General features: G+C 72.1%; 51 protein-coding genes and 11 pseudogenes (2 of these 62 running past the window's edge). 25 read left to right on the top strand and 37 right to left on the bottom strand.

Annotation, left to right across the window (positions count from 1 at the left end):
* The 7 genes in view from ACF07V_RS06155 to ACF07V_RS06125 are tightly spaced (at most 15 nt apart) and all read right to left on the bottom strand, a layout consistent with a single transcriptional unit that may run on beyond the window.
* Positions 1–682: the 5' portion of a complex I subunit 5 family protein gene (locus ACF07V_RS06155; protein ID WP_392151689.1), read on the bottom strand. Its footprint begins 1,181 nt before the window's first position; 682 of the gene's 1,863 nt are visible here — the first part of the coding sequence; the start codon lies at positions 680–682; its stop codon lies beyond the left edge, outside the window.
* Positions 683–697: 15 nt separating this feature from the next.
* Positions 698–1,096, bottom strand: coding sequence for an NADH-quinone oxidoreductase subunit K (locus ACF07V_RS06150; RefSeq protein WP_392151688.1), 399 nt, complete (start codon positions 1,094–1,096; stop codon positions 698–700).
* Entirely contained in the window at positions 1,093–1,821 is a 729-nt protein-coding gene (locus tag ACF07V_RS06145) for an MnhB domain-containing protein (protein ID WP_392151687.1), read from the bottom strand. Before ACF07V_RS06145 ends, ACF07V_RS06150 begins: the two co-directional genes overlap by 4 nt.
* Positions 1,818–2,132: a Na(+)/H(+) antiporter subunit B gene (locus ACF07V_RS06140; protein ID WP_392151686.1), complete on the bottom strand. Its 315-nt coding sequence runs from the start codon at positions 2,130–2,132 to the stop codon at positions 1,818–1,820. Before ACF07V_RS06140 ends, ACF07V_RS06145 begins: the two co-directional genes overlap by 4 nt.
* Complete coding sequence (locus tag ACF07V_RS06135) at positions 2,129–2,437, bottom strand: monovalent cation/H(+) antiporter subunit G (protein WP_392151685.1); 309 nt, start codon at positions 2,435–2,437, stop codon at positions 2,129–2,131. Before ACF07V_RS06135 ends, ACF07V_RS06140 begins: the two co-directional genes overlap by 4 nt.
* Before the next feature lies 1 nt (position 2,438).
* The gene (locus ACF07V_RS06130; RefSeq protein WP_392151684.1) at positions 2,439–2,786 is read right to left on the bottom strand and encodes an MrpF/PhaF family protein; all 348 of its coding nucleotides are present in this window, start codon (positions 2,784–2,786) and stop codon (positions 2,439–2,441) included.
* Positions 2,783–3,247: a hypothetical protein gene (locus ACF07V_RS06125; RefSeq protein WP_392151683.1), complete on the bottom strand. Its 465-nt coding sequence runs from the start codon at positions 3,245–3,247 to the stop codon at positions 2,783–2,785. Before ACF07V_RS06125 ends, ACF07V_RS06130 begins: the two co-directional genes overlap by 4 nt.
* Before the next feature lie 463 nt (positions 3,248–3,710).
* On the opposite strand from ACF07V_RS06125, the gene ACF07V_RS06120 reads away from it, so the two are divergent.
* On the top strand, positions 3,711–4,238 hold the full coding sequence (locus tag ACF07V_RS06120) for a trehalase-like domain-containing protein (protein ID WP_392152360.1): 528 nt from the start codon (positions 3,711–3,713) through the stop codon (positions 4,236–4,238).
* Here the strand turns inward: ACF07V_RS06120 and ACF07V_RS06115 are convergent.
* Both ACF07V_RS06115 and ACF07V_RS06110 read right to left on the bottom strand, forming a co-directional pair.
* Positions 4,147–4,563 carry a hypothetical protein gene (locus ACF07V_RS06115; protein WP_392151682.1) on the bottom strand — a complete coding sequence of 139 codons (417 nt, stop codon included), beginning with the start codon at positions 4,561–4,563 and terminating at the stop codon, positions 4,147–4,149. The two genes, ACF07V_RS06120 and ACF07V_RS06115, sit on opposite strands and share 92 nt — an antisense overlap.
* A gap of 6 nt (positions 4,564–4,569) precedes the next feature.
* The gene (locus ACF07V_RS06110; protein WP_392151681.1) at positions 4,570–5,685 is read right to left on the bottom strand and encodes an SDR family oxidoreductase; all 1,116 of its coding nucleotides are present in this window, start codon (positions 5,683–5,685) and stop codon (positions 4,570–4,572) included.
* A gap of 136 nt (positions 5,686–5,821) precedes the next feature.
* Here ACF07V_RS06110 and ACF07V_RS06105 point away from each other — a divergent pair, with 136 nt between their 5' ends.
* Positions 5,822–6,922 carry a glutamate--cysteine ligase gene (locus ACF07V_RS06105; protein WP_392151680.1) on the top strand — a complete coding sequence of 367 codons (1,101 nt, stop codon included), beginning with the start codon at positions 5,822–5,824 and terminating at the stop codon, positions 6,920–6,922.
* A gap of 631 nt (positions 6,923–7,553) precedes the next feature.
* On the opposite strand, the pseudogene ACF07V_RS06100 reads toward ACF07V_RS06105, so the two are convergent.
* Together ACF07V_RS06100 and ACF07V_RS06095 are read right to left on the bottom strand one after the other, a co-directional pair.
* Positions 7,554–7,793: pseudogene (locus tag ACF07V_RS06100) on the bottom strand (cytochrome P450); the annotation flags it as partial.
* A 194-nt stretch (positions 7,794–7,987) separates the two neighbouring features.
* Entirely contained in the window at positions 7,988–8,335 is a 348-nt protein-coding gene (locus ACF07V_RS06095) for a helix-turn-helix transcriptional regulator (protein ID WP_392151679.1), read from the bottom strand.
* A 548-nt stretch (positions 8,336–8,883) separates the two neighbouring features.
* On the opposite strand from ACF07V_RS06095, the gene ACF07V_RS06090 reads away from it, so the two are divergent.
* Together ACF07V_RS06090 and ACF07V_RS06085 are read left to right on the top strand one after the other, a co-directional pair.
* On the top strand, positions 8,884–9,243 hold the full coding sequence (locus tag ACF07V_RS06090) for an STAS domain-containing protein (RefSeq protein ID WP_392151678.1): 360 nt from the start codon (positions 8,884–8,886) through the stop codon (positions 9,241–9,243).
* Positions 9,244–9,284: 41 nt separating this feature from the next.
* Positions 9,285–9,497: pseudogene (locus ACF07V_RS06085) on the top strand (DUF6328 family protein); the annotation flags it as partial.
* Here ACF07V_RS06085 and ACF07V_RS06080 read toward each other — a convergent pair.
* The 7 genes and pseudogenes from ACF07V_RS06080 to ACF07V_RS06050 all read right to left on the bottom strand — a co-directional run bounded on the left by ACF07V_RS06080 (position 9,461) and on the right by ACF07V_RS06050 (position 13,430).
* Positions 9,461–10,243, bottom strand: coding sequence for a metallophosphoesterase (locus tag ACF07V_RS06080; protein WP_392151677.1), 783 nt, complete (start codon positions 10,241–10,243; stop codon positions 9,461–9,463). The pseudogene ACF07V_RS06085 and the gene ACF07V_RS06080 sit on opposite strands and share 37 nt — an antisense overlap.
* Positions 10,240–10,500, bottom strand: a complete 261-nt coding sequence (locus tag ACF07V_RS06075; protein WP_392151676.1) for a hypothetical protein — start codon at positions 10,498–10,500, stop codon at positions 10,240–10,242. The genes ACF07V_RS06080 and ACF07V_RS06075 overlap by 4 nt, the downstream gene beginning before the upstream one ends.
* Positions 10,497–11,201, bottom strand: coding sequence for a nucleotidyltransferase family protein (locus ACF07V_RS06070; RefSeq protein WP_392151675.1), 705 nt, complete (start codon positions 11,199–11,201; stop codon positions 10,497–10,499). The genes ACF07V_RS06075 and ACF07V_RS06070 overlap by 4 nt, the downstream gene beginning before the upstream one ends.
* Positions 11,202–11,320: 119 nt before the next feature.
* Positions 11,321–11,509, bottom strand: a complete 189-nt coding sequence (locus ACF07V_RS06065; protein ID WP_392151674.1) for a hypothetical protein — start codon at positions 11,507–11,509, stop codon at positions 11,321–11,323.
* A gap of 43 nt (positions 11,510–11,552) precedes the next feature.
* Positions 11,553–11,687: pseudogene (locus tag ACF07V_RS06060) on the bottom strand (hypothetical protein); the annotation flags it as partial.
* Between the two features lie 450 nt (positions 11,688–12,137).
* Positions 12,138–12,854, bottom strand: coding sequence for a hypothetical protein (locus ACF07V_RS06055; protein ID WP_392151673.1), 717 nt, complete (start codon positions 12,852–12,854; stop codon positions 12,138–12,140).
* A 15-nt stretch (positions 12,855–12,869) separates the two neighbouring features.
* Entirely contained in the window at positions 12,870–13,430 is a 561-nt protein-coding gene (locus ACF07V_RS06050; protein ID WP_392151672.1) for a hypothetical protein, read from the bottom strand.
* A 94-nt stretch (positions 13,431–13,524) separates the two neighbouring features.
* Here ACF07V_RS06050 and ACF07V_RS06045 point away from each other — a divergent pair.
* A pseudogene (locus ACF07V_RS06045) lies at positions 13,525–13,613 on the top strand (DUF6480 family protein); the annotation flags it as partial.
* 99 nt (positions 13,614–13,712) lie between these two features.
* Here ACF07V_RS06045 and ACF07V_RS06040 read toward each other — a convergent pair.
* Positions 13,713–14,032: pseudogene (locus ACF07V_RS06040) on the bottom strand (redoxin domain-containing protein); the annotation flags it as partial.
* Positions 14,033–14,716: 684 nt separating this feature from the next.
* Here ACF07V_RS06040 and ACF07V_RS06035 point away from each other — a divergent pair.
* Positions 14,717–16,516, top strand: a complete 1,800-nt coding sequence (locus ACF07V_RS06035) for a SpoIIE family protein phosphatase (RefSeq protein WP_392152358.1) — start codon at positions 14,717–14,719, stop codon at positions 16,514–16,516.
* Between the two features lie 326 nt (positions 16,517–16,842).
* Here the strand turns inward: ACF07V_RS06035 and ACF07V_RS06030 are convergent, their stop codons facing one another.
* Positions 16,843–17,796, bottom strand: a complete 954-nt coding sequence (locus ACF07V_RS06030) for a helix-turn-helix domain-containing protein (RefSeq protein ID WP_392151671.1) — start codon at positions 17,794–17,796, stop codon at positions 16,843–16,845.
* Between the two features lie 91 nt (positions 17,797–17,887).
* On the opposite strand from ACF07V_RS06030, the gene ACF07V_RS06025 reads away from it, so the two are divergent.
* The gene (locus ACF07V_RS06025) at positions 17,888–22,111 is read left to right on the top strand and encodes a S8 family serine peptidase (protein ID WP_392151670.1); all 4,224 of its coding nucleotides are present in this window, start codon (positions 17,888–17,890) and stop codon (positions 22,109–22,111) included.
* Positions 22,112–22,302: 191 nt separating this feature from the next.
* On the opposite strand, the gene ACF07V_RS06020 is transcribed toward ACF07V_RS06025, so the two are convergent.
* A complete protein-coding gene (locus ACF07V_RS06020; protein WP_392151669.1) occupies positions 22,303–22,497 on the bottom strand; it encodes a hypothetical protein in 195 nt (64 codons plus the stop codon).
* A 253-nt stretch (positions 22,498–22,750) separates the two neighbouring features.
* A pseudogene (locus ACF07V_RS06015) lies at positions 22,751–22,917 on the bottom strand (transposase family protein); the annotation flags it as partial.
* 105 nt (positions 22,918–23,022) lie between these two features.
* On the opposite strand from ACF07V_RS06015, the pseudogene ACF07V_RS06010 reads away from it, so the two are divergent.
* Positions 23,023–24,005, top strand: a pseudogene (locus ACF07V_RS06010) (IS481 family transposase).
* On the opposite strand, the pseudogene ACF07V_RS06005 reads toward ACF07V_RS06010, so the two are convergent.
* Positions 24,005–24,178 (bottom strand): annotated as a pseudogene (locus tag ACF07V_RS06005) (IS5/IS1182 family transposase); the annotation flags it as partial. The pseudogenes ACF07V_RS06010 and ACF07V_RS06005 overlap by 1 nt on opposite strands.
* A 564-nt stretch (positions 24,179–24,742) precedes the next feature.
* A complete protein-coding gene (locus ACF07V_RS06000; protein ID WP_392151668.1) occupies positions 24,743–24,895 on the bottom strand; it encodes a hypothetical protein in 153 nt (50 codons plus the stop codon).
* A 174-nt stretch (positions 24,896–25,069) separates the two neighbouring features.
* Here ACF07V_RS06000 and ACF07V_RS05995 point away from each other — a divergent pair.
* Positions 25,070–25,939: pseudogene (locus tag ACF07V_RS05995) on the top strand (IS5 family transposase); the annotation flags it as partial.
* Here the strand turns inward: ACF07V_RS05995 and ACF07V_RS05990 are convergent.
* Entirely contained in the window at positions 25,907–27,037 is a 1,131-nt protein-coding gene (locus ACF07V_RS05990) for an MFS transporter (protein WP_392151667.1), read from the bottom strand. The pseudogene ACF07V_RS05995 and the gene ACF07V_RS05990 sit on opposite strands and share 33 nt — an antisense overlap.
* On the opposite strand from ACF07V_RS05990, the gene ACF07V_RS05985 reads away from it, so the two are divergent.
* A complete protein-coding gene (locus tag ACF07V_RS05985) occupies positions 26,925–27,413 on the top strand; it encodes a hypothetical protein (RefSeq protein WP_392152391.1) in 489 nt (162 codons plus the stop codon). The two genes, ACF07V_RS05990 and ACF07V_RS05985, sit on opposite strands and share 113 nt — an antisense overlap.
* A gap of 406 nt (positions 27,414–27,819) precedes the next feature.
* Positions 27,820–28,660, top strand: a pseudogene (locus ACF07V_RS05980) (helix-turn-helix domain-containing protein); the annotation flags it as partial.
* A gap of 73 nt (positions 28,661–28,733) precedes the next feature.
* Here the strand turns inward: ACF07V_RS05980 and ACF07V_RS05975 are convergent.
* The 9 genes from ACF07V_RS05975 to ACF07V_RS05935 form a co-directional block, all read right to left on the bottom strand.
* A complete protein-coding gene (locus ACF07V_RS05975) occupies positions 28,734–29,111 on the bottom strand; it encodes a nuclear transport factor 2 family protein (protein WP_392151666.1) in 378 nt (125 codons plus the stop codon).
* 726 nt (positions 29,112–29,837) lie between these two features.
* Positions 29,838–30,791, bottom strand: a complete 954-nt coding sequence (locus tag ACF07V_RS05970) for an immunity 49 family protein (RefSeq protein ID WP_392151665.1) — start codon at positions 30,789–30,791, stop codon at positions 29,838–29,840.
* Positions 30,792–30,963: 172 nt separating this feature from the next.
* Positions 30,964–32,364, bottom strand: coding sequence for an aminobutyraldehyde dehydrogenase (locus tag ACF07V_RS05965; RefSeq protein ID WP_392151664.1), 1,401 nt, complete (start codon positions 32,362–32,364; stop codon positions 30,964–30,966).
* Complete coding sequence (locus ACF07V_RS05960) at positions 32,357–33,673, bottom strand: flavin monoamine oxidase family protein (protein WP_392151663.1); 1,317 nt, start codon at positions 33,671–33,673, stop codon at positions 32,357–32,359. Before ACF07V_RS05960 ends, ACF07V_RS05965 begins: the two co-directional genes overlap by 8 nt.
* 25 nt (positions 33,674–33,698) lie before the next feature.
* Positions 33,699–34,958 carry an ABC transporter ATP-binding protein gene (locus ACF07V_RS05955; protein ID WP_392151662.1) on the bottom strand — a complete coding sequence of 420 codons (1,260 nt, stop codon included), beginning with the start codon at positions 34,956–34,958 and terminating at the stop codon, positions 33,699–33,701.
* A gap of 5 nt (positions 34,959–34,963) precedes the next feature.
* Complete coding sequence (locus ACF07V_RS05950; protein ID WP_392151661.1) at positions 34,964–35,800, bottom strand: ABC transporter permease; 837 nt, start codon at positions 35,798–35,800, stop codon at positions 34,964–34,966.
* Positions 35,797–36,618 carry an ABC transporter permease gene (locus tag ACF07V_RS05945; protein WP_392151660.1) on the bottom strand — a complete coding sequence of 274 codons (822 nt, stop codon included), beginning with the start codon at positions 36,616–36,618 and terminating at the stop codon, positions 35,797–35,799. Before ACF07V_RS05945 ends, ACF07V_RS05950 begins: the two co-directional genes overlap by 4 nt.
* Positions 36,619–36,688: 70 nt before the next feature.
* Positions 36,689–37,825: a spermidine/putrescine ABC transporter substrate-binding protein gene (locus tag ACF07V_RS05940; protein WP_392151659.1), complete on the bottom strand. Its 1,137-nt coding sequence runs from the start codon at positions 37,823–37,825 to the stop codon at positions 36,689–36,691.
* An 82-nt stretch (positions 37,826–37,907) separates the two neighbouring features.
* Positions 37,908–39,155 (bottom strand): aromatic ring-hydroxylating dioxygenase subunit alpha, encoded by a 1,248-nt coding sequence (locus ACF07V_RS05935; protein WP_392151658.1) that lies wholly within the window; start codon positions 39,153–39,155, stop codon positions 37,908–37,910.
* Between the two features lie 436 nt (positions 39,156–39,591).
* Between ACF07V_RS05935 and ACF07V_RS05930 the strand changes: the two genes are divergently transcribed.
* The 11 genes from ACF07V_RS05930 (at position 39,592) to ACF07V_RS05880 (ending at position 51,679) form a co-directional block, all read left to right on the top strand.
* On the top strand, positions 39,592–40,089 hold the full coding sequence (locus ACF07V_RS05930) for a hypothetical protein (protein ID WP_392151657.1): 498 nt from the start codon (positions 39,592–39,594) through the stop codon (positions 40,087–40,089).
* Complete coding sequence (locus ACF07V_RS05925; RefSeq protein ID WP_392151656.1) at positions 40,086–41,813, top strand: NADH-ubiquinone oxidoreductase-F iron-sulfur binding region domain-containing protein; 1,728 nt, start codon at positions 40,086–40,088, stop codon at positions 41,811–41,813. Before ACF07V_RS05930 ends, ACF07V_RS05925 begins: the two co-directional genes overlap by 4 nt.
* Entirely contained in the window at positions 41,810–42,001 is a 192-nt protein-coding gene (locus tag ACF07V_RS05920; RefSeq protein ID WP_392151655.1) for a ferredoxin, read from the top strand. Before ACF07V_RS05925 ends, ACF07V_RS05920 begins: the two co-directional genes overlap by 4 nt.
* A 1-nt stretch (position 42,002) precedes the next feature.
* Complete coding sequence (locus ACF07V_RS05915) at positions 42,003–44,072, top strand: acetate--CoA ligase family protein (RefSeq protein WP_392151654.1); 2,070 nt, start codon at positions 42,003–42,005, stop codon at positions 44,070–44,072.
* Between the two features lie 91 nt (positions 44,073–44,163).
* On the top strand, positions 44,164–45,333 hold the full coding sequence (locus ACF07V_RS05910) for an acyl-CoA dehydrogenase family protein (RefSeq protein WP_392151653.1): 1,170 nt from the start codon (positions 44,164–44,166) through the stop codon (positions 45,331–45,333).
* A gap of 77 nt (positions 45,334–45,410) precedes the next feature.
* Positions 45,411–46,583: an acyl-CoA dehydrogenase family protein gene (locus ACF07V_RS05905; protein ID WP_392151652.1), complete on the top strand. Its 1,173-nt coding sequence runs from the start codon at positions 45,411–45,413 to the stop codon at positions 46,581–46,583.
* Positions 46,580–47,470: a 3-hydroxybutyryl-CoA dehydrogenase gene (locus ACF07V_RS05900; protein ID WP_392151651.1), complete on the top strand. Its 891-nt coding sequence runs from the start codon at positions 46,580–46,582 to the stop codon at positions 47,468–47,470. Before ACF07V_RS05905 ends, ACF07V_RS05900 begins: the two co-directional genes overlap by 4 nt.
* Before the next feature lie 90 nt (positions 47,471–47,560).
* Entirely contained in the window at positions 47,561–48,172 is a 612-nt protein-coding gene (locus ACF07V_RS05895) for a TetR/AcrR family transcriptional regulator (RefSeq protein ID WP_392151650.1), read from the top strand.
* Between the two features lie 550 nt (positions 48,173–48,722).
* A complete protein-coding gene (locus tag ACF07V_RS05890) occupies positions 48,723–49,850 on the top strand; it encodes a peptidoglycan-binding protein (RefSeq protein ID WP_392151649.1) in 1,128 nt (375 codons plus the stop codon).
* Between the two features lie 26 nt (positions 49,851–49,876).
* The gene (locus tag ACF07V_RS05885) at positions 49,877–50,533 is read left to right on the top strand and encodes a peptidoglycan DD-metalloendopeptidase family protein (protein WP_392151648.1); all 657 of its coding nucleotides are present in this window, start codon (positions 49,877–49,879) and stop codon (positions 50,531–50,533) included.
* Positions 50,534–50,926: 393 nt separating this feature from the next.
* Positions 50,927–51,679 (top strand): hypothetical protein, encoded by a 753-nt coding sequence (locus ACF07V_RS05880; protein ID WP_392151647.1) that lies wholly within the window; start codon positions 50,927–50,929, stop codon positions 51,677–51,679.
* A 155-nt stretch (positions 51,680–51,834) separates the two neighbouring features.
* Here ACF07V_RS05880 and ACF07V_RS05875 read toward each other — a convergent pair whose 3' ends face one another.
* Positions 51,835–52,569: a helix-turn-helix domain-containing protein gene (locus tag ACF07V_RS05875; protein ID WP_392151646.1), complete on the bottom strand. Its 735-nt coding sequence runs from the start codon at positions 52,567–52,569 to the stop codon at positions 51,835–51,837.
* A 48-nt stretch (positions 52,570–52,617) separates the two neighbouring features.
* On the opposite strand from ACF07V_RS05875, the pseudogene ACF07V_RS05870 reads away from it, so the two are divergent.
* The 3 genes and pseudogenes from ACF07V_RS05870 (at position 52,618) to ACF07V_RS05860 (ending at position 53,763) form a co-directional block, all read left to right on the top strand.
* A pseudogene (locus ACF07V_RS05870) lies at positions 52,618–53,347 on the top strand (MBL fold metallo-hydrolase).
* Positions 53,348–53,383: 36 nt separating this feature from the next.
* On the top strand, positions 53,384–53,566 hold the full coding sequence (locus ACF07V_RS05865; protein ID WP_392151645.1) for an NAD(P)H-binding protein: 183 nt from the start codon (positions 53,384–53,386) through the stop codon (positions 53,564–53,566).
* Entirely contained in the window at positions 53,563–53,763 is a 201-nt protein-coding gene (locus tag ACF07V_RS05860) for an NAD(P)-dependent oxidoreductase (protein WP_392151644.1), read from the top strand. The genes ACF07V_RS05865 and ACF07V_RS05860 overlap by 4 nt, the downstream gene beginning before the upstream one ends.
* A gap of 212 nt (positions 53,764–53,975) precedes the next feature.
* Here ACF07V_RS05860 and ACF07V_RS05855 read toward each other — a convergent pair whose 3' ends face one another.
* Both ACF07V_RS05855 and ACF07V_RS05850 read right to left on the bottom strand, forming a co-directional pair.
* Positions 53,976–54,578 carry a hypothetical protein gene (locus ACF07V_RS05855; RefSeq protein WP_392151643.1) on the bottom strand — a complete coding sequence of 201 codons (603 nt, stop codon included), beginning with the start codon at positions 54,576–54,578 and terminating at the stop codon, positions 53,976–53,978.
* A 273-nt stretch (positions 54,579–54,851) separates the two neighbouring features.
* A protein-coding gene (locus ACF07V_RS05850; RefSeq protein WP_392151642.1) for a hypothetical protein crosses the window boundary here: on the bottom strand, positions 54,852–54,968 show its 3' portion. 6 nt of this gene lie beyond the right edge of the window; 117 of the gene's 123 nt are visible here — the last part of the coding sequence; its start codon lies beyond the right edge, outside the window — the gene reads right to left on this strand; the stop codon is at positions 54,852–54,854.

The raw sequence follows: 54,968 nt of genomic DNA, 5'->3' as shown, positions 1-54,968 counted from the left end.
CGCAGGCGAGCAGCGCCGCTGCCGTCGTCACCAGGGCATCGGTCGGCCGGTGGGCGAGCTCCTCCCCGATCCGCGCGAAGGCCAGCTCGCCGGTCCGCGCGTACAGCAGCCCGACTCCGACCAGGGCCAGATAGCCGGCCAGCGAACCGGTCACGGCGAACGCGAGCGCGCCCTGCAGCGGCCGCGGCTCCTCGACCCGGTAGCCGGTCAGGGCGTATCCCGCCACGCCCATCAGCTCGAAGAACACGAAGGCGTTGAAGAGGTCGCCGGTGAGCGCGAATCCGGTCGTCCCCGCCTCGAAGAGCAGCAGCAGCGCGGGGAAGGCGCCGCCGCGCCCCCGGGCCCGCTCGGGCTCCTCGAAATACCGCCAGGCGTAGCCGAGCGCGGCAAGGACCAGCAGCGCCACCAGGACCGCCAGGCCGAGCCCCAGGCCGTCGGCGACCAGCACGATCCCCACGCTCCGGCCCTCCACCGGGGTCCAGCCGCCCACCCAGGTGACCGTCCGGCCCGACCCGCCGGTCTGTGCGGCGAGCCGGCAGACGAGGGCCAGCTGCCCCGCCGCCCACGCCGTGGCGAGCGCGTCGGTGCCGGAGCGCGGCAGTCGGCGGCCGAGCAGGGCGAGCAGCACGGCCCCGGTCAGCGGCCAGGCGACGGCGAGCGGCAGCAGGTCGGAGGCGGTCACACGGCTCCCGGGCGGTCAGCCCCGCAGCCCGGTGAGGGCGTCGGGGTCGGTGGTGCCGTGCCGCTTCGCGGTCTGCAGCACCAGCGCGAGCAGCAGGGCGGTGAGGGCGGCGCCCACCACCACGTCGGTCAGCGTGAGCGCCTGGGCGACCGGGTCCACCACGGGGGTGCCGGCCGGAAGGTCCGTGAAGTACGGGGCGGTGCCGCCGCGCCGGTAGCCGACGGCCAGCAGCAGGACGTAGGTGCCGGACTGCACGACGCCCAGACAGCCCACCGCGTGCACCGCGTTGCGGCTGGTGACCAGACCGTGCACGCCGACCAGGAGGATCCAGCCGGCGGCCAGGTACGGCAGCACCGCGAGCGGGGAGTCCGGCACGGGCGGCGCGGGAAGGGCGGCGAGCGGCAGCGGTGTCATGAGGACTCGATCTCCAGGGCCTGGTCGATGAACCCGGCGAGCACGATCACCAGCGCCGCGCCGACCTCCAGGCCCACCGCGGCGTTGAGCAGCGGAACAAGGCCACCGGACGTCAGCTCGCCCAGCGTCCCCAGCGGCAGCACGTTCTCCAGGTACGCCCCCGCCCGCAGCAGACCGATCAGGCCGAGCAGCGCGAACGCCCCCGCAGCCACCGCCTCGGCGACCTCCAGGACGGCGCGCGGCCGCACTCGCCGCAGCACCCGGTAGTCGGCCGCGAGATACGCCAGGTGCAGACCGGTGGCCAGGATCACACCGCCCTGGAACCCGCCGCCCGGCGTCAACTGCCCGTGCGACACCACATAGACGCCGGACACCAGCGCGACGGGCAGCAGCACCGTGCCGGCCAGCCGGACCGTGGGCAGCACCCGTCCCGGGCGCGGCGGCGTGACCTGCTCGTCCCGGGTCCTGCGCAGCAGCAGCGCGGCCCCCAGCGCGGCCGTGAACAGCACGAACTCCTCGCCCAGGGTGTCGAATCCGCGCTGGTCGAAGTTGACCGACGCGACCGTGTTCGCCGTCTGCCGGGCCAGCGCCGCCGGGACCGCCCGCTCGGCGTACGGATGGAAGAGGGAGCCCAGCGGCGGCAGTTCGAGACAGGCGACGGCGTACCCGGCGGCGAACAACAGCGCGGCCGCCCAGAACAGCCGCGCCCGCGCCCGACGGCTCACCGCCCGCCCTCCCGATCCCGCGCCGTGCCCGGCTCGGAAGCCGATTCCCGCTCCGCGTGGCGCCGGATCGCCCGCACCGTGAGCAGGATGAGCAGCGGTGTGATCGCGGAGCCGACCGCCAGCTGGCTCAGCGCCACGTCGGGCGCCTGGAGCAGCAGGAACAGCACCGCCAGGACAAGTCCGAGGGCGCTGAGCACCACCGCCTGGCGCACCGGATCACGGGTCCGGGCCGCCGCTGTCGCCACCGCTGCCGCGAGCACCACGGTGACGGCGGCGAACAGCTCCGCCGGGTTCGGCACGGCCGCCGTCACGGCGGGTCCTCTCGCGGCATCCGCCCCTCGTGCTGAGCGGTGCACCGGCCGAGCGCCGGCGCCGTCAGCGCACCCCCGACGGCCAGGAGCGCCGCCACCACGAGCAGCGCGGCCGCCCCTCGACCGGGCCCCTCGGACACCGCGGCCGCGAGCACCACCAGCGGCGCCCCGAGCGAGGAGGCGGAGGACAGCGCGTGCAGCCGGGCGTACGGGCCGGGCAGCACGTGCAGCGCGAGGACGGCGAGCAGCAGCACGGCGACGCCGGCCGTCAGCAGCAGCGCGGCGCAGACCGAACGGACCTCCACCTCAGCCCTCCCCCGCCGCGCCGGGGCGGGCACCGGAATCCGGGCCGCCGGGCGGCCCGGTCCGCCCGCGGGCCGCCGCCCCGCCCAGGAAGCGGGCGAAGACCAGCACGCCGACCGGGCCGAGTACCGCGAGCACCAGACCGAGGTCCCCGTACGCGTCACGGGCGAAGCCCCGGGACGCGATCAGCAGCAACACCGTGACCACGGTGCCAGTGAGGCTCAGGCCGGCCAGCCGTGCCGGGGGAGTGCCCCGGCACGCCGCCAGCAGCGCCGGCGGAAGTCCGAACACCAAGAGCACTCCGAAGGCGATCAGCCAGCCGTTCCACTCCCCGGCGTGCGCCCCGGTCACGTCCGGTCACCGGTGGTCAGCGCGGTCTCCAGCGAACCGGCCCCGCCCGGCAGCGAGTGCACCAGCGCCGTCCGCCCCGGCCCCTGGTCCACCACGTACACCCCGGGCGTCGCCGAGAGCAGCCCGCCTGCCCAGGCGCCGCCCGTGCCCGGGCGCCAGCGGATCGTGACGAAGCGGCCGACCACCCGGTGTCCGCGCAGCGTACGGACCACGGCCCGGCCGAGCCGCCAGGTGTCGGTGAGCAGCGCCCCCGGCCACAACAGCAGGGCGCGCGCCCAGCCGGCCGTGCCGCCGAGCCGCGCGCCGGCCGCCACCCGCACCGCGCGCGCCGCGAGCGCGGCGAGCAGCGCACCGCCGGCCGCCACGGCCAGCTCGGGCCAGTTCACCGAACCGATCAGCAGGACCTGGAAGAGGAGCAGCGCGGCCCACCAGGACAGCACCTCCACCGATGCCCGTGCCATCGCGCCTCCCCGTCCACTTCGCCCCTGGGGCGTGTCCGTCCAGTCCTTCCCCGGGGCCCAACCCGGGCGGGCACACCGCCGACGGAGCCCGGAATGTGCCGCGGCCCCGCGAGGCCCGGCACCCGTGCCCGCCGTGCCCTCCGGTCACGAGCGGGCCCCGCGAGGCCCGGCACCCCGCGCCCGCCGTGCCCTCCGGTCACGAGCACCCAGTGCCGGACACGTCCCGGGGCCGCGTGCCCGCTCGCCCCGGCCGACAGGTCTACCGTGCTCGCCGCCCCCGGCGTCCGCCCCGCGCCGCCCCGCCCGCCCGGGTCACCGGTCCGGAGTAGCCGCTTGCACGGCGCCTTCAGGGGCACTCGCCCGAAGAGGGCCGGCCCGCAGGTGATGACGGGAACCCGGGAACCCACAGCCGACGCAGCCCGCCGGCCCCGCGCACCGGCCGCGTCCGCCGCGTGACCACGCCCTGCTCGCCGACGGGGAGCGCGGCGCGCTGCTCGGCCCCGACGGCTCGCCGGTCCGGCTGCGCGTGCCCGGCTGGGACGCCCCCGCCGTTCTCTCCGAACTCATCGGCGGCGCCGGCGCGTTCCAGGTGGCACCGGAGGACCCGTGGCACGTGCCGAGCGGCCGCTACCGTGAAGGCTCGCTGATCCGGACGACCCGCTGGACCCTCGCACCCGGCGTCATCGAGTGCCGTGACGCCCTCGCCGCGCCCGCCGACCAGCACCGTGCGGTGGTGCTGCGCCGCGTGCGGACCGGCCGGGCTGTTTGTGCGGCTGCGCGTCTGCGGCGACTACGGCAGCGGCCCGCCGCTGCGGCCGCGCCGCATCGGCCATACCGTCTGGGCGGCCTCCCACGGCGCACTCCGGATGCGGCGGACCGGGGTCACCGCCGCCGATCGCTCAGGGCGCCGGGGCCGGGGCAGGAGCCGGCTGGTGCACAAGCCGCAGCCGGTGGCGCAGGGTCACCAGCTCACGCCCGCCGGCGTCGGTGAAACGGCTTGTCACCTCGTATTCGCCGCAGTGCGCCCGGCCCACCGGCAGCCGCTCCGCGGGCAGCCGTAGCTCGTACGGGCCGCCGGTCCGGAAGCCGCCGAGCACCGTCCGCGCGGTCGACACCACCGTCCCGTCCCTGACCCGGGTCTCCTCCAGGGTCAGTCCGTCGATGTCCCGGCCCAGCCGGAAGGTGATGCCGACATTGATCACCGTGCCCTCCGGCAGCGTCACGGGCGCCGAGGCCGTCCCGTCCGTCAGGGGCACGCGGAAGCGCCCCAGATCCTCCGTGTACAAGGACACGTCCACCAGTTCGAAAGCGTGCACCGCGATTCACCACCTCGTGCCGTGCCGCGTGCGCAGGGTCCGGGTCGCCAGTGCCGCAGCGAGCGCGGCCGCCGCTCCGGTGACGGCCGGATGCCGGGCGAGCGAGCTGTACGGCGAGTGCGCGGCGGCCTCGTCGTCGAAGTCCCCGTGGGCCCCGTGGTCCCGGCCGCCCGGCCCGTCGAGCGGCGCCCACAGGTTGTGCGGGTCCTCGCCCCGCGCCGGCTCGTCGGTCTGCTGGGAGTCGTAAGCGGTCCGGGCGACGTACCGGTCCACGAGACCGGGAACGACGCGTTGTGCCAGCACCGCCACCGCCGTCGACGCACCCACCCGGTACTCCTTGCGCCGCGGTCGCCGGGCCGCGTGCAGCACGGCACGGGCCGCGACCTCCGGCTGGTACACCGGCGGTACCGGCCGGGGCCGGTACGACAGCCGGGAGAGCGCCCAGGAGAACTGCGGGGTGTTCACCGCCGGCAGCTGGACCACGGTGACCGCCACTCCGCTGTGCCGGTGCAGGAGTTCCAGCCGTACGGAGGCGGTGAAGCCGTTCACGGCGTGCTTGGCGCCGCAGTACGCCGCCTGTAGCGGCACCGACGCCTCCCCGAGCGCCGAGCCGACCTGCACCACCGCGCCGCGGTCCCGGGGCAGCATGCGCCGCAGCGCCGCCCGGGTGCCGTTGACACAGCCGAGATACGTCACGTCCGTGACCCGCTCGTACTCCTCCGGCGCCACGGCCAGGAACGGCGCGAACACGGACGTGAACGCCACGTTCACCCAGACCTCCACCGGCCCCAGACGGCCCTCGACCCGGTCCGCGGCCTCCTCGACCATCCACGGCACCGCCATGTCCACCGGCACGACCAGGGCCTCGCCGCCCGCCCGGCGCACCTCCTCGGCCGCCGCCTCCAGACCCACCCGGCCCCGGGCCAGGAGCGCCACCCGGGCCCCGCCCGCCCCGAACGCGCGGGCGGTGGCCCGGCCCACCCCGGCGCTCGCCCCGGTCACCACCACGGCCCGGCCCTCGAACGGCCGCCGGTGCTCGTGCCGCCGCTGGGACTCGTGGGTCGACCGCAGCACCGTCAGGCCCTCCAGGAACGAGACGACTTCGGACCCGCTCACCATCATGACCGCGCTCCCGACCTGTCCCCGTCCACGTCTGTCAGCCCGGCGACTGCCCAGACCGGACCGGAACACGCCCGCCCCCGCGGACGAGTGGAACCGGCCCGGCCGGGTAGACGCGGCAGCGTACGAGGTGAGGGCCATGAAGATCCTGACGATGGGGGTCGAGGAGGAGTTCGTCCTCGTCGACCGGACCACCCGCGCGGCGGTCGGCCGGGCGCCGCGTGTGATCGCCGCGGCCGCCGAGGTGCTCGGCGGCCAGGTCCAGAAGGAGTTCTTCAACGCCCAGGTGGAGACCACCTCGCAGCCCACCGCCTCCTGCCGTGACCTGCGCGACGAGCTGGTCTGGCTGCGCTCCGTGATCACCGCCGCGGCCCGCACCGAGAACTGCCTGCCCGTCGCCAGCGGCACCTCCGTCGTACCGCCGGAGGGCCCGCTGACCGTGACCGACACCGACCGCTACCGGCGCATGGCCCGCCGCTTCGCCACCCGATTCAGCCCGGTCGACGGACTGCTCTGCGGCTGCCACATCCACGTCGGCACCCTCGATCGCGAACTCGCGCTCGCCCTCTCCCGGCGCATGGCCCCCTGGCTGCCCGCCCTCCAGGCGCTGAGCACCAACTCGCCCTTCGCGCGCCGCCGCGACACCGGCTTCGACAGCTGGCGTTCCATCGAGTACGCCCGCTGGCCCACCGTCGGCCCCGCCCCCGAACTCGACGAACCCGGCTACCTCGCCCGCGTGGCCGAGTTGGTGCGCAGCGGCACCCTGATGGACCCGCACATGCTCTACTGGCACGCCCGGCCGTCCGACCACGTGCCCACCCTGGAGATCCGGGTCGCCGACGCCAACGCGGACGTCGAGACGGTCGTCATGCTCGCCGCGCTCGTCCGTGGACTCGGCACCGTCCTCCTGCGCGAGGAGGCGGACCGCCGGGCCGTGCCGCACGTCCCGCTCCGGCGGCTCTTGCTCGCCCACGAAATGGCCGCCCGGCACGGTCTGTCCGGCTACGGGATCGACCCCTTCACGGGCCGCGAGCGGCCCGCCGCCGACCTCGTCGACAGACTGGTGCGCCGCGCCCTCCCGGCACTCGACGCCGTCGGCGACGCGGACCGAGTGCTCCGCCAGTGGCGTCATGTCCAGGCCCACGGAGGCGGCGCGGCCGGCCAGCGCGTCGCCTTCCGGCACCAGGGCCGCCTGGTCGACGTCGTGGACGCCCTGGCCCGGCTGACGGCGCGGGTCTGACGGACCGCGGGCCCCCCGACCGGACGATCGGGCGCACTCCATCGGAGTCGTTCCATCGGAGCCGTTCCGGCGGAGCCGTTTCCGGCGGCAGGACCGGCGGTCGACGTCGGCGAGGCACTGGCCCGGTCCACGGTGAGGGGCCGACCGGCCCGTGCGGCTCGGTGCACTCCATTCGTCCCGGGGCCCGACGCTCATCCCGGCGCGGCGACGCGACACCCGCCGTGATCCGTGCCGCTCGCACCCGCATGGCGTGGGCGATGCCGGGCCGGGGCCGGAAGACGCCGACGGCAGTGGGACACCGGGGCCGACGGCACCCCACGAGGCGACCTGGAGGACGCCCTCACGCTGCTGCAGTGCAGTGCAGTGCAGTGCAGGGGCAGCCGCGGCAGTCGGCCGCCGCCCGTCGGTGGGCGGGCAGTCGGCCGCGCTTCGGCAAGAAGGGTGTGGCGTCGTACGGTTCGGGGCCGTCGTCAGGCGCGGGGTCCGGCGTCGGGCCCGGGTTCATCGGGGGTCTCCAGACGAAAGCCGTCACGGGGTCCGGTCTGGATGGCGAGTCAGCGGAATGCGCAGGGTCCTGCTCCGGCAGCGTGGAGTCCAGCCGGGCGAGTCCGCGGGCGAGCGCGGTCAGCACGGCGAGCGTGATGTCCTCGCCGGGGCAGCGGTGACTTTCGCGCGGACCGCCGCCCTGCGGGATCAGCCCGTCGGGATGGGGGGCCGCGCCGAGGAACCGGTCGGACACCAAGCGGAAGGGTTCGTCCCACAGGTCGGGGTCGTGGTTCTGCCCGTACGCGTCGAGCAGCATGGTGCCCTCCGGCACCGCCTCGTCGCAGACCGCGAGCCCGTCGAGGACGAGCGCGCCGACGAACGGCACGAACGGGTAGAAGCGGCGCACCTCGTGGACGAAGGAGACGGCGAGGCCGGCGGGTCCATCTCCCGCTGCTGGTCGTCGATGTCCCCCTGACCGTACGGGTCCTTTGGGTGCTGGGCTTCTTCCTCCACGGCGCGCAGGGCCGCTGGTACCGCCGGTGGCGCGGGAGCCCTTACCGCATCCCGGCGCACATGTCCCTATGCGCGCCGGGACGTCTTGTCCGGGGAGGCCCCGACCCCGGTCTCGGGACCGGCGAGGAGCCGAAGGAGGCCGGCGATGGCGTGTCCGGCCTCGGCGGGGTGGCGGTACGGGGTGTCGGCGGCGATCGTGTAGTGGTTCCGGCGCGCGTCCTCCGCCCGGCTGCGCGTGAGGTATCCGGCTTCCTCGAGGTCCGAGACGATCGCCTGCACGGTGCGCTCCGTCAGCCCGCACAGGGCCGCGACGTCGCGGAGCCGCACGCCCGGGTCGCGGGCGATGGCCAGCAGGACGCGGGCGTGATTCGTCAGGAACGTCCAGCCGGGCCCATGCTCGTAGTGGTCACTCATGACTCCACTATGCCTCCGGACGGGAGGGAGCGGGGCGGGTCACCCGAAGGTGTTTTCGTGTAATTTCCGACGTATGATGAATCGAGGGTGGCGCGAACACGGCGCGACCCGGATGTTCCGGACCTTCGGTGCTCCCCCCCGGGAGGCAGCCTCATGAATCCAGGAACAGCGGCCTCATGCGATTACTGCGGGGAGCGCATCCCGGAGGGACCGCCGCGGCACGCACACGCACCGGACTCCTCGTATCTCGCCCCCCGTGACCGGTGGCAGGACGGCTGGCGGCCGGTGGTGGCCTGCAGCGACGCCCACCTGAGAGCGGCGGTCTCAGCCTCGCGGGCGCGCCCCTTCGTCGAGGCGGAACTCTGGATGGAGCAGCTCATCCGCATCCGCAGCCGACATCCCCGCGGCATCGGACTCGCCGAGCTGACCCGGGAGTCCCGGCTCACCTCCGACCAGGTGGTGCAGGCCGCTCTGTGGGCAGGGAGACGGAAGGCTCCGCATGGGAAACCGGAAGGAGGGAAGTCACAGCCCCGAGGAGGAGATGCGTTATGACGCCCGACAAGGAGCGGCCCGCACGATCCGAGACCGAATCCCGACCCCCGCACTCATACGTCGTATGGGTGAGAGGCGACCTGGACATGGACAGCGTGGCCGAGTTGCGGCCCCAGCTCCTCGACGGCGTCGCCCTGGCGCCCCGCGGCACGGAAATCGTCATCGACCTCCAGAACTCCTCGTTCTGCGACTCCACCGGTCTCAATCTCCTGCTGGCCGCCAGGGAATCGGCGCTCGCGAACGGAAATCACGTCACCCTGGCCGCTCCCAGCCACCAGATGATCCGCCTCCTGGAACTCACAGGGTCCGCCGATCTGTTCGGCCTCGGCCCGGCCGAAGCGGAATGGCCCCGATGATCGCTCGAGGCGCGGGAGCCGGATAGCGGCAGGAGACCTGCGACGAACGGGCCGACCGGCTGTGGGGCGAGCTCCTCCACGAGGTGCGTGTCGCCTTCACCGGTGTCCAGCTGCTCCTCGCCTTCCCGCCGGCGGTCGCCTTCACCCCCGCCCCGGTACGTGCTGCCGCCCGTCCCGACCGATGGCAGACGGGAGTGTCGGCGAACGCGCGGCGTATTCAGTCGGGTTCGTGGCCGGGGACCGGCAACTCGTAGAGCGCGAACGCCCGGTCGATCACCGGCTGAGCGACGTTCCGCACCCGCACCCCACCGGCCGTCATGCCGTGCTCGGTACCGAGGTGGGCATGGCCGTGCACGGCGAGGTCCGCCCCCACGGAGTCGATGGCCTCGGCCAGCAGGTAGCTGCCGAGGAACGGGTAGATCTCGACGGGCTCACCGGCCAGGGTGTCCGGCACCGGCGCGAAGTGCGTGAGGGCGACGCGCACCGCGCAGCCGTCGGCGGCCAACTCCTGGAGCGCGGACGACAGCCGCTCGGCACCGACGTGCGCCACCCGGACCCAGGCCCTCATCTCCGGCTCCCCGAAGGCGCCCGCGCTGCGGCCCGCGAATCCTCCGCAGAACCCCTTCGCGCCGGCCACGCCGACCCGGTGGCCCGCGACGCGGAACACGGCCGACCGCCCCTCCAGGACACTGACCCCTGCGGCGGCGAGCGTACGCGTGACCTCGACCTCCTGGTCCGAGTGGTAGTCGTGGTTGCCCAGGACGGCGACCACCGGGACCCCGACGTCCCGGACCTCGTCGGCCACCACCCGAGCCTCGTCGACGGTGCCGTGGCGCGTCAGGTCGCCGGCCAGCAGGAGCAGGTCCGCGCACGCGGGAAGAGTCAGGAACGCGGGACGCAGCCGCCCCGCGCAGTCCGGACCCAGGTGGATGTCACCGACCGCCGCCACTCGGACGACATGGTCGCCGCGACCGTCGGTCCTCGGTGATTCCGGCGTCATGGAAGCTGCTCCATGTGGTCGGGCGCGTCGGCGGACGGCGTGCCGAGATCGGTGCGTACGACGAGCCCGGACAGCTCCTCCCGCGCCAGCCGCAGGATCTCCTCGCGTCGGCCGGCGCTGGGCAGCGTGCCCGACAGCAACACCGTGTCGCCGCGCAGTTCGATCCGGACCCCGAGTTCGGCGATGTCGTCGCAGGCCAGCCGGTCGTGCAGCCGGGCGATCCGGTACTCGATCTCCTGGGGGCTGTGCGGGGTCATCGGCTCCGCCTCTCATCCCCGCCGGGGCGGCGGCGGACGATGTCGAGCAGTTCGAGAAGGTACAGGAACGCCGCCGCCATCGGCCGGTTTTCGGACTCCTCGTGCACCCGGGCCCAGTCGATCCGTTCCCGCAGCCCGCGCGCGACGGGAAGCAGCGCCCCGAAGTCGCAGTGGTGCTCCGAGAGCGCGGCCAGCCGGCCGACCATGAGGTCGGTCGGCTCGATCACCGGCATGTGCACCGAGTCCACCGGCAGCGTCACGGCACGCCGCAGCAGCTCTGCGGTGACGGGGCGACCCGCCAGGGCGAAGATCAGGTCCATCTGCTCACCGCCCCTGCGGCCCTTGACCAGCCAGTCCTCGGGAGGATCGACGATCTCCACGCCGTGTTCGCCGAGCAGGGTGGTCACCTGCTCGGCGTCCTCCCGGCGCACGGCGAAGTCCGTGTCGTGCTGGAGCCGTACGGGGATGCCGTAGGCGTACACCGCGACACTGCCGACCAGGGCGAACGGGCAGCCCGATGCCTTGAGGACGCCGGCGACCTCCTTGGTGACCTCCAGGATCGCCTGGGTGTGGTCCGCCGGGAGACTCGGTGACCGGCGGCCGCCGGCCGCCGCGCGCGCCGCATGTCCCGTGGAGCCCGCGGGGCCGTGGCCGGCGAGCGCGAGGCCCGCGTTCACCGGGGGTTCTTCGACGAGGTTCATCTCGATTCCTCCTGCTGTCGGACGCACCGTTGTCGGCCTGAACCTCCGAGGACCGGCCAGTACCCCGTCAGCCCCGAACAATGCGTCGGGCGCGCCGGTGGCGCGGGTTCGCCCGGAAGTCAGGAGTGCGTCAGGGCGTGGGCCGCCAGGTTCTTGATCACGGCCTCGGTCCGGCGGAGCCGGCGCTGCGCCGGCTCCGCCGGACCGAGGCCGGCCGGCTCGGTGAGCCTGGGGTCCCGGGTGGCCGCGGCGGCCAGGGCCAGCACCGGCCAGTACACGAGGTTGCCCGCCGCGGCCGGGTGCAGCACGGGGAGGTCCGCGAGGAGCCGCAGGGGGTGGCGTCCAGAAGTCGGAGGACGCGAGGCAGGCGCCCCAGCCGATGGGTGCCTGGAGCCGGCGGAGTCGTTCGCCGTTGTACGCGGCGACACCGGCCACTGCCCGGGCGGCGAGCACCACCAGGAAGGCCGCGCCGAAGACCAGGGTCAGGCTGTTGGAGTGCCGGAAACCGAGGCGCTCGGCGCGGCCTCGTCCTCGCCCTGCGGGACGCGGCGGTTACCAGCCACCCGCTGAACAGGGTCTCCCCGGCCGTCCACAGCAGCGCGTCGCGCCCGTAGACGGCGACACCGCGCACCGGGCCCACGGGCGGCCCGCAAGGGCGGGCTGCAGGGGCCCTGGGCGTCCTCCTCGAACTCGACGCGGTTCCGCGGGCGAGCAGCTCGCAGCCGGCGCGGTAGTCCCCGGCGGCCGGCGCCGCGGCGAACCGCCGGCCGGAGGCGGACGCGCCGTCCTCACGCGCCTCGGCGGACGCCCCGCATCCGCACAGGCAGGCCGCGAGCAGCAGCGCACCGCCCGCGCGCAGAGACATCGACATGTCCTCACTGCGTGCGGGCGGTCCGCCGGGTGCCACGATTCAGGGCCGCGCGCGCGTCGCCCCCTTCACCTGATTGCGTGCTCCCGCCCGGCGGGGCGGGCGGTGTTGGACCCTGCCGCTTCCTCCTCGAAGCCGGTGCGCAGCAGCCGGTGGAAGAAGGAGCGGTAGCGGCGCAGTGCGGTGCGCAGGCTCTCGGTGTCGGCCTCCTCGCCCTGCCGCCACTGCCCTTCGAGGGACTTGCGATGGTCGGCGAAGGTGGTGGCGAGCTTCTGCATCACGTCGGCGACGAGCGCGTCGGCCTCGTGCACCGCCCGACGCGGGTCGTCCACGAACTGGTTCTGCACGTCCTGCCAGCGGGTGCGGAAGGCCTCCTCGTCGTCGGGATCCATCAGGCGCGGAGGCGTGTCGGCCGAGTGCTCGTCATCCGAGTGGTCGTCATCCGAGTGCTCGCCGGGGGCAACCGGCTCGGCGTCGGCGCGTGCGGCGGAGCCCCGTTCGGCGCGGTCGGGTTGATCCCGCTGATCCCGCTGATCCCGCTGATCCGATGGAGCTAGCTCGTCCGGCTGATCCGGCTGATCCGGCTGATCCGGCTGATCCGGCTGATCCGGCTGATCCGACTGGTCCGGTTGCCCCGGCCGGTCCGGCTCGGGGGCGTCGGTGGCCTCACCCGGGTACTGGGGAGCTCTGTCGGGGCCGCCCTCGCGTCCCTCCCGGCGGGCGGTGCCGTCGGTCGAAAGACCGGTGCCGGCCGGTTCGGGTTCAGGCGTGTCGTTGTCGTGCATGGCGGAATCCGCCTCTCAGGACCGGCCGGAGTCGGGCCGATCTCCGTCGGAGAGCAGCTCGTCGAAGAGGGATCGGTAGTGGACCATCGCCCCTCGCAGCTGCTCGGTGGTGGCCCGGTGGTCCGCGCTGAGCAGATCCACCTCGTGCGCCGCGCGGTAGTGCTCCAGGGTCCTTCCGTGCTCCACGGACAGGTCCCGGGCTTGCTGCTCGAAGTCGCCACTGGGGTAGCCGCGCTCGCGCATGAGGGCGGTCACCAGCCGGTCTGCCTCGTGCACCGCGGACTCCGGACGGTCGACGAACTGCCCCTGTACCCCGCGCCACTCGCGTGCGTACCGGTCCCTGAGGCCGGGGTCGAGCGGCCGGAGGTCAAGGGACTCGTGCCTCTCCTCGCGCCTGCTGAGATCGTATTCGGCCGCCCGGCGGCCTCCCGCCTCGTCCACCGTGTGGTCGTACTCGGGCCCGAAGCGCTCTCGCAGGCGGCGCCGCCTGCGCCGGTCCAGGACGACAGCCAGCGTGATAAGGACGATCACCACCGCCACGGGGATGATGATTGCCAGAAGTGTTCCTGTGGACATGACGCGGCCCCCTTGGCTGTGACGGGTCCTCGTGTCCCGCGGCTGCCCGCCGACGGGCGGGCGAAACGGTACGCGGCGCGAATGAAGCCGTGGCAACCCGGACCCGGACCCCCGCAGCACCCCGGGCCTCCACCCGGGCGGCGGCGTGCCCCGGGCGAGACACCACCTGCCGAGACCGGAACGCCGTTCCGGTGGGGTGACTGCGCAACGGCGTCACAGCCTTGCTGTCCGGCTGCCGAGGTCACTCGCCCGACCGGGCGAGCGAGCTCGGCTCTGTCAGGCCGATGCGGGCACGGGCAGGGTGCGCGGGTGGCCGGCGTTCGAGCGGTTCAGGTCGATGCCGAAGCCGGCGTAGACGGCCGCGAGGTGGTCCGGCAGGCCGAAGGCGAGGCCGGACTGCTTGGCTGTGTCCGAGCCGAGGTCGCCGAGCACGTCGAAGGTCGGCTCGTATTTTCGGCTCAGGACAGGGGCTCGTCGGGGACCTGGGGCGAGACGGCGACCAGTCGAGCGCCGCGGGCGGTGATGGCGTCGTGGTGCTGCTGCGGCGAGCGCGGGGCGATGTTGCAGTAGGGGCACCATGCTCTGCGGTAGCTGACCAGCAGGAATCGTGGTCGAGCGCGTCATCGGCGGGGCGTTGGACCGAGATGGTCCGGATCTTGGGGAGGTGGGCGCTGCACGGATCCCGGGGAGGCCGTCGTGACGGCAACTGCGGAGGCGCCTCGATGGCCAGGACGGCCGTGGCCCGCACACGCCGGAGCGGGTTCGTCGGTGTCAGGGGCCCGGGGAGCCGGGTCCCGGGAGCTCGGGGAAATGGCTCCGGAGGCGGTGTGCGTTTCCCGGCCCGTCCGACGAGGGGGGCCTACAGCGGGAACCCGTCTGGAGCGCCGTCACTCAGGCGGACGGACACGGCTTGCTCACCGGGTCGTCCCAGTGGTGGTTCCCTGGTAGAGGAAGAGACGGAGCACCTCCAGCCGCTCCCTGAGGGCCGGCGGGCTGCGGTTCATGTCCACCGGCTTCTCCTTCACGCTGCTGCGGCCTGGCAGATCGGATGAATGCGATTTCCACGGATGCGAGGATTGGGGCGTTCGGATCTTGCTTGGTACCGCGAGCGGAAGCCCGAGGACCGGGGGTCCCGTTCCAGGAGGCGCGCCTGCTTCCCCAGGGCCGCTTCCTCCCTCTCTGCGCCGTACCGGCCGAGTCCTCGGCCGGAAGACGGCTGATCGGCCGAAAAAGGGTGCATGCTGAGCATCAACAGCGGTCGAGTTCCTGTTCTGGAGGTCGAAAGAATGAACGGCGGCGAGGGGAGGCGGCGCCTGGCCGCCCGAGCTTCGGCCGGAAAGGGCGCCGCGGGGTACCGCTCGGCCGGAGCCCGCAGACGACTCGCCCGGGGCGGCGGCGAGGTTCCGCTCGACCGGCTCACGACGCGAGGTCGGCTCGCTTGGCTGAACTCCGCCGGTTCCAGCATCGGCACCACCCTCGACCTGGAACGCACGGCCCAAGAGCTGGCCGAGTTCACCGTGCCCCGCTTCGCCGACGGCGCTGCCGTCGACATCCTGGAGAGTGTCCTGCGGGGCGACGAGGGCGCACGGTGGACCGGTACGGGTGTCCCGCTGATGCGGGCCACCGCCCTGTGCTGCGTCGAGGAGCTGTCCTCCCTGGAGCCCACTCCGGTGGGTGAGACCTTCGTCCGCGCCGAAGAGGCGCACGAGACGCTGCTCCACCGCTACTGTCTGCGACAGGGCAGGCCGGTGCTGGTGAGCCGTATGCGGAGCGACGACTTCATCAAGGTCGCGCCGACGGAGAGCGCCGCGGCGAAGATGCGGGCCGCCGGCGTGCACAGCTATCTCGCCGTGCCGCTGATCGCCCGCGGGCTGTTGCTCGGCAGCGCGGACTTCGTCCGCGGCCGCGGAGCACCACCGTTCTCCTCCACCGACCTCGCACTGGCGGAACAGCTGGCCTCCCAGGCCGCCGTCTACATCGACAACGCCCGGCTGTACGGGCGCGAGCGCGAGCACGTCGTCTCCTTGCAACGCGCACTGCTGCCGCGCGCGACCCCGGTGACGCCCGGGCTGCGCGTGCACTCCGAGTACGCGCCCTCGACGGCGCACCACGGCGTGGGTGGGGACTGGTACGACATCATGGCTCTGCCCGGCGGACGTACGGCCCTGATGGTGGGCGACGTCATGGGCCACGGTCTGCCCGCCGCCGCCACCATGGGGCGTCTGCGGACGGTGGCGCGCACCCTGATGACCCTGGACATGGCTCCGGAGCGCGTCCTGGCACGGCTCGACCTCGCCACGCGTGATCTGGAGGACGAGCAGGTGGCCACGTTCCTCTGCGCCGTGTTCGACCCGGCAGACTCCACCTACACGCTGGCCAGCGCCGGGCACCTCCCGCCGTTGATCCTTGACGGACACGGCTCCGCCGAGTTCGTGGACGTACCCGTCGGCGCGCCGCTCGGGGCCGGAGTCATCCCGTACGACCCGATCCGTGTCAAAGTGCCGAGGGGCGGCAAACTGGTCATGTACACGGACGGGCTCGTCAAGTCCCGGCGCGCGGACATCGACCACCAGTTGGAGCGTCTGCGCTCCACGGCGTGCGGCCTGGCATCCGAGGCTCTCGAAACCGGCGGCTTGATCGAGCGCGCCCCTGCCGACGCCACCCGTTTCGACGAGGCCGTACTCATCGTCGCGACGGCCGTTTCGGAGGTCCCGGCCGACCTGTGCGAGTGGCAGTTGCCGCAGGAGGGGCGAGCGGCGTCCGTCGCCCGGAGCCTGGTCACGGACCAGCTCGCCGAGTGGGATCTGGCGGAGCTCGCCGACGTCTTCGAACTCGTCGTCTCCGAACTCGTCGGCAACGCCCTGCGCTATGGCAACGGGCCCGGCAGACTCCGGCTGCTGCGCGGCGACCGACTTGTCGTGGAGGTCTCGGACACGGGCCCGGACCTCCCCCAGATTCAGCACGCGGATCTCAGTGACGAGGGCGGCCGAGGTCTCCAGCTCATCAACATGTTGTGCCGCCGATGGGGTTCCTGCCGCACCGTGACCGGCAAGGTGGTGTGGGCGGAACAGAACCTGCCCTCCTGAGGACGGCTGGAACGCCGACGCCAAGACCACCGCAGGCGCCGGGACGGTCATCGTCGGGCCTCACCGAAAGCGGACGCGCGGCAGGCTGTCCTTCCTGCTGGGCGGCACTATGACCGTGGGCGTGGTCGGCGACGGGCTCCTCCGCCCGAGTGGGCACGGACCGGGCCGAGTTGGCACCCGCCCGGCCCGAAGCCCGACAGCCCATGGACCTCGGCCGGATCGCCGGGCGGTTCGGTGCTCGTGCCCCTGAGCCGGGTCGACTTGTTGAGCGGGGCCACCGCCAGGAGGCGTGGCCCGGCGGCAGGAGGCGCTGGCCCCGCGCCAGGTCAGATCCAGCCGCGGCGGGCCGCGACGACACCGGCCTGGAAGCGGTTCACCGCGCCCAGAAGTTCGTGGAGGCGACTCATGCGGCGACGCATGGTGCGGACCGACCAGCCGAGCTGACGGGCTATGGCCTCGTCCTTGAGACCGCTGACCAGCAGGGTGAGGACCAGGCGATCCTCCTCGTCGAGCGGGTCCTCGGCGGGGGCGTCGAGCGGCAGGGCCTGTTTCCAGCACAGTTCCCAGTAGTCGGTGAGGGCGTCCAGCAGGCTGGACGGCCGGATGACCGCCGCGCGCACGCCGTCGAGGTCCAGGGAGAGCGGCATCAGCGCCAGCCGACGGTCCGCGATGGCCAGTTTGATCCGCAGTCCCGGCATCACCCGGGCCTGCTCGCCGCGGCGTACGAGCCCGCGGATGTCCTCGAGCACCCCCGGCCACTCCAGCGCCTCGGGTGCGTAGACCGCGCGGTAGCGCACGCCGCGCCCCAACGCCGTGCTCTCCACCGGGTTGGAGGTGGTCAGCGCGTACGGTGGCCGGTCCAGTGTCATGACGTCCTCGCGCGCCTCCTGCTGGAGGCGGACGAACCAGCGGCCGAGCGCCTCGCGACCGGTGGTGATCTCTACTTCCTCCTCTCCCGCGGTGCCGGCCTGCGCCGCCGCGAAGAGGCGGGACAGCTCGTCCGCCGCCGAACGGACCCGGTCCAACTCCGCTGTCCTGTTGCGTATCAGGGACTCGACCGCGGCTCCCGGCTCGATCGCCGCGTACCGGCGGCGGGCCCCGGCGAGCCGCCCGACCAGGCCGTGGTCGTGCAGCCGGTCCAGGGCCCTGGCGGCGCGGACGGGGGAGCAGCCGAGGTCGGCGGCGAGCTCTGCCGGGGCCGCCGTCCGCCGGGTCAACACGGCCCTGTAGACGCTCTCGTCGAACGGATCGATACCTGCCGCGGTGAGCTCGTTCGTCATATGCGGATCCTGGCCCACCTGTGCCAGGTGCAGCAATGGGCCATCAAGATCCGCTGTACGGAGCGTGACTTCGGCGCTAGGACTTCTCCCCATGGCCAAGAACCCACGAAGAAGCCGACGTCTGGTGGCCGCGACGGTCACCACCGTCGCGCTGGCCGGGACGCTCACCGCGACACCCGGCACCGCGACCGCAAAGTCGTCCGACCCGAACCAGCGGGTCATCGTCGAGCTGTCAGGAGACGCCGCCGTGGCCGCCGCCCCCGGCGGCTCGCTCACCTCTCTGACCGCCGGCACCACCTCCGCCGTCGGCGACGCCCGACGGGCCCTGGCGGCACGGCAGGACGCCTTCGTCGGGACCGTACGGCAAGCCGGGCTGCACCCGGCCGCACCCCGCCGACTCGGTCTGCTCGTCAACGCCGTGGCGATGACGGTTCCGGCCTCCGAGAGGGCGCGGCTCGCCGCGCTGCCGGGCGTCGTCGCCGTCCGGCCCGACACCCGGATACAGGTGCGCACGGACGTCAGCGTCCCGCTGACCGGTGCGCCCGAGGTCTGGAAGCGCGAGGACCCGGCCGGGGTGAAGGCCACCGGCGAGGGCACCGTCGTGGCGGTCCTGGACAGCGGCGTGGACTACGGCCACCCCGACCTGGGCGGCGGCTTCGGCGAGGGCCACAAGGTCGTCGGCGGCTTCGACTTCGCCAATGGCGACGACGACCCGATGGACGACAACGGCCATGGCACCCACGTCGCGGGCATCATCGCGGGCAGGGCGGCCAAGGAGGGAGGCGTCACCGGCATGGCGCCCGACGCCCGCCTGCTCGCCTACAAGGTCACCGGCGCCGACGGCAGCGGCTACACCTCCGACATCATCGCCGGCATCGAGGCCGCGGCCGATCCGAGCAACCCCCACCCGGCCGACGTCATCAACATGAGCCTCGGCGGCCCCGGTGACGGCACCGATCCGCTGGGCCGCGCGGCGACCGCCGCCGTACGGGCCGGAGTGGTCGTCGTCGCGGCGGCGGGCAACGAAGGACCCGGCAGCGGCACCGTCAGCACCCCGGCCGCGGCCGACGGCGTCATCGCGGTCGGCGCCTCCACCAGCGGGCTGCAGGTCCCCAGCGCGTACCTGGCGGGCAAGGAGCCCGAACTGATCCAGTCGTACCGAGGCGTCCTGTCCGCGAATCCGCCCCCGAAGCCGATCACCGCGCCGCTCGTGGACGTCGGCGCGGGCACCGCCGAGGACTGGGAGCGGGTCGGTGACGTCCGGGGCAAGATCCTGCGGGCCGACATGCTCGTCGCCCCCAGTACGGACGTCCTGAGCCAGAGCGACATCGACTGGGCACGCGAAGCCGAGAAACGCGGCGCGCTCGCCGTGCTCGGCGGCCTCCCGGTCCAGGACGGACCCGTGCTCGCCGCCACCCCGGGAACGGTCGAGGCCCGGGAGACCCCCGCCCGCCCCGACCTCACCCGCACCGCCGCCTCCGGCGACTCGTTGCGCATGGACCGCCTGGTCGTCATGGGCATCGACACGACCCAGTACGCCCAGCTGAGCCGTGAACTGGCCGCCGGAAAGGTGTCCGTCACCCTGCGCGGCACCGACTCCACCGACGAGATCGCCTCCTTCTCGTCGCGCGGCCCCGGCACCGGCTTCGGACTCAAACCCGACCTGGTCGCACCCGGCGTGGAGATCCGCTCTGCGGTCCCCACCTCGATGTACGAACCCGGTGTCTACCGCATGTCGGGCACCTCGATGGCGAGCCCGCACGTCGCCGGAGCCGCCGCCCTGCTGCGCCAACTCCGCCCCGACCAGGACCCCGACGGGATCAGGTCCGCACTGGTCGGCACCGCGAAGGAGCTCGCCGGCACCGGCCCCACCGTCCAGGGCAACGGACGGCTCGACGTGGCCGCCGCGGCGTCGGCCACCCTCAACGCCTTCCCGACGAGCGTGTCGTTCGGCCTCGCCGACCTGGCGGACCGTACCGTCGGCGGCACCACGAAGGTACGCCTGGCCAACCCCGGCAAGGAGCCGCTGACCGTCAGCCTCAGCAGTACCGGGCCCACCACCGTGTCCCCTCCGCGGGTGACCGTCCCCGCCGAGGGGTCGGCAACCATCGACGTCACCCTGCGCGCAGACCGCCCGGCCACCGACACGGAGATCAGTGGCCGGATCACGGCCACCCCCACGCGAGGCCCGGCCCTCCGCGTGCCGTATCTGCTCGTCGTCCGGCACCTGGTCGTCCAGGCGTCCCCCGACCCGAGCGACGGCCGCTCCACCGTGCACATCGCCGCCCCGGCCGCCCTGAACGCACCGCCGGAGATCACGGTCACGCCGCCGCACGGCAAGGCCTTCACGCTGCCCACCACCATGAACGGCGCCGGCTACTACCAGGCCGACGTGACCGGGAAGGCGGCCGGCGCCTACCGGCTGGCCGTGCGGGCCACGACCACCGACGGCCGGCGGATCACCGGAACCGGCGCCTTCGAGGTCACCCCCGCCGGCAGCCGCGGCGACCGCTGGGAGCCCATCGGCCCGAACAGCGAGGCCGGTTACGTCGCGCTCGCGCCCGCCCGGCCCCAGCAGGCCGTCGTGACCCAGTTCCAGAAGGCCGCCCCCTGGCTGACCACCGACGGGGGTGCCCACTGGCGGCAGGTGGGCAGACTCCCGATCGCCGACGGCAACGGCACCGGAGCGGTCGTGGTCGACGCCCGCCGACCCGATCGCTGGTGGTACGCCGTGAACACGTCCGCCGACCCCACCCGCCGGGGCACGATCCTGCGTACCGACGACAACGGCCGCACCTGGCGCAAGCTCGACGTGCCCGACGCGCACATCGACGAGTTCGTCGCGGACGAGCAGACCCGTACCCTCGCCGCGATCATCGACGGCACGATGCTGGTCAGCACGGACGCGGGCGACAGCTGGGCGGCGCACCCCACCGGCGTGACCGGTGACGTCCGCGACGCGACCCTCGTCGGCGACAGCCTGTACCTGGCGACCTTCGACAGCGTCTGGCGGATCGACGGCCTCGGCAAGGGCGACCCGGGTAGGGCGCACCTCGTCCTCGACGAACCCGTGAACACCATCCGCGGCCTGGCGGCCGACTCCACCGTGGTGGCGGCCTACGTCCCCGGTACGGGCGTCCGCGGCTCGTACGACAAGGGCGGCACCTGGTCCACCCTGCTGCCCCTGGCGGAGGGCGGCGACGGACTGTCCGCCTCCGGCGGCGACCTGTACCTGCGCGCGCTGTACGGTGCCGGACAGGTGAGCCACGACCACGGCAAGACCTGGAAGCCCGCGCCCGCCCCCTCGAAGGCCGCCATCGCGATGGACTACGACCGCTGGGCCGACGGCTCGGTGACCGTGTCCAGCGAGCAGGACGGCCTGTACCGCGGCTCGGCCGACGGCACCGGATACCGGAGGATCGGCGTCCAGGGCCTGTCCGCGTTCGCCCTCGCGGCCAGCGGCGACCAGCTGCTCGCCGGAACGGTGAGCGGCACCTACCGGACCGCGATCCCCGTCTCCGGCCCCGAGTGGGGCCAGAGCGGAGCGGAGGGCATGACCGGTCGTCTCACCTCGCACATCGCCGTCTCGCCGAAGGACACCAGGGTGGTGTGGCAGGTTCGGCGCACCGCGACCGGCCTGTTCGAGGTCTCCCGCAGTGGTGACGCCGGCCGGACCTGGCGGGTGAAGGGCACGTCGTCGGAGGTCCCGACCTCGATCCTGGTGCATCCGGCCGACCCGGACCGGGTGGCGATCAGCTTCAGGAGCATCTTCGGCCACGGGCTGTTCTCGACTTCCGACGGAGGCAGGACATGGAAGAACCTCTTCCACGAGACGTCCTTCGGCGCCATGGCGGGTGACCCGCGCGACCCGCGGCGCCTCTGGCTCGGCAACGCCTCGGGCCTCTACCGTTCGGACGACGACGGCGCCACCAAGACCAAGGTCGCCGAGGGCCCCGTCACCGCGATCGTGATGGACGGCCGACACCTGGTCGTCGGCGGATCGTCCGTCCGGGTCAGCACCGATGACGGCAGGACGTTCCGCACCGCCGACACCGGCCCGCTCGCGGTCCACGTCTCGGACCTGCTGCGGGTCAACGGAGCGCTCTACGCGGCCACCGCCCGCTCGACCGAGTCCGGACTCGTCCAGGGCGGCCGGGGCGTACTGCGCAGCACCGACAACGGCCTCACCTGGGAGAACATCTCGAGCGGCCTGCAGAACACCGACACCACCAAGCTGGCCGCCGCCCCCGACGGCCGCACGCTCTACGTCGGCGCGGTCGACGGCGGGGTCCACCGCCTGAAGCTGCGCCGCTGACCCACGACGCGTGTGACCGCCTGACAGGCGCGAGCATCGACCCGAGCCGGAACTCCCGGGTCCGGTCGATGCTCGTGCGCGTGGCACGAATGTTGGAGCGAGACGTGGGCACAACAAACTCGCTTCGAGGAAGGGGCCCGTGGAGAGGCGCCTGCTGGGGGCCCCAGGTCAGGCGCCTCTTTCTCCAGCCCCTAGAAGAAGCCGAGTTTCTTGGTCCGGATCTTGGTCCTGGTGGGTCCCAGGCGGAGAAGCTGGCGGGGGAGCCGCCCGGCTGCTTGGGTGTTCCACCAGCAGTGCGCACCGGGCGAGAACGCGGCCCTGGGGACGTTGTCGATGGCTTCTTGGTTCACGGCGGGCGAGTCGTGCCACTCGGTGTCGTCGGTCACTCGCAGGGAGCGGCGCGAGAGACCGTCGAGGAGGGTGAAGAGCCGGGGGACTGCCGTCAGTCGGTGTCGGCCGGGGCCAGCTTGGCGGGCACCGCCTGGACATGGGGCCCAGAGGAGGTACTGTGCCGGCCACGGCAGATGGATCCCCTCACGTCCGTCGTAGGCCACGACCACCGGCTCGGCCATGGAAGCAGCGTTGCCGGTCACCAGCCTGGGCCCCGTGTGGTGCAGTTGATCAGCCAGCCCAAGAACTCCTAGAGGAAGCCATTGATGGTGGGACTTTCGGCACGGTGTCTTTGGCGAACCGCTTGCGGGATTTAGGGCAAGCATTGGTCCGAGGTGGCTGATGATGCGGTCCGCCACCGACTTGGACACCCCGAAGAGCGGCGCGAGCTGGTGCATGGTCAGGTTGGTGCGCCACTAGGTTATTGATCACGAGCGTTGTTAACGGTGCCGGGTCTTGATCATGGCGAAGACCTCCGGTGTGGTGGAGGTGTCTAGGCTTCACCGCACACGGAGGTCTTCGTGTCCCACCGTAATGCCCGGCTGACCGTTCACGGCAGGCGGATCCTGGTCGAACGCGTCCTGGCGGGCCGCCCGGTCGCGCATGTGGCCGCGGAGATGGGCATATCGAGGCCCACGGCCCACAAATGGGTCCGCCGCTGGCGGACCGAGGGCGAGGCGGGTCTTGCCGACCGTTCCAGCCGGCTGGGTACGACCCCGCACCGGACGTCCGCCGCCGTCGAGGCCCGTGTCTGCCGGCTGCGGACCGAGCGCAAGCTCGGCCCGGCACGGATCGGCCCGATCCTGGGCCTTCCCGCCTCGACCGTGCACCGCATCCTGACCCGGCACGGCCTGAACCGGCTGGCCTGGCTCGACCGCCCACCGGCGAACCGATCCGCCGCTACGAACGCGACCGGCCCGGAGAATTGGTCCACGTCGACATCAAGAAACTCGGCAACATCCCCGACGGCGGCGGATGGCGAACCGTCGGCAGGACGGCCGGCGACCGCAATCGTCAGGCCACCACCACCGAGCGCAAGAGCTGCACACCGGTGATCGGCTACAGCTACATCCACTCAGCCGTCGACGACCACTCCCGCCTCGCCTACAGCGAAGTCCTGCCCGACGAGCGCCAGCACACCGCCATCGCCTTCTGGCAACGCGTGAACGCCTTCTTCGCCGCCCACGCCATCACCGTCGAACGCGTCCTGACCGACAACGGCGCCTGCTACAAGTCGAAGCTGTTCACCCAGAGCCTCACCGCGGCCGGCATCGCCCATAAGAAGATCCGGCCCTACCGCCCGCAGACCAACGGCGAGGTCGAACGCTTCAACCGCACTCTGCTCGACGAGTGGGCCTACCTACGGCCCTACACCTCGAACACCGAGCGGACCGAATCCCTGGCAGACTTCCTCCACACCTACAACCACCACCGCTGCCACACCGCACTCGACGGACACCCGCCCATCAGCCGGGTCAACAACGCTGCGGGTCAATACAACTAGGCCGTGACCAGCAGTGCTCCGTCCTCCAGCGGAAGGCTCCACGGTCGGCCCGGGCGGACCGTGTCCGCGCCCTGGCGCCGCAGCACCGGCACGAGCTTTCCGAAGGCGCGCGGGCTGAGTCCGGTGAACGGGGCTATACAGGACGGATCCGACGCCGTGATCACACCAGTCACACCGTGATCGTTCCACCCAGAGGAGCTCGAGCGAGTGGCCTTCCGCGCAAGGTCGGCGGACATCGGTGCTGCGCCTCGAACGGGTTGTTGACCGTGCGCCGGAGGATCTGGTCATCCACGGGCGCGATGACGGAACGCAGTTCGCGTCGTGCCTTCGTGCGGAGAAGCCGGACGCCGTCGGGGAGAGTCAGCCGGCCTGGCGCCGCGTCCCACAGGTCGTCGGGCGAGACGCTGGACCGGTGCGACTTGTCGTGAGCGTGACCCTGGGGCTCATCCGTGCCCGGTCTCTGCACGCAGTGGCCGTGGGGAGGTTGAGGCAGCCGAGCGACGGCCGGCAGGCCCGAGTGTTGCCGTCTTGGGCCACGTCCACTTTCCAGATGGCGTTGTCCCGGTCGGCCATCGCACGGCGCATGGTCCGGGGCGACGTGAGCCGCGTGCGCAGGCCCGGACGCCGAGCCGAAGGGAAGACCCGACCGGTGCGCGACTGTCTGATCGCCTCCGCGATGCGAAGCGCCGTCCGGTGGCTGAGGGCGCTCGGGGTACGTGCCACTGGGCTCGTCGCCGTCAGGGGGACGCGATCGCGGCCTCCGCGGCGGCCTTGATCCGGGCGCCGAAGCCGTCGGCGTCCTTGCAGGCGGCGGCCAGCGCCAGGCCGACCAGAATCGAGAGGTCTTCGCGGGGTCCCTGACGGGATTGCCACCCGTACCGGGACCTCACGGCGGGCTGCGGGCGGGCGCGTCGCGATCGGCATGTCCGGCGCGGCTCCGGGCATCGTGTCAGGGGCGCTGAGCGTGTGGGCCGTGCACGCCCACGGCACCAAGCGCCGGTGGGGATGCCGGGAGGCTGAGTTCACCTGCCCGTGCTGCCGCCCGCTGATTCGTTGGCCGTTACATGACTGGTCGGGGGGATCTGACAGACGCGGAGTGGCGACGTCCGGAGCCGCTCCTGCCCACGGGTGACAACCGCTGCGGGCCGTGGCGCGATCACCGCCAGGTGGTCAACGGAATCCCGCACCAGGTACGAACCGGCCTGCAGTGGCGTGACCTGCCGGAAGGCTACGGACCGTGGAAGTCCGTCCATGAACGTCACCGACGCTGGTCGGCCGACGGAACCTGGGAGCGACTACTCCAGCACGCGCAGGCCCAGGCCGATGCCACTGGTGAGATCGACTGGGCCGTCATGGTCGACTCCACTTCGATCCGTGCCCACCAGCACGCGGCCGGCGCCCGGAAGACCCTGCCACCTGCCGTGTCAAAAGGGGCGAGACTATGGAACACCCGAGCGGAAGACCATGGGGGAGACCGTTTGGCCGCCTGGTGGAGGTGGTGCAGGAGGTGAGGCGCTCGGTCGGTCCCGAGGAGGCTTCACCACCAAGATCCACATGAACGCCGACGGTCGTTGCCGCGTACTGTCACTGTTGCTGACGGTGGGCCAGCGGGCGGACTGCACACAATTCGAGTCGGTCATGGAGCGCATTCGGGTGCCTCGCCTCGGGCCCGGGCGCCCTCGCATCACACCAGACAGCGTGAGCGCCGATAAGGGATACAGCAACCGCCGGACCGTCGCTACCTGCGGCAACGAGGCATCCGCCACATCATCCCCGAGAAGAACGACAAGGCTGCGAACCGCATAAGCCGGGGCCGTGCAGGGGGACGCCCACCCGGCTGGGCCAAGGAGCGGTACAAGAAACGCAACGCCGCGGAACGGGCGGTCAACAAGTCAATGAACCTAGGAGGCCTTCGGCCACGTGAACCTTCCCGCCCAGTGGGCCCCGGCCGCGAGGACCATGAAGACGGCTGCCAGCCCGCCCAGGATCATGACGGTGGAGGGCGAGGAACGGTCGAGGACGGCTCCTCCGACCAGGGCCCCGATGGAGATGGTGGCCTGGAAGGAGGCGGTGAACAGGACGGAGGACGCCTCGGGGGAGTCGGGGGCGGCCTTGGCGAACCACGTCTGGGAGCAGACCGGGACGGCGCCGTAGGCGACGCCCCAAACGACCAGCAGCGCCACCGCGCAGGCGTCCGACTGTCCCAGGACGGGCAGGAGCAGGGTCGCGGCGCCGATCAGGGCCGCCCCCGTGGCGAAGGTGGACCGCGGATGGCGACCCACCGTGGATCCGCCGAGGAAGTTGCCGGCGATTCCGGCCGCACCGTAGATGAGCAGGTAGACCGTGATGAGACCCGAACTGACGTGGGTCACCTGCTCCAGGAACGGGGTGACGTACGTGTACGTGCCGAAGTGGGCGAGCACGACGAGGAAGGTCATGGCCAGGGCGAAGCGGGTGTTGACCCTCCGGAGCAAGCTGCCGAGGACATCGAGGCGCGTCGCCTGGTCCGAAGGGAGGGGCGGGACGACTGCGAGGAGCAGCACGAGGACGGCCAGCGTGAAGCCGCCCATGACGAGGAACGCCGTCCGCCAGCCTGCGATGTCACCGATGAACGTGCCCAGCGGTACTCCGAGTACGGAGCCGAGCGGTACGGCGGAGAAGATCACCGAGGTCGCGCGGCCCACGGACTTCGCGGGAACCAGCTGACCGGCGAGTCCGGCCCCGATGGACCAGAAGCCGCCGATGGTGACGCCCACCATGACGCGGGACATCAGGACCAGCCAGTAGCTCGACGCGGCGGAGGCAAGGAAGTTGGCCAGCGACAGCAGAAGGATGAACACGCCCAGCATGATCCGCCGGTCGATACGTCCTGTGACCACGGTGACGACAGGGGCCGAGACCCCGGCGAGGAATCCTGGCATGGTCATCATGAGACCAGCCATTCCGTCCGAAATGGTGAAACTCGATCCGATCGACGTGAGAAGGCCGATCGGAAGAATCTCGGTCGTGACGATGGAGAAGATTCCCAGCATTACCGAGATGACGGCCAGCCAGGAGATGAAAGGCGAGCGGTCAGGCGATGCGGGAGATTGGACAGAAGGGGTGGTTGCTGTGGACATGAATCCCGTCCTGAGTTGGGCATCACATGGAGAGCGTGACCTCCAGTGCAGCAGGACCGGGCACCGTCTTCTGGCAGGTTCCCGACGTCAACAACCGACCCCAAGAGATGCCGAAGGCGGCCAGGATGCGCACGCGGAGTCGCCTGTTCCAGCGTTTCCACAGTGCATGGGGCTGCTCCAGAGGTCGGAGGGGACTGCCCGCACCGACGCGGTGCGCGGAAGGCCCTGCTTGATCCGCGACGACTTGGCCAAGTCGAGAAACCGCCTGCCCAGGAAAGTCGTCACGTGACGGTTTACGTCGCAAATCTGCTAGACGGCGATTTGATTCGATGTTCTTCCGTGTTCCCCCGCGTCACATACCATCCGTTGCGCCGCTGCGGTACACGCGTCGGTCCGACGAGGCCGTCCGTGGAGCTGGAGCAGTACGCCAAGGAATGGCAGCGCGTACTCGACGAGATAACCGCTCGCCGGGGTCGAGTACGACGGCCCGGGGCCGGCCGAACCGACCCGGCCCGCGTCCGCCTGCGGAGTGCGCCGCAGAGCCTGAGCGGTCCCGCTACGTCGTGCCCCCACACGTGCCCGGGCGGGAGTCTGGTCCGTGACTGGTCCGGGACAGTCCTCGTGCAGGTCGACCATCGACTTGAGGCCGGCTCGTGCGCCGGGGTAGCACGAGTTCGGTGCGCTACCGGCGCGCGATGATGCTGCTCGCCCCGGCGGGTGGGAACCGGGTGCCGGTGATCGCCCAACTGGTCCAGGCCGAGGAGGACACCGTGCGCGACGTGATCCACCGCTTCAACGACATCGGCCTGGCCTGCCTGGATCCTCAGTGGGCGGGAGGCCGTCCCCGCCTGCTCAGTAGTGATGCCGAGGACTTCGTCATCCGGACGGCCACCACTCGCCCCAGCAAGCGCGGCCGGCCCTTCACCCGCTGGTTGATCCGCAAACTCGCCGCCTATCTGCGGAGAGTTCACGGAGGTGTCATCCGCATCGGTCGTGAAGCCTTACGGTGCCCGCTCCGGCGCCGTGGCATCACCTTCCAGCGCACCAAGACCTGGAAGGAGTCACCCGACGCGGATCGCGATGCCAAGCTCGACCGGATCGAGCAGGTGCTGGAACTGTTCCCGGACCGGGTCTTCGTCTTCGACGAGTTCGGGCCCCTGGGGATCCGGCCCGCCGCGGGTCCTGCTGGGCGAAGCAGGGCAAGCCGAACCGGCTGCCGGCCGGCGGCGGGCGCCTCCGCGTAGGGGTGCGACCTTGCCGCCGCACCCACGGCGTCCATGACTTCCGCGACGACCGCCTGTGGGGCGTCGACCGCCGCCGCAAGGGCACCCACTTCGGCCCGCTGCGGCAGTTCACCCTGGCCAACTCCCACCGCCGCAGCCACCCCGCGCAAATCCAGGCACTGCACCGCTACCTGCGCCGGCGCTATACCAACGCCCGCATCCCGACGTACTCGCCGCCCAACACAAGGAACGCGCCCGCATCCGCAGCGAAAAGGGCATCCGCTGGGGCGGGCGCCCCCTCAACACGGCAGCCTGGCCAACCGCGAACCGCAGCCTCCGAGCGCCGAAGGGCGAGTTCAGGAGAAAGACAGCGACAGAAGGATGACTCAGGAGACGGACGGCTCAAGCTCCCCCGCGAAGACGATGACCTGGTCGATGAGGCTCCGTCGCAGATGGACGACGTCCGTTCCCGCCAGCCGGGGGCCTCCATCAGGCGTGGTGAAGACCCACTGGTAGCGGGCCCACTCGTCAGGCATGTCCACCGCTGAGCAGCGCACCATCGTGCCGGTCCCGGCCGGGTGGCGCCGGATGTCCAGCACGAACCGCTCGACCGCCGCGATTCCTTCGCTGCGGCCCAACGGCCCCCAGAAGACCACGTCTGAGGTCAGGGCCTGGGAGAGCAGGGCAGTCACATAGCCGTCCTCCGAGGCGTTGAACGCGGAGATGAACGTGTCGATCGCGGAGCGTGCGGTCTCTTCCTGCATGCCCCAGTAATACCAGCCGTTTCGCGTGCGCTCGTCCCGCGAGCCGCCTTCCGGTCACGGTGAACCATTCCGGTCACAGCAGTAGGTGTACACACGACCTCTGCCTACGCGGGGCGAGCGAGAGGCGCCTGACGGGCAAAAGCCCCGTGCCGGCGCCTGGTCCGCGTATGGCCCGGATCTTGGTCGGCGCAGAGTGGGCCCCCAACCGCTTGCCCGTGCGGGAGCTCATGGAGGCGAACACCACCGGCTCACCGTGTTCCAGCTGCCCGCCTACGCCCCCCGATCCATCTGGCCGACGCCGACTGGCAGACGCTGTACCCGCCGCTGCTGGAGGCCGGATCCTAACCGTCGACCCCGTGCGGTACGGGTCGTTGCCAGCAGTCGTAGTTCATCGCCGTCCACGGGCCCGGCACCGTCCGCACTCCGCATCCGTCGGCACCTCACCGAGCGCCGCCGCCGGCGACCTTTCCGCGCTCCGCCGCCTCCGCACACACGCGGCCGGCGCGGACCCGGTGCAGCGCGTGGTCGTCGAGGAGACGCTGCTGTACGCGCTCGTGGAGGCGGCCACGGCGAGACCGTCCGCCACCTCCTCGAACAACGCCTCGCGCGTCGCGCGTCCCCGCTCGACCGGCGCAGGCCGGCCGGACCGAGCCTCTGACGGACGGGAAGGGAAGCGGGTCTCTACTCCCGCGTCGGCGCCGGGGGAGTGGCCAGGGGCGCTCGTGGCTACTTGGCGTGCCCGTGGCCGAGGTTGTTCTGCTCGGTGTCCGCGGCTCGTCGGAGCGCGTCGGTACCGCCGACGATGCCGTGGGGCAGGTAGCCGGACCGGACGAGCAGGTCCCACCCGTGCACCTGGACGGCCAGGGCTGCCAGGGCGAGGGTGTCCAGTGGCAGCAGCGTCCGCGGGGCGGGGTCCGGGTCCACATGCTCGCGGTGCGCGACCAGCCGGGTCACGAGGGCATGCTCGAAGGCGGCCTGGTCGTCGTCGAGCAGGACGCGCAGCAGCCGCTGGTCCGGCGTCAGCGCGCCGGCCGCGTCCAGTCGCCCGGCGGCTTCGGCACGCTCCTCGGGTCCGGGCTTGCACAGGGGCACGGTCGGCCAGTCGCGGGGGAGATGCCCGCTCGCCTCTGTCAGATAGCCCGTCAGCGCCTCCATGGCCGCCAGATCGGCCGACGTCGACACCGACGTCAGCTTCGAATACGGCACGCCCTCCCGGATCGCGGACGCGAAGTCGTCCCGGAGCAGCAGTCCGGTGACCCGCCGCCACTCCCACACCAGGCCGCTGACCACGACGGCCGCGAAGGTGTCCAGCCATGTCCGCGCCGTGGGCGCCTCGTCGATGACGTCCTGGAACGCGAGCTCCTCACTCGTCAGCTCCTCGTGGACCAGCGGAAACCGGATCTCCTGGTCCCCGTTGGGGTAACAGCCCAGACTGATCACTCCCAGCGCACACTCCGCCGCGGTCAGCAGCACGACGCGTGACGCATCGTCGAGCTCCGGTGCGCTCAGGGTGCGGGCGGCGACGTGGTCGAGCAGCTCGTCGCTCATCCCGCGCAGCCCGTCGAGGCGGAAGGAGGCGTAACGCATGCTGTGCCAGCGGCCGAAGGCCCTCCCCTCGATGTCCTCGAGCGCGTGGGCGATGCGCTCTTCGCTCACCTCGTGACGTGCCACTTCCTGCACGACTGACGTCCCTTCATGATCGATCCGGCCGGGCAGCGGCACGCTATCAACGCGCTACGACATCCCGTGTCGGGTCGACGAACGGCAGGTCGGGCGAGGGGCAGGGGGCACCCGCGTGGTGCCGCGCCGGTTGAACGGGAGCCGGACCGAGGAGCACCAGGCCGCCCGCGAATCAGATCATGACGTGCTTGGGCCGGGTGTAGTCGAGGAGGCCGGAGAGGGACAGGTCGCTGCCGTAGCCGGAGTGTTTGACTCCGCCGTGCGGCATTTCGGAGACCGTGGTGCCGTGGGTGTTCACCCACACGATCCCGGTGTGCAGGGCCCTGGTCGCCCGCATCGCCCGGTCGTGGTCCCTGGTCCATATGCTCGCGGCCAGTCCGAAGCGTACGCCGTCGGCGAGCCGCAGTGCTTCGGACTCGTCGCCGAAGGGCTGCACGGTCACGACGGGCCCGAAGATCTCCTCCTGGACGATCTCGTCGTCCTGGCGTACCCCGGCGACGACGGTGGGGGCGTGGAAGAAGCCGGGACGGGCAGGTTGTGTCCCGCCCGTGACGATCCGGGCGTGGTCGGGCAGCCGGTCGAGCAGGGCGCGGACCGAGGCGAGCTGGGCGGCGTTGTTGAGCGGGCCGAGGTCGGTGCCGGGGCGCAGTGCGCGGGCGGCGTCGGCGAGGGCCTCCAGGAAGGCGTCGTGAATGCGGGCGTGGACCAGGAAGCGGGTGGGGGCGGTGCAGTCCTGGCCCGCGTTGTAGAAGGCGACCTGGGCCAGGGCGGTGGCGGTGGCGGGGACGTCGACGTCGTCGTGGACGATCACGGGCGCGTTGCCGCCCAGTTCGAGGTGGACCCGCTTCAGGCCGGCCGCGGCCGCGGCGGCGATCTCCCGGCCGGCACGGACGCTGCCGGTGAGCGCGATCAGGGCGATGGTGGGGTGGACGGTGAGGGCGCGGCCGGTGTCGCGGTCGCCGCAGACGACGTTCAGCACGCCCGGGGGCAGGTGGGGGGCCGCGATCCGGGCGAGCAGCACCGATGAGGAGGGGGTGGTGTCGGCGGGTTTGAGGACGGTGGTGTTGCCGGCGGCAAGGGCCGGTGCGATCTTCCACGCGGCCATCATCAGGGGGTAGTTCCACGGGGTGATCTGGGCGCAGACACCGACCGGTTCGCGGCGCAGCAGGGAGGTGTGGCCCTCGGTGTACTCGGCCGCGGCGGCGCCCGGGAGGGTGCGGGCGGCCCCGGCGAAGTAGCGGAAGGCGTCGGCGATCGCGGGGAGTTCCTCCGTACGGAACTGTGCCGCGGGCTTCCCGGTGTCGGCGGTCTCCGCGGCAGTCAGCTCGCCCGTGTGCGCATCGACGGCGTCGGCGACGGCGAGCAGGGCCCGCTGCCGGTCGGCCGGGGTGGTGGCCGACCAGGGCCCGTACGCGGCCGCGGCGGCCGCGCAGGCGGCGTCGGTGTCGGCGCGGCCTGAGCGTGGGGCGCGGCCGTGCACGCGCCCGGTGGCGGGGTCGACGAGCTCGGTGGTCGCGCCCGTGGCGGCGGGGCGGTCCTGGCCGCCGATGTGGTTCAGCAGGCTGTCAGCCACGGCGCAGGGCCTCCTTCGCGGTGGCGCGGCCGGTGCGGACGGCGCCCTCCATGTAGCCGGCCACCCACTGGTCGGATCCGCAGACGTAGAAGGGCGGTTCGTGGGTGCCGTGGCGGGGACCGACGGCCATGACGTCGCCGGGGGCCCACTGGGTGACGTACCCCTGGGTCCAGGGGTCGGTGCCCCACAGGCGCAGGTGCGCGGCGCGTGGCCGGTGGGCCTGGTCGCCGTACAGCCGGGCGATCTCGGCGAGGAGTTCGCGGGTGCGCAGGTGGGCGGGGGTGCCGAGCAGGACGCCGTATCGCTCGGGCGGGATCAGGGCGGACAGGACGCCGTCGTTCTGCGGCCAGGTGCTGCCGAGGACACCCTCGCACTCGGACAGACCGCTGAGCCCCCGGTCGCGCCAGAACGGGCGATCGTATGCGGCGACGAACTTCGCGGCGAGGGCGTGCCGCTGGTGGTGCAGCGAGGACAGGCGCTCCTCGCCGATGCCGGTGACGGCGAGCGAGCGCAGCGGGCCTGCGGGCAGGGCGCTGACGACCGCGGCCGCGGTGAGGGTCTCGCCGCCCGCGAGGCGCACCGAGCAGCCGCCGGAGCGGCGGACCGCGAGCGCCTCGACGGGCGCGCCGGTACGGATTCTGCCCTCGAGCCCTGCCGCCATCCGCAGGGCCACGGTCGCCGATCCCTCGGCCACCCGCAAGCCCTCCCAGGCCTCGTACTCGTAGTGGCCGAGGCCGGGGACGGCGGCGTGCTTGCGCAGGGCGGCGAGCAGCGAGGTGCGTTCGTACGAGCCGTCGGCGAGGGCCAGTTGGCCGATCTCCCAGAGCCGTACGACGGCGGGGCTCGCCCCCTCGTCACGCAGCCAGTCGGCCACGGACAGCCGGTCGAGGGCGGCGGCCCGCGGGTGGGACCAGGGGGCGTCGGGGTCGACGGTCGCGGCGAGCGCGGCGAAGGCGGCGGTGACCTTCCGGTGGGAGGCGTCGTCGCCGGGGCCGAACCAGTGCGGCGGGTCGCCGACGCTGACGCCTTCGGGCGTGGCGCGGGCGAGCGCGCCGGGTTCGGCGACGTAGCTGGGGACGAGGGAGAGGCCGAGTTCGGCGACGAGGGCCGTGTACGCGGTGTGCGCCGAGCCGACGACCTCCCCGCCGAGCTGGACCAGACGGCCGTCGGGCAGCGCGGTCTGTTCGACGCGGCCGCCGACCCGGTCGCGGGCCTCGACGACGAGGACGTCGACTCCGCCCGCGGCCAGGTCGCGGGCGGCGGCGAGTCCGGCGAGTCCGGCGCCGAGCACGATGACGTCGTGGTTCATGGGTGTTCCTCCGGTGGGGCCGTCGTCAGTCCAGGACCAGGCAGTGCTCGGGCCGCCAGCCGAGCTCGACCTCCTCGCCGCCGGTCCAGCGGTCCTCCCTGCGGGAGCGGGCGGTGTTCTGCTCCAGGACGTGCACGGTGACTCCGGGGGCCAGTTCGATGAGGTAGGTGGTGGTGGGGCCGGAGTAGACGGTCTCCCGGACGACGCCGGTGACCCGGGCCATGCCGGGCTCGAAGTCGGACAGCCAGATCTTCTCGGGGCGCAGCGAGAGGCTGACCCGGCTGCCGTCGGCCATGCCGGGGCGGTCGCCGACGGGGAGCGCCGGTCCCTGGTCGAGCAGCACCCGTCCGGCGCGGTAGGTGCCGGGGACCAGGTTGGAGGTCCCGAGGAACGAGGCGGTGAAGCTGCTGGTGGGACGCTCGTACACGTCCTCCGGAGTCCCCCACTGTTCGATGCGGCCCTCGTTCATGACGGCGAGGCGGTCCGACATGCTCAGGGCCTCGTCCTGGTCGTGGGTGACGAACAGGAAGGTGATGCCCACCTCGCGCTGGATCTGCTTGAGCTCGACCTGCATCCGACGCCGGAGCTTCAGGTCGAGGGCCGCCAGCGGCTCGTCGAGCAGCAGCACCTGTGGACGGTTGACCAGGGCGCGGGCGAGGGCGACGCGCTGGCGCTGGCCGCCGGAGAGGGTGGGCGGTCTGCGGCCGGCCAGGTCGCCGAGCTGTACGAGGTCGAGCATCTCGGCGACCCGGCGGCGGATCTCGGGGCGGGCGACGCCCTTGCGCTTGAGGCCGAAGGCCACGTTGTCGGCGAGGGACAGGTGGTCGAAGAGGGCGTAGCTCTGGAAGACGGTGTTGACGTTGCGCCGGTGGGGCGGGAGGCCCGTCACGTCCTCCCCGTCGAGCAGGACGCTGCCCTCGGTGGGGTCGGCGAAGCCGCCGATCATGCGCAGCAGGGTGGTCTTGCCGCAGCCGGAGGGGCCGAGCAGGGAGAAGAACTCGCCGGGGGCGATGTCGAGGCTGATGTCGTGGACGGCGTACGCGGTGGAGCCGCCGGAGCTCCCGGAGCTCCCGGAGCCGCCGGGGTAACGCTTGCCGACCCGGTCGAGCCGGACAGCGGGGTGGTGGAGTACGGCTTGCGGTTGCGGGGATCGCGGGGATCGCGCGGTGTGGGACGTCTGCGGGGGCTGCGGGGATCGCGCGGTGTGGGACGACGGCGGGGGCTGCGGGGATCGCGCGGTGTGTGGCGTCTGCGGGGGCTGCGCGGGTGTGGGTTGCGGGGTCATGGCGTTCACTTCCCGGAGAGCAGGTCGAGGCCGCCGCGCCGGCCGAACAGGCGCGGGATGGCGAGGGCGAGGGCGACGAGTCCGACGGAGCCGGCCAGCATCAGCGTGCCGACGGCGTTGATGGTGGGCTGGACGCCGAACCGGATCGCCGAGTAGATCCGGACCGACAGGGGCTGCGGATCGACGCCGGTGGTGAAGTAGGCGAGGACGAAGTCGTCGAAGACCAGGGCGAAGACGAGGACGGCGGATGCGAGGATGCTGGGGAGCAGCGCGGGCAGCGTCACAAGGCGTACGGCCTGCCGGCGGGTGGCCCCGAGGTCCATGGCCGCCTCTTCGATCTCCGGGTTGAGAGCGGCGACGCGGGAGCGCAGGATCACCGTCACGTAGGAGATGGAGAAGGTGATCTCGGCGAGCATCACGGTCGTCGTGGACAGGGTGATGCCGAGGCCCTTGAACAGGAGCATCGCGGCGACTCCGGTGACGATCTCCGGGGTGATGAGCGGGACGAGCATCACCAGGCCGGCGAAGGAGCCGAGCCGGTTGCGGCCGCGGACCAGGCCGAGCGCGAGGGCGACGCCCAGCACCACCGAGCCGGCCATGGCGACGAGGGAGATCCGCAGGCTCATGCCGAGCGAGTTCAGCAGCACGTCGTCGCGGAGGAACGCCCCGTACCAGCGCAGGCTGACGTCGTCGAAGACGGTCAGGGACTTCTGCGAGTTGAAGGAGAACAGGACGACGACGCCGATGGGGACGTAGAGCAGCGCGAAGAAGACGGCGGTGACGGCGAGGGCGAACCGGGGACGGCGTTCGGGGCCGCGACGGCGCCCGTGGGCGGCCCTCATCGGACCGCCTCCGCCTCGTCCTTGCGGGTGCGCCGCAGGTACCCGAGCATGCCGAGGAGGAGGACGGCCATCAGCAGCATGGTGAGGGCGGAGCCGAGCGGCCAGTTCTGGCCCTGGAAGAACTTGTCCTGGATCAGGGTGCCGATCATGATCTGGTCGGGGCCTCCCATGAGCTGGGCGCTGACGAAGTCGCCCATGGCGGGCAGCAGGACGAGGACACAGCCGGCGGCCGCGCCCTGCCGGGTGGCCGGGACGGTGACGAACAGGAAGGTCCGCAGCGGACCGGCGTACAGGTCGCGGCCGGCCTCGATGAGCGACGTGTCCATGCGCTCCATGGCCGCGTACAGCGGGATGATCATGAAGACGACGAAGCCGTAGACGAGACCGGCGACGACGCCCGCGCCGGTCTGCAGGATCCGGGTCCCCCCGTCGGCGAGTCCGATCGCGCGCAGCGCCCCGAGCAGTGGTCCGTCGTCGGACAGGACGACGGACCAGCCGTACATCCGGACCAGGTAGTTGGCGAAGAACGGGACGACGATCGCCGCGATGAGAACGTTCTTGTACCGGCCGCCGCTGGTCGCGATGGCGTACGCGACGGGATAGGCGATCAGGAGGCAGACGGCGCAGGTGACCAGGGCGTAGCCCAGCGAACGCAGCAGGACCGTGCGGTACGCCGGGTCGGCCAGGGCCGTGATGTTGTCGAGGACGAACCCGAAGCGCGGGTTGCCGAGCGGGTCGGTGGTGCCGAACGCGAGGGTGGCCACCAGGATCAGGGACGCGACGAGGAAGACGGTCATCCAGAGCGTTCCGGGGAGCATCAGCCAGGTCCACAGACGTTCCTGTACAGGCTTTCTGACGGCACGTGGGGGACGGGCGGCATCGGCCATGTCAGCCCGCCTTCACATCGGTCCAGGCGGCGTCGCGGGCCCTCTCGCCCGCCGCGGTGCCGTTGCGGAAGAACAGGTCGTCCCTGAGGTCGGCGGCGGTCACCTGGCACTGGGGGAAGGGCTCCACGAGCGCGGCGTAGGTGTCCTCCGTGCCGCGCACCGGCATCGGGTAGCCGATGTACTCGATGTTCCGCTTCACGTTCTCGGGCCTGAGCATGTAGTCGATGAAGAGCATGGCGGTGCCGGGGTGCGGTGCGTCGGCGGGGATCGCGTAGCAGTCGGAGTTGACCGGGGCGCCCTCGCGGGCGGTCTCGAAGCCGAAGACGGACGGGTCCTTCGCCTGGGCGAGCATCGCGGCCATGTCCCCGCTCCACGCCTGGGTCATGTCGGCGTTGCCGTTGAGCAGGTTGTTGTAGCTGTCGCTCGAGAAGCCGCGCAGCCGGGGGCGCAGGGTGCGCAGGGTGTCGGTGACGCGGTCGAGGTCGCCGGGCTTCTCGGTGGTGAGGGGCATGCCGTTCTTGAGTGCGCCGATGGCCAGTACCTCGTCGCGGTCGTCGAGGACGAAGACCTTGCCCTTGGCGTGGTCGTTCCACAGGTCGTCCCAGGAGCCGGTGAGGTCGCCGAGCCGGTCCCGGCGCCAGCCGATGCCGGTCTTGTACATGGTGAAGGGGACGGTGTGGGCGGAGCGGGGGTCGTACCAGGGGTCGGCGAAGTAGTCGTACGCGCCGAACACGGCCTCGGCGTTCTTCAGGCGCCCGTGGTCGATGCGGCGCAGCCGGCCCCCGCGGGAGAGGCGCTCGGCCCACTTGGCCGTGGGGAAGATGATGTCGTAGCGGTTGCCGGCGTTGAGTTTGGCGGCCATGCCTTCCATGGAGTCGTAGTTCGACTGGACGACCTTGACTCCGTACTCCTTGGAGAAGCCGGTGAAGACGGCCGGGTCGACGAAGTCGGCCCAGTTGAAGTAGACGAGGTCGCCGTCGACCTTGACGTCGATGGGGGACTCGGCGGCCGCCTGGCCGGCGGCGTCTGAGGCGGAGTCGGTGGAGAATCCGCAGCCGGCCGCCGTCAGACCGAGGGCGGCGGCGGTGCCGGCGCGGAGCAGCGAGCGGCGGGACAGGGAAGGTGCCTCGGGGGACATGGGGTCCTCTCCGTAGGGGCCGCTGGGGGACGGCGGGCGGGCGGTACAGCGGTGCGGAAGTACGGGGGTACGGTCGTTTCGCTCACTGGCCCGGCGGGTCGGAGTCCGGTGTGGCACCCGTGGGATCGGCGGGGGCCGGGGACTCTGCGGGGTCGGCCAGGTCGGCGCGGACGCGATCGGCGAACCAGCCGACCGCGAGCTCGCGCCGGGACAGCGGTCCGGGTTCGAACCCCGGGGTGGACAGACCGCGTTGGACCCGGGCGACCAGCTCGGCGTCCTCGTCGTTGGTGATCCACCCGATGTGCATGTTCAGGCGCCGGGCCAGGCGGGTGCGCAGCCCGGTGCCGCGGCGGGCGTAGAAGGCGCCGGGGACGGCCACCCGGTCGACCGCGGTCGGCACGGCGGTCCAGGCGAGCACGTGGTCGGGGTAGAAGTCGATGAGGGTGTTGGGGTAGATCACGGCGTACCGCCAGACCCTGCGGTCGGCCTCGGTGAGGCCGGGCATGGGCGCGGCGACGCGCTGGTACAGCCGCTCGGCCCAGTTGGAGGACGGCTTGTCGCGCAGCGGCGAGGTGAACAGGACGTAGGAGTCGTGGATCTCGCAGCCGTAGCGCTGGTAGTCGAGCAGGCGCATCAGGCCGGGGTGGGCGATGGGTACGTGGTACCCCTCCAGGTAGTTGTCGACCACGACCTTCCAGTTGGCCTCCTGGACCTCGGCGCGGGCCAGGTCATGGATCCGGTCCCGGCCGATCGGCACCAGGTCCGCCCCGGCGTAGTGGCCGACGGCCTCGGCGAGTCCCGCGCAGCTCTCGGCGAGCGGAACGGCGCCGCGGTCGAGGTTGACGAAGACGAAGCCGAGGAAGGATTCGACCCGGGCCGGGAACAGGCCGAGGCGGGGCCTGTCGAGGCAGGGGATCTGCCGGGCCTCGGGGGCGCCGACCAGGCTGCCGTCGAGGAGGTAGGTCCAGCCGTGGTACGGGCAGCGGATCGCTTTGCCGGCCGGTTCGGGCGCGGTGACCAGGCGGGTTCCGCGATGGCGGCAGACGTTGAGGTGGGCGGCGAGGCCGCCGTCCTCGGTGCGGACGACCAGGACCTCCCGGTCGGCGACGGTGGCGGCGAGTCGTGCTCCGGGGCCGGGCAGGTCGGACTCGTGGCACACCAGCTGCCAGGAACTGGCGAAGACCTGGCGGGTCTCGGCGGTGGCGACGGCGGGATCGGTGTAGTGGCGGGCCGGCAGCGCGGGAGCGGGGAGGCCCCGGGCGGCCGTGTCGGGTGCGGTGGGCGCACCGGGCGCGGCAGGTGCGCTGGGTGCGGGGGCTCTGGAGTGCATCGGTGACTCCTCGTGCCGCGGAGCGGCGATCGGTGTCGGGCGTCGATGTCGTGCGAACCGGATGCGGGCAGCGGGTAGGGGCGGGCGCCGGGACCGGGGCTGACCGATTGGACAGCCAGCGTGGTGGCTGAATTCCGCCGGGTCAAGACTTGTACGCTGACCGATCGGTCAGCTAGCCTGATTATTGCCTGACCGATCGGTCAGTAAACGTGTTTCTGTCGCTGCTCCGCCGCCGCATCACTTCTGACCTGCGCATTTGCTCGTCATCCTGGTGGGTGCGGCCCACGGTCCTTGTGCCGGATGCGGCCCGGCGTGCCCTGGCACCCGCCCCGGCACGCACCCCCTCGCTTCCCTCCCCCCCGGTCGGCATCGCGCATGAGCCTCGGGCTCGAACGCGGTCACGGCACCCGCACCCCCTTCCCTTCCGGAGGCACGCATGACTGGTCGTCGGCATCTGGACTGGCTCGGGCTCACCCCCGAGCCGGAGCGGGAGCTGCCCGCAGCCGTCGCCGCGCTGCGTGCCTCTCACGGCACGGCCCACCACCCGCCGCCGGGCCGGGCCGCACTCGCGGCCGCCGAGCGGCGCCGGGTGGAACGCCTGGTCCTGCGGGGCAGCCGGCACAGCTGGTTGCGCTACCTCGCCGAAGCCACCGCGCTGGTGACCGCCGTGGCCCTCCGGCTCGACGGGCAGGGCGGCAAGGGCAGCCACGCGGACGCCGAGGCGGACATGAACGCCGACGCCTCGACCGCGGCCGCACTGCTCGCCGGCGAGGTGATCCTCGACCACCACCGCATGCTCATCGGCCTGCCCGGAGCGGGATACGGCCGCACCGCAGGGGACCGCGCCGCGCTCGAAAACGCGCTGCGACTCCTGCGCACCCGGTCCCGTACCGCCGGACCTGCCCCCACCGCCCGTACAGGAGACGGCAGATGACCTCCAGCCTCCCCTCGACCCCGAGCCGCCCGCCGACCTCCAGCCTCCCCTCGACCCCGAGCCGCCCGCCGACCACCAGCCGACCCTCGACCCCGAGCCGCCCGCCGACCACCAGCCGACCCTCGACCACCATCCGATATCCGCCCGCCCCCGCGCCGAGCTCCGTGCTGGGCGCGACGCCGTACGTGACGGAGAACGCCGAGGCGTACGAGGCCGGCGGTGGCTACGCCGCCGCCGTCACCCCCGACGAGCTGCTGTACCACCTCGACGCCTGCGGCCTGCGCGGCCGCGGCGGCGCCGGATTCCCGGCCGCCGTCAAGCTCCGCACCGTCCGCGAGCACGGGCGGCGCGGCCGGGGGAGCGGGACGCGTGGCGAGCGCGCCGCAGATGCCGACACCCCGGTCGTGGTGGCCAACGGGGAAGAGGGCGAGCCCGGTTCGGTCAAGGACCGCTGGCTGCTGCGGGCCCGCCCGCACCTGGTCCTCGACGGCCTCGTCCACGCGGCAGCGGTCACCGGCGCCCGACACGGCTACGTCTACCTCTCCGACCCGGAGGCGGCCCGCCGCGTCCGCCGGGCCCTCGCCGAACGCGTACCGCCGCTGCCCGTCGAGGTCGTCGAGACCGCCGCCGCCTATGTCGCCGGCGAGGAGACCGCGGTCGTCCGCCGGATCGACGGCGGGCCGGCCCTGCCGACCGCCAAACCGCCCCGCCCCTTCGAGCGGGGAGTCGGGGGCGCACCGACCCTGGTCGCCAACGTCGAGACCCTCGCCCGGATCGCGCTCGTCGCCGCCCGGCCCGACCTGCGCGAGCCGATCGCGCGCTCCACCCTGGTCACCCTCTCGGGCGGCGGCGTCGCGAATGTGCTCACCGAGGTGCCGTACGGGGTCCCCCTGCGCACGCTTGCCGCCGCCCACGGCACCCCGGCCCCGGCCGGAGCCCTGATGGGCGGTCTCTTCGGCGGGCTCGTCGACGCCCGAGCCCTGGACCTGCCCCTCGAACCCGGCGCACTCGCCGCCGCGGGCACAGCGCTCGGCTGCGGAGCGATCCGCTTCCTCACCGCCGACGTCTGCCCGGTGGGCGCCGCCGCCGACGCGGTCGGGCACCTCGCGGCCGAGAGCGCACGGCAGTGTGGCGTCTGCGTGTCGGGCACGGCCGCGATCAGCGACGCTCTGGACCACCTCGCCTCCGGATCCGCCGAACCCGACACTGCTGAGCGGCTGCACCGATGGGCGCGAGGGCTGCCCGGGCGGGGTGCGTGCGGGCTCCTTGACGCCGCCGCCGGCCTCGCCGGAAGCCTGCTGCGCGTCTTCCCGGCACAGGTGCGGGCCCATCTCGACGGGCCCTGCCCGCTATGCCGCGCCGACGCCCCGGCCGGGGACCCGCACCGCCGGACCCGCCTGACGGTGCCGGTACCGACCGTGAGCGCACCCGCCCCGACGGGATCCGGCCCGACTCCATCCGCCCCGACTCCATCTGCCCCGACCTCATCCGCTCCAGCCGTATCCGCCTCGACCTCATCCGCTCCGGCCGTATCCGCCTCGACCCCATCCGCTCCGGCCGTATCCGCCTCGACCCCATCCGCTCCAGCCCTATCCGCCCCGACCCCATCCGCTCCAGCCGTATCCGCCCCGTCCACGCCCGCCTCGACCACGCCCGCCTCGACCACGCCCGCCCCGGCCTCACCCGCCGAGACCATGGCCGCCGTACCGGAAGGAACGTCATGAAACTGCTGCTGGACGCCACGCTGTGCAACGGCTATGGCCTCTGCCAGGAGAACGCCCCCGAACTCGTCGAGCTCGACGAGTGGGGCTACGCGAAGGTCGTCGTCGTCGACGTGCCGCCCGCTGCCGCGGACCGGGCCCGCGCCTGCGTGGAGAGCTGCCCCAACTCCGCCCTGCGCGTGGAGGGATGAGATGACGCGTGATCTGACCCCGCTCTTCGACCCCGGATCCGTCGCCGTGGTCGGCGCCAGCGACGACCCGGCGAAGTACGGCCACGCGGTGGCCGCCCAGGCTCTCCGCGTGCCCGACCGGCGACCCGTCCACCTGGTGAACCGGCGCGGTGGCACCGTACTCGGCCGGACGGCGGCCACCTCCCTCGGCGCGATCGGCGAGCCGGTCGACCTGGTGGTGATCTCCGTACCCGGCACCGGCTTCGAGACGGCCGTCGACGACGCCCTCGCCTGCGGGGCGAAGGCGATCGTCGCCATCACCGCCGGCTTCGCCGAGGCCGGCCCCGCCGGTCTCGCCCGCCAGCGGGCCGTCGCCGAGCGGGTCCGGGCCGCCGGAGCCGTGCTGGTCGGCCCCAACTGCCTGGGCATCGCGGACAACACCACCGAGCTGTACCTGGCCTCGGACCGGTTCGCGCCCGGCCGTGTCGCCCTGCTCAGCCAGAGCGGCAACCTGGCCCTCGAACTCCAGCTGCGCGGCGCCCCGCACGGCCTCGGCTTCTCCCGTTTCGTCTCGCTCGGCAACCAGGCCGACGTCACCCTCGTCGACCTCGTCGAGGACTGCGCCCGCCACGAGCCCACCTCCGTGATCGCCGTGTACGCCGAGGACTTCGGCGACGGCCGGGCCTTCGCCCGCGCCGTCGCCGAGGCCGGCAAGCCCGTGGTCCTCCTCACCGCCGGCCGCGGCACCGCCTCGGCCCGCAGCGCCCGGTCGCACACGGGGGCACTGACCACCTCGGCCGACGTGGTGGCCGCGGCCTGCCGCGACGCGGGTGTCGAACTCGTCCGCACCCCACGGGAGATGACCGTGGTGCTCGCCGCCCTGGCCGGCGGGCGTCGCACGACCGGTCGACGGACCGCGGTCCTCACGGACGGTGGTGGCCACGGCGCGGTCGCCGCCGACGCCGCCGAGGACGCCGGGCTCGACGTGCCCGAGCTCGGCGCGCCGGCCCAGGACCGGCTGCGTAGCGTGCTGTGGGAGCAGTCCGCCGTCCGCAACCCGGTCGACCTCGCCGGCATGGGGGAGCAGCGCCCTCTCTCGTACGCCGACACCGTCCGCGAGCTCCTTGCCTCCGAGGAGGTCGACGCCGTCCTGATGACGGGCTACTTCGGCGGGTACGCCGCCTCGGAAGGAGGCCTGGGCGGCGGGCCGGCCGGCGGCTCGGTCCTCGCCGAGGGTGAGCAACGGGCCGCGAAGGAGATCGCCGGACACGTCGCCGCCACACCGAAGCCGCTGGTCGTGCAGTCCATGTACCCGGAGTCGCCCAGCTGTCGGGCGCTCGCGGAGGCCGGGGTCCCGGTGTTCGCCGCCACCGAGGACGCGGCCCGCGCTCTCGCCGCGCTGACCGGCCGCGCTGCGGGCGTGCCCGCTGGCGTGGCCCCGGAGCCGCCGGCCGCCACGCCGCTGGGAGATCCCTCGTACCACGGTGTACGGGCGCTCCTTGCCGCGGCCGGGGTGCCCTTCCCATCGGCCCGGGAGATCACCGACGAGCCCGGGCTCGTCGCCGCTGCCGCCTCGTTCGAGGGACCGTACGTCTTGAAGGCCCTCCACGTCCTGCACAAGTCCGACGCCGGCGGGGTGGCGCTGCGGCTCGCCGACCGGGACGCGCTGCTGGCCGCGTACCGGCGGATGCATGCCCGCCTCGGCGCCCCGTCGTACTCGGTCGAGGCCATGGCGGACCTCTCGGACGGTGTCGAACTGATCGTCGGCGTCCAACGCGACCGCCGGTTCGGTCCGGTGGCGATGGTCGGCCTCGGCGGTGTGCTCACCGAGACCCTGCGCGACGTGGCCTTCGCCCTTGCGCCCGTGACCGCCGGTTCCGCCGAGAAGCTGCTGCGGGGGCTGCGGACCGCCGCCCTGCTCGACGGTGTGCGCGGCCGTCCTGCCGTGGACGTGACGGCGGCCGCCGCCGTCATCGCCCGCATCACCGAGGCCGCCGCGGCCCACCCGGAGGTCGCCGAACTGGAGGTCAACCCGCTGCTCGTAGGCCCGGACGGCGCCATTGCGCTGGACGCGCGAGCCGTCCTCGGCTGACCCCCGCCCCCGCCCCCGCCCCCGTCCCCGCACCACGACACCTTCCCGCACACCCCGGCACACCCTTCAAGCCCCGGAGGAGACCCGCACCATGGACTTCCGCTACACCCCCGAGCAGACCGAGCTCAAGGCGCGCGCCGCGGCCTACACCCGGCTCCTGATGCGGTACGAGGAGCAGTCCGAGGAAGCGGGCGGCCCGCTGCCGGCCGACACCGTGCGGGAGCTGACCCGGGCCGCGATCGACGCGGGCGTCTACGCCATCAACATGCCCGCCGAGTGGGGAGGCGCCGGACTCTCCCTGCTTGACCAGGTGATCGTCGAGGAGGAGTTCGGCAAGGTCACCAACTGCCTGTGGGACATCCCCTGGCGGCCCGCCAACGTCCTCGCGTACGGCACCGAGGCACAACGCGAGAAGTACCTGCTGCCGGTGATCCGCGGCGAGCGCTTCGACGCCTTCGCCGTCACCGAGCCGGGGGCCGGATCCGACCCCGGATCGGGTACGAGCACCGCGACCCGCACGGCGGGCGGCTGGCTTCTGAACGGCGAGAAGTGGTTCGTCACCTGCGGCGACATCGCCGACTTCCTGCTGGTGCAGGCCGACGCCGGGCCGAACCGCGCGGCGACGCTCTTCTTCGTCGACAAGCAGGCGCCCGGGGTCGAGATGACGCGGGTCCCCCGTTTCATGCACTCCGCGGTGAACGGGCACCCGGAGTTCCGGTTCACCGACGTCTTCGTACCCGACGAGGACGTGCTCGGCGGCGTCGGCAACGGCTACGAACTGACGAAGGAGTGGTTCACCGATGAGCGGCTGATGATCGCCGCCCGGACCGTCGGCGCCGCCGAGAGGGCCCTGGAGCTCGCCCGTGACTGGGCCGTCGGACGCCGTCAGTTCGGCTCCCGCATCGCCGACTTCCAGCTGATCCAGGGGATGCTCGCCGACTGCGCCGTCGACATCGCCGTCAACCGCGCCTACACCCACCAGATCGCCTGGCAGGCCGACCAGCCCCAGACCGACCGCAAGACCCTGCACGCCAAGGCCTCCACGGCGAAGCTCGCGGCGAGCGAGGCTGCCGGTCGGGTGGTCGACAGGTGCCTGCAGATCTTCGGTGGGCGCGGCTACGACCGCTCGTACCCCGTCGAGCGGATGTACCGCGAGCTGCGCGTCGACCGGATCTGGGAGGGCACCTCGGAGATCCAGCGGCTGATCATCGCCAACGAGCTGATCAAGCGCGGCACAGGGGCGCTGGCCCTGCCGCGCTGAGCCCACCGCCCTGCCCCGACACCGACAACGACACCGACACGGACACCGACACCGACACCCGAGAGGACAAGCACCCCATGGACTTCCGTCTCACCGCACGCCAGCAGGAGCTCAAGGAATCGGCGCGGCACCTCACCGACTTCATCATGAAGTACGAGCTCGACTGCGAGGAGAACAACGGTCTGCCGCCACAGGCTCACGCCGAGATCCGCGACGCCGTCCTCGACAGCGGCCTCCAGGCCGTCAACATGCCGGTCGAGTGGGGCGGTGCCGGACTCACCGTCCCTGAGCAGGTCGTCGTCCAGGAGGAACTGGGCCGGCTCACCGGCGCCCTGTGGGACATGGTGTGGCGGCCGGCCAACGCCCTCTCGCACTGCACGCCCGAGCAGCGCGAGCGGTACCTCGTGCCCGTGATCCACGGGCGCCGGCGCGACTGCTACGCGGTCAGCGAGCCCGAGGCCGGCTCCGACCCGCAGAACCTGCGCACCACCGCGACCCGGACCGCCGAAGGGTGGGTGCTGAACGGCGAGAAGTGGTTCGTCACCGTGGGCGACCACGCCGACTTCATGATCGTGCTCGCCGCAGCGGGGGAGGAGCGGGCGCCGACGCTGTTCCTCGTGGACAGGGACACCCCGGGCATCGAGATGACCCGGGTGCCCCGCTGGATGCACACCTTCGTCTACGAACACCCCGAGTTCACCTTTACCGACGTACGCCTGCCCGAGGACGCGGTGCTCGGCGGTGTCGGCAACGGCTACGACCTCACCCGCTCCTGGTTCTCCGAGGAGCGCCTGATGATCGCCGCCCGCACGATCGGGGCGGCCGAGAGGGCCCTGGAGCTCGCCCGTGACTGGGCCGTCGGACGCCGTCAGTTCGGCTCCCGCATCGCCGACTTCCAGCTGATCCAGGGGATGCTCGCCGACTGCGCCGTCGACATCGCCGTGAACCGCGCGTACACCCACCAGGTCGCCTGGGAGGTCGGAGAGGGCCGTACCGACCGCAAGACCCTGCACGCGAAGGCCGCGATCGCCAAGCTCTCGGCGAGCGAGGCGTCCGGTCGGGTGGTCGACAGGTGCCTGCAGATCTTCGGCGGGCGCGGCTACGACCGCTCGTACCCCGTCGAGCGTCTCTACCGAGAGCTGCGCGTCGACCGGATCTGGGAGGGCACTTCCGAGATCCAGCGGCTCATCGTCGCGGGCGAACTCGTCAAGCGCGGGACGGGCGTCCTGCGGCTTCCGGTGACACCGTGAGCGACCTCGTCCGGGTGGGGATCGTGGGCTGCGGGCTCATGGGCTCCGGCATCGCCGAGGTCTGCGCCCGCGCCGGCCGCGACGTCGTGGTGGTGGAGACCGGACCGGCGGCCGCGGAGGCCGGACTGCGGCGGATCACCCGCTCGCTGGAACGAGCCGCGGCGGCCGGCCGGCTGACCGTGGCCGAACATCGGGCCGCGGCCGGCCGGATCGCGGTGACCACCGACATGGCGCGGCTCGCCGACCGAGATCTGGTCGTCGAGGCGGTGGCGGAGGACGAGCGGGCGAAGACCGAGGTCTTCGCCCGGCTCGACGCCGTCGTGGAACGCCGGGACGCCGTCCTGGCGACCAACACCTCGTCCCTGCCCGTCATCAGGCTGGCGGCCGCGATCTCGCGGCCGTCCGAGGTCATCGGCCTGCACTTCTTCAACCCGGTGCCGCGGCTGCCGCTGGTGGAACTGGTGCCCTCGCTGCTCACAGGCGAGGACACCGTCCGGCGCGCGGGGGCCTTCGCCGCCGAGGTCCTCGGCAAGGAGGTCGTGCACGCCCGGGACCGGGCGGGGTTCGTCGTCAACGCCCTGCTCGTGCCGTACCTGCTGGCAGCGGTGCGGATGGTCGAGACCGGTGCGGCGTCGGCCGAGGACATCGACCGGGCCATGACCTTGGGCTGCGCCCATCCGCTCGGCCCGCTCGCCCTGGCCGACCTGATCGGTCTGGACACGGTGCAGGCCATCGCCCGGTCGATGTACGCGGAGTACCGCGAGCCGCTGTACGCCCCGCCGCCGCTGCTGGCCCGGATGGTGGAAGCGGGGCGGCTCGGTCGGAAGACAGGTCGGGGCTTCCACCCGTACCCGGGGCGCCCGGCGGGGCAGGATGGGCAGGGATGATGGTCCGGGACGGAGACCGAAACCGGGACTAGGACCGGAACAGGGGCCGATACAGATATCGAGCCGACACCGAAAGCGGGAGTTGCTGACGTGACCAAGGCCGAGCGCGCACTCGAGACACGGGAGCGAATCCTCAAGGCCGCGTGCGAGGTGATCGCGGACATCGGGTTCGAGAACGTCAGCATGCGCAAGGTCGCCGAGCACGCGGGGGTGTCGAAGGCGCTGCTCCACTACCACTTCGACACCCGCGAGAAGCTCTTCGCCGAGGCGATGACGCACTCGTTCGCCCAGACCGGCACGGACCTCGACGGCGGCGACGCCGACGTGCCGGCCGGCGTCCTGCTCGCGCGCATCGTGCGCACCATGCTGCCCACGGACGAGGAGCTGCGCCAGGACTGGAAACTGTGGCAGGAACTGTGGGTGCGCGCACAGCGCGACGACGCAGCCCGGCACCTCGCCGTCGACCTGTACGACCAGCTCCACGCCTGGGTCGGCGGCGCGGTGGAACGCGGTGTCGCGTCGGGCGAGTTCGCCCCCTGCGATGTCGCCGCGATCAGCACTCTCATCCTGGCACTCTGTGACGGCCTGGGCATTCGTGTGATGCTCGCCGACCCACATGTCGACCTGTCCATGGCCCAGTCGACGATCTGGTCGGCCATCGCCCCGTCACTGGGCATCTCTCCCGCCTTCCCCGAGGCCTGACCAAGCGGCGAAGCGGTCGGTTCCGACCCGAGACGCGACCGACCTCGAATGCCTCGGCTCGCCGTAGCCACAGGCCAGGCCGATCCCGCCCCCGGTGTGCCGGACGACTTGCGTCGATCGTGTCGCGGCTCAGGAGCCGCAGCGAGACCGGATCAGCCTGGCGCCGGCCGCGGATGTGACCGACAGATCAACAGCGCGGGACACCCGAGGACCATGTGGGCAGGGGCTCCGCATCAGGACCGGTCGACGTCAGCGAAGCGGGCTGGGGCGACCGCCCCTCTCCGGTGGCGATCACCAGCCGTGGCTGATTCGCTGGAATTGGTGGGCCTCCGTACCAAAGTCCTCTCGGATTCCGTGAACGCCGACTCATCGAAAGGATGGGCGGACGATGCCAGCACCTCAATGGCGGAGACTGGTCGATCACATCCAGAGCGTTCCCGAGGGCGTGTACGAGACGAACGTGCCGGGGACCGGTTACGACAACCGGACACAGTTCGGAAGGCAGTTCGGCGAGGACGGCGAGCCGTGGTGCGTCATGTTCAACTGGGACATGTACGCCGACGTCGGGCTGGACCACATCGTTCCCAAGGTCAACAACGTCTCCGTCTTCACCGGATGGGCCAGGACGCGCGATCAGTGGTCCGACTACCCCTCCATCGGGGCGTGGACGAACCTGTCCCACGGCGGCCACACCGAGGTCGTGGTCGGTTTCGACGAGACCCACGTCTACACCAAGGGCGGCAACACCGTTCCCGAGAACGCCGAAGACGCGGGCCAGGGCTACGGCGTCTACTCGCACCGTACGGAGCGGCGCAGCATGAAGGTCGTAGGTTACTTCGCGCCGGAGTTCGAGGACGGCTGTCCGCCCACCGCCGACCCCGACGATCACCGGGGCGGTACGGCCGTCGCCTCATGGCGCTGGGCCGGTCCAGTGCTCCCGCCTTCGGACATCGTGGTGACAGCTTCGGAGGTCGTGTTCGGCGCGCGGAACACCTCGGTGAGAATCGTCCAGGGCGCGCTCGCCAAGGAAGTGGGGCTTGACTACGCTGCGGCACCCGGCACGTTCGGGCCGCGTACGAAAGCGGCGGTGTCCGCCTTCCAGCGCAAGCTCGGCTTCACCGACGGCGACGCGGACGGTGTGTTCGGGCGCTTCTCGCTCACCGAACTGGGCCGTCGGCAGAGGTTCACGGTCCGTGGGCTGAGCTTCTTCGACCGGCCTTTCCTGCCGGACGGCGAGGTCGTGGGGCCCTCCGCCATCCCCCTGTCGAGCGTTAAGTTCGATCACGTGCCGGACGGAAGCACGACGGCGGCGGCCAAGGAGGCGTGCCGCATCCTCCACGTACCGGAGACTCATTGGGTGCCGGGCATCCTGGTCGCCGGCCGGCGCGAGTCGTCATTCCGGTTCAACGCGGTGAATGACTGGGACAGCAACGCCACCGGGCCCAAGCAGAGCGACGGCCATCCACGCAACTGCTCCCGCGGAGTCATGCAGGTCATCCCGCCGACGTTCGCCTCGTACCACCAGCCTGGTACCTCAACGGTCATTTACGACGGCGTGGCCAACATCTCCGCCGCCATGAACTATGTGATGGCTCGATACGGCGTGTACCGCGACGGGACGAACCTCGCAGGCCGCGTCTGCCAGTTCGACCCCAACCGCGGACCGTGCGGCTACTGATCACGGTCCCCGAAGGGACGCCCATCATGTCCAAGGTCGTACATCTGTCGGAGCTGTACCCAGGTGCGCACAACGCCGGCGTCCTGGTGGTTCAAGAGGCCCTTGCCCAGGCGGTGGGACTCGACTTCAGCTCGGGCCCGGGTGTCTTCGGTGAGCGCACCAGAGAGGCCTACGCCAAGTGGCAGCAGCACCTCGGTTTCTCCGGCGCGGACGCGGACGGCCTCCCGGGAATGGGGTCGCTCAAGAAGCTCGGTGCCCGCTTCGGGTTCGAAGTCCAAGGCGAAGGGGAGTCGGGAAAGGTGCCCTCCCCGGTGCCCGGGCATCACGTCACCTACCGTTACGGCATCCAGAATCCGCGGTACCGAGCCGGCTACCACACCGGGGACGACTATGCCTCGGCGCAGGGAACTTCGGTGGTCGCCGTCCGCGACGGCGCCATCCAGTGGTCGAACGACAACGGCGGTGCCTACGGCCGCTGGGTCGGCCTCCAGGCCGACAACGGCCGGGTGTACGTCTACTGCCACCTCTCGAAACGGGGCGTCATCACCGGCCAGCAGGTCAGGGCGGGCCAACAGCTGGGCAAGGTCGGAGCGACCGGCAACGTCACCGGCCCGCACCTTCACTTCGAGGACCACCCGCCGGGCCCCTTCGTCTATGCCCGTACCCGCAAGCCGACGTGGTGAGGCGGCCGAAGCCACCGTGCCGGGCCAGGGTGCATGGGAACACCCCGGCACACGCGGGGACCACGCCAACCGTCCAGGCGGAGGCCGCCATCTCGAGCGGAGGCGCAGACGCCGGAGGGCTGTCGGGCCAACGAGGTGGCGGCCAGGCCGGAGGAGGTGGCGCCCAGACGGTCACCAGTTGCCCGTCCAGGTAGCCCTTCAGCTCGTGTGGGTCGCCACGAGAGTCGTCGCCCTCATGTTCCGCGCGCAATCCTCGACCACCGCGTCACGTTCCTCCTGTACACCCCGGTCAGGTCGGTGTGCGAGGGGATCCGGACTGCGGCCCACAGGCGGTGTCGATATCCTGGAAGGGAGAGTTTCATGGGCTTTTGAGACGCGTGCAGGAGTGGTGTCGTGGACCTGCTGCCGGTCGAAATCAAGGTCAACATCGAAGGCGACGTAGCGGGGGCACTGTCGGCTCTCGGCGCTTCGCAGGGCGCGCTGATAAAGCGTCGGATCTGGTTCGCTGAGGACCGGGACGGTGTAGCGCAGGGGAGAGTACCGCTCCTGGACGGCGGCGTGATCATACGGCTCAGGATCGGTGGCGGTCCGGACGACCTGGTCGTCAAGTTGCGTCCCTGTACCCGGGAACAGCTGGTCGGCCGGTTCTCCGCCCCGTTCGAGGTGCAGCCGTTCACTTACAAGATAGAGGAGGACTGGTCGAGGCACGGGCGGGTGCTGGCGGCCTCTCTGGTGCACAGCCGCCCGCCGGGAGCACTGGCCTCCATCGTTGAGCCCGGGGCCGATGTCTCCGCGTCGATCGACCAGGTACAGGACCAGTTTCTGCAGGCCTGTGCCGGCGATGTCCGGGTCGACGGGCTGGTCGCCCTGGGGCCGATCTTCTCGACCAAGGCGGACGACGTGTCGCTCGACGACCTGGAGGTCGATCTAGAGGCGTGGTCAGCCGTCGGCCTGGACTTCCTGGAGGCTTCGATCCGTGTGAAGCCCAAGGACGGGGACGGCGCGGAGGAGTTCAGGGAACGGGTCGAGCGCAAGCTGCGCAAGCTCGAAGAGGCCGTACTCGAACGAGGGGTGACGCTGTCCGAGATTCCTGACAGCAAGACCCACCGCGTGCTCACCGCGCTGGCGGCCGCCTCACAGGGCTGAGGTCTTCGTCAGCCCTGAAGAATCCGTTCCCGGCGGTTGGATCTGTCGTCGGCCGGCGCCTTCCGTCATGTTTCATGGTCTTTCACCTGCGGTGATGGCCCGCCTGGCGGTTTCCGTGCGCACCTACCTGCTGCTCCGGCCCTGTGGCGGTGTTGTCAGCTGCCTTCGCCGGACGACGCGGCTGAAGTGGATGCACTGGCGGTGGCGGTTTGCTGTGCCGCACGGAAGTCGCCGGGAGTGGTGCCGGTGCGGCGGGTGAAGAACTTGCCGAAGTTGGTGGGTTCGGAGAACCCGAGGCGGCGGGCGATGACGGCGACGGGTTCGTCACTGTGGGCGAGGAGCCGTTGGGCCTGGAGAGCTACGCGGGCGTCGATGGCGTGTTTGACGGACTGTCCGGTGGCGGCCTGGCAGGCGCGGGTGAGGGTCTTGACGGTGTAGCCGAGGCGGTCGGCGTAGTCCTCAGCGCGGCGGGTGGTGGCGTAAGAGCGTTCCAGTTCGGCGTCGAAGCGGGCGTAGACCTCGCCGCCGGCGTGACGGTCGGGGTGGGTGCGGGGCCGGGGAAATCGGTCGATGTGCAGCAGCAGGGCGGCCAGCAGCAGGCTCAGGATCTCGCGTGACGGGCCGCCGGGGCGGTTGTACTCGCTGTGGAGTCGGGCGAGCAGGGCGGAGGTGGTGGCGTAGTCGGCGTCGGTGCCCAGTTGCCAGCAGTTGGGTGCTGACCAGTCGTCGGCGAGGCCACGGGCAGCGGACGTTTCGGGGAAGGCGGGGGTGAACAGCAGGTGGGTGCCGTTCATTCGGCCAGGGGTGGTGAAGCGTTGCACTTGCCCGGGGCGGACCCACAGCAGGGTGCCGGGGCGGCAGGGGTAGGTGACGAAGTCGACGGTGTGCACGGCACGGTCACCGTCATCGACAAGGGCGCGGTGCGCATCCACAGCTACATGGCACCCGACGACAGCCTGAACGTCACGACGCAGCTGATCGAGACCCCCGCGCGGATCGTCGCCGTGGACGCCCAGTACGCCCTGGCCTACGCCGACGAGGTCGTCGCCTACGCCCGCGGGCTGGGCAAGCCGCTGGACCGGCTGATCATCACCCACGCCCACCCGGACCACTTCCACGGCGCCGCCCGCTTCGGCGCGCCCGTGCACGCGCTGGCCGCGGTGCGCGACCAGATCAGGACCCGGGGCGACGGCCAGGATCCGTCGGGGACGGTCATCCCGGCCGCCGACGTCACGCCGACGGTGGAGATCGCGCCGGGCACCGAGGTCATCGATGGCGTCCCGTTCGTCTTCGAGGCCCACCACGGTGGCGAGGCCGCCGACGAACTGGTGATCAAGCTTCCGGAGCAGGGCGTGCTGGTCGCGCAGGACCTCGTCTACCACGCCACCCACCTCTTCCTTGGGCAACAACGACGTCCCCGACTGGACCAGGGCCGTCGACGAGCTCGCCGCCGCGCCCGGCTACGACACCGTCCTGGCCGGGCACGGCCTGCGCGCCGGCCCCGAGGTCCTCGACCAGCTGCGCCGGTATCTCGCCGACGCGGGCGAACTGCTCGGCGACGACGGTGAGGCGTACAAGCGGGCCATCACCGCGCGCTACCCCGACTTCGGCGGCCCGTTCCTGATCGACATCGGCAACCAGTACCTCTTCGGCGCCGAGAACGCCTGACCCTCCCCCTCCAGCGAAACGGCAAAGGATCTCACCATGAGCAGGATCGCCGTGTTCGGTGCCGCTGGAAAGGCCGGCTCGCGGGTCGTCGCCGAGGCCGCCGCCCGCGGCCACCGGGTCACCGCCGTCGCCCGCGACCTCGACGCGCTGACAGCCCTCCATACGCCGTCGGCCAGATCCGCGCGCTGGACGCCTACCTCGCGCTCGACGACAGTGTGACCTGGACCTACCTGTCCCCGCCGCCGGTCCACTTCGCCCCCGGCGAGCGCACCGGCCGCTACCGCACCGGGCTCGACCGGCCCGTCGTCGGCGACGACGGCCAGGCCCGCATCTCCGACGAGGACTACGCCGCCGCCCTCGTCGACGAGATCGACAACCCCCGCCACCTCAAGCGACGCTTCACCGTCGGCTACTGACGCCCTCAGCCCACGCCCGCTCCAGCGGCCCGCACAGGCGGGTACGCCGGAGCCCGCACGCATCCGCCCGCGGCACGGGCCGGGCACGCGAGGGAGACGTGTGGTGGCGGACTGTCCGTCTTGCGGCTACGCCGGGAACGTGTACGGGGACCTCGAGGCCACACCATGCGTCTGTGAGGCGTGGGAGGAGGAATGTCAGCACTCCGGCGGGGTCATCGCTGTTGGGACCGTCGAATCCTGTGGATCGTGGTCGGGGCGGAGAGGTCGACGCCCTGACGGCCGAAGGTGAGGACGAGACAAGGGTAGTTGGCGGTCTCGCCGCCGTATCCGAACTCGCTGCCCTCGTAACGTGGGCCGCTCTTGGGTCCGTTGGCGGACTCGTCACCGGCCTTGATCACGAAACCGTTGTCGACGTTCGTGCCGTCGATCCAGGGATGGACGGTCTTGGTGACGGGGAAGGAGTACCAGGTGTTCAGCTCACCGGGCTGCTTGGTGACCACGCCGCCCTTGGTGAAGCGGACGGCGTCGGCGATGACGGAGGTCGCGGTCGTGACGGGCCCGTCGCCGAGGGCGATCTTGCCGAGCGTTCCCGCCTTGAACGGGTGCGAGCCGAGGGTCTTCCAGACGCCCGTGGTGCCGGCCTGCTGGTTGACGGTGTAGGCCTTCGTCCCGCCGTCGTAGGTGACGGTGTACGGGGCGTTGGTGGCACGGTCCGAAGCCGGGACGTAGTGCGTCTCGACCTGATAGGTGCCGTCCTCGGGAAGACTCGGCTGCCAGGTGTACGTGTCACCCGCGACCGAATCCTTGTTGTACATGTAGGTCTGGTTCGCCGCGTACTGCCTGCACGCCGTGTGTTCCCCGACGCCGGCCAGGCACCGACCGCCGCCGTACGCCCGGCCTCAGCGTTGTCCACCACGACCGCCGTACCCGACAGCTCACCCGTGAAGGTGTTCGCGTTGTCCCAGGTGGCTGTGTCCTCCGACCAGGTTGGCCACCGGCGTGAGCTTCCCCGCACCCTTCAGCCTGAGGGTCACCGCGTGACCGGTACGCGACTCGAAGCGGAGGAGCTTGCCCGCGTCCGAACCGAACTAGCGGGACGCGGCGTTTGCCGTGTTGGCGAAGTCGAAGCCCTTGGCGTCGGACGGAACGACCGTCGGGTCGATGCCCTTCCAGGACTTGCCCGCCCGGTACCCGGTCGGGATGGC

It is taken from the genome of Streptomyces sp. NPDC015661 (genome assembly GCF_043077765.1).
In the GTDB taxonomy this organism is placed as follows: domain Bacteria; phylum Actinomycetota; class Actinomycetes; order Streptomycetales; family Streptomycetaceae; genus Streptomyces.
This window is presented reverse-complemented; position numbering and strand designations above follow the sequence as displayed.

Bases quoted from the DNA above. Each gene is read 5' to 3' on its own strand.
- ACF07V_RS05945 (WP_392151660.1), bottom strand. From the start codon at position 36,618: ATGCTCCCCGGAACGCTCTGGATGACCGTCTTCCTCGTCGCGTCCCTG.
- ACF07V_RS05925 (WP_392151656.1), top strand. From the start codon at position 40,086: ATGACCTCCAGCCTCCCCTCGACCCCGAGCCGCCCGCCGACCTCCAGC.
- ACF07V_RS06035 (WP_392152358.1), top strand. From the start codon at position 14,717: ATGAACGGCGGCGAGGGGAGGCGGCGCCTGGCCGCCCGAGCTTCGGCC.
- ACF07V_RS05905 (WP_392151652.1), top strand. From the start codon at position 45,411: ATGGACTTCCGTCTCACCGCACGCCAGCAGGAGCTCAAGGAATCGGCG.
- ACF07V_RS05890 (WP_392151649.1), top strand. From the start codon at position 48,723: ATGTACGCCGACGTCGGGCTGGACCACATCGTTCCCAAGGTCAACAAC.
- ACF07V_RS05940 (WP_392151659.1), bottom strand. From the start codon at position 37,825: ATGTCCCCCGAGGCACCTTCCCTGTCCCGCCGCTCGCTGCTCCGCGCC.
- ACF07V_RS05950 (WP_392151661.1), bottom strand. From the start codon at position 35,800: ATGAGGGCCGCCCACGGGCGCCGTCGCGGCCCCGAACGCCGTCCCCGG.
- ACF07V_RS05865 (WP_392151645.1), top strand. From the start codon at position 53,384: ATGAGCAGGATCGCCGTGTTCGGTGCCGCTGGAAAGGCCGGCTCGCGG.
- ACF07V_RS06050 (WP_392151672.1), bottom strand. From the start codon at position 13,430: ATGTCCACAGGAACACTTCTGGCAATCATCATCCCCGTGGCGGTGGTG.
- ACF07V_RS06025 (WP_392151670.1), top strand. From the start codon at position 17,888: ATGGCCAAGAACCCACGAAGAAGCCGACGTCTGGTGGCCGCGACGGTC.
- ACF07V_RS06125 (WP_392151683.1), bottom strand. From the start codon at position 3,247: ATGGCACGGGCATCGGTGGAGGTGCTGTCCTGGTGGGCCGCGCTGCTC.
- ACF07V_RS06110 (WP_392151681.1), bottom strand. From the start codon at position 5,685: ATGATGGTGAGCGGGTCCGAAGTCGTCTCGTTCCTGGAGGGCCTGACG.
- ACF07V_RS05930 (WP_392151657.1), top strand. From the start codon at position 39,592: ATGACTGGTCGTCGGCATCTGGACTGGCTCGGGCTCACCCCCGAGCCG.
- ACF07V_RS06105 (WP_392151680.1), top strand. From the start codon at position 5,822: ATGAAGATCCTGACGATGGGGGTCGAGGAGGAGTTCGTCCTCGTCGAC.
- ACF07V_RS05910 (WP_392151653.1), top strand. From the start codon at position 44,164: ATGGACTTCCGCTACACCCCCGAGCAGACCGAGCTCAAGGCGCGCGCC.
- ACF07V_RS05955 (WP_392151662.1), bottom strand. From the start codon at position 34,958: ATGACCCCGCAACCCACACCCGCGCAGCCCCCGCAGACGCCACACACC.
- ACF07V_RS05985 (WP_392152391.1), top strand. From the start codon at position 26,925: ATGGTCATCATGAGACCAGCCATTCCGTCCGAAATGGTGAAACTCGAT.
- ACF07V_RS06150 (WP_392151688.1), bottom strand. From the start codon at position 1,096: ATGACACCGCTGCCGCTCGCCGCCCTTCCCGCGCCGCCCGTGCCGGAC.
- ACF07V_RS06075 (WP_392151676.1), bottom strand. From the start codon at position 10,500: ATGACCCCGCACAGCCCCCAGGAGATCGAGTACCGGATCGCCCGGCTG.
- ACF07V_RS06055 (WP_392151673.1), bottom strand. From the start codon at position 12,854: ATGCACGACAACGACACGCCTGAACCCGAACCGGCCGGCACCGGTCTT.
- ACF07V_RS05935 (WP_392151658.1), bottom strand. From the start codon at position 39,155: ATGCACTCCAGAGCCCCCGCACCCAGCGCACCTGCCGCGCCCGGTGCG.
- ACF07V_RS06090 (WP_392151678.1), top strand. From the start codon at position 8,884: ATGACGCCCGACAAGGAGCGGCCCGCACGATCCGAGACCGAATCCCGA.
- ACF07V_RS06070 (WP_392151675.1), bottom strand. From the start codon at position 11,201: ATGAACCTCGTCGAAGAACCCCCGGTGAACGCGGGCCTCGCGCTCGCC.
- ACF07V_RS05975 (WP_392151666.1), bottom strand. From the start codon at position 29,111: ATGCAGGAAGAGACCGCACGCTCCGCGATCGACACGTTCATCTCCGCG.
- ACF07V_RS05960 (WP_392151663.1), bottom strand. From the start codon at position 33,673: ATGAACCACGACGTCATCGTGCTCGGCGCCGGACTCGCCGGACTCGCC.
- ACF07V_RS06030 (WP_392151671.1), bottom strand. From the start codon at position 17,796: ATGACGAACGAGCTCACCGCGGCAGGTATCGATCCGTTCGACGAGAGC.
- ACF07V_RS06080 (WP_392151677.1), bottom strand. From the start codon at position 10,243: ATGACGCCGGAATCACCGAGGACCGACGGTCGCGGCGACCATGTCGTC.
- ACF07V_RS05885 (WP_392151648.1), top strand. From the start codon at position 49,877: ATGTCCAAGGTCGTACATCTGTCGGAGCTGTACCCAGGTGCGCACAAC.
- ACF07V_RS05915 (WP_392151654.1), top strand. From the start codon at position 42,003: ATGACGCGTGATCTGACCCCGCTCTTCGACCCCGGATCCGTCGCCGTG.
- ACF07V_RS05990 (WP_392151667.1), bottom strand. From the start codon at position 27,037: ATGCTGGGAATCTTCTCCATCGTCACGACCGAGATTCTTCCGATCGGC.
- ACF07V_RS06095 (WP_392151679.1), bottom strand. From the start codon at position 8,335: ATGAGTGACCACTACGAGCATGGGCCCGGCTGGACGTTCCTGACGAAT.
- ACF07V_RS05855 (WP_392151643.1), bottom strand. From the start codon at position 54,578: ATGTACAACAAGGATTCGGTCGCGGGTGACACGTACACCTGGCAGCCG.
- ACF07V_RS05920 (WP_392151655.1), top strand. From the start codon at position 41,810: ATGAAACTGCTGCTGGACGCCACGCTGTGCAACGGCTATGGCCTCTGC.